This window comes from Bacteroides sp. MSB163, from assembly GCF_036416795.1.
In the GTDB taxonomy this organism is placed as follows: domain Bacteria; phylum Bacteroidota; class Bacteroidia; order Bacteroidales; family Bacteroidaceae; genus Bacteroides; species Bacteroides maternus.
Genome location: NZ_CP143867.1, coordinates 5,811,396 through 5,869,066, shown reverse-complemented (window position 1 = coordinate 5,869,066; position 57,671 = coordinate 5,811,396). Strand labels below are relative to the sequence as shown.

Annotated in this window: 42 protein-coding genes (2 of these 42 cut by a window edge); 20 read left to right on the top strand and 22 right to left on the bottom strand. The window is 39.9% G+C overall.

The window, feature by feature from the left end; all coding sequences use genetic code 11:
• The 12 genes from VYM24_RS23135 to VYM24_RS23080 form a co-directional block, all read left to right on the top strand.
• On the top strand, window positions 1-185 hold the end of the coding sequence (locus VYM24_RS23135) for a SusC/RagA family TonB-linked outer membrane protein (RefSeq protein WP_007214629.1). Its footprint begins 2,965 nt before the window's first position; only the last 185 of its 3,150 coding nucleotides appear in the window; its start codon lies beyond the left edge, outside the window; it ends in the stop codon at window positions 183-185.
• Between the two features lie 13 nt (window positions 186-198).
• Window positions 199-1,782, top strand: a complete 1,584-nt coding sequence (locus VYM24_RS23130) for a RagB/SusD family nutrient uptake outer membrane protein (protein WP_007214630.1) — start codon at window positions 199-201, stop codon at window positions 1,780-1,782.
• A gap of 26 nt (window positions 1,783-1,808) precedes the next feature.
• The gene (locus VYM24_RS23125) at window positions 1,809-2,513 is read left to right on the top strand and encodes a hypothetical protein (protein ID WP_244436439.1); all 705 of its coding nucleotides are present in this window, start codon (window positions 1,809-1,811) and stop codon (window positions 2,511-2,513) included.
• A 19-nt stretch (window positions 2,514-2,532) separates the two neighbouring features.
• Window positions 2,533-3,501, top strand: a complete 969-nt coding sequence (locus tag VYM24_RS23120; RefSeq protein ID WP_044264544.1) for a hypothetical protein — start codon at window positions 2,533-2,535, stop codon at window positions 3,499-3,501.
• Window positions 3,502-3,591: 90 nt separating this feature from the next.
• Window positions 3,592-4,263 carry a TonB-dependent receptor plug domain-containing protein gene (locus VYM24_RS23115; RefSeq protein ID WP_044264546.1) on the top strand — a complete coding sequence of 224 codons (672 nt, stop codon included), beginning with the start codon at window positions 3,592-3,594 and terminating at the stop codon, window positions 4,261-4,263.
• Between the two features lie 326 nt (window positions 4,264-4,589).
• On the top strand, window positions 4,590-7,736 hold the full coding sequence (locus tag VYM24_RS23110) for a SusC/RagA family TonB-linked outer membrane protein (RefSeq protein ID WP_330941015.1): 3,147 nt from the start codon (window positions 4,590-4,592) through the stop codon (window positions 7,734-7,736).
• Between the two features lie 25 nt (window positions 7,737-7,761).
• Window positions 7,762-9,540 (top strand): RagB/SusD family nutrient uptake outer membrane protein, encoded by a 1,779-nt coding sequence (locus VYM24_RS23105; protein WP_330941014.1) that lies wholly within the window; start codon window positions 7,762-7,764, stop codon window positions 9,538-9,540.
• Window positions 9,541-9,725: 185 nt separating this feature from the next.
• Entirely contained in the window at window positions 9,726-12,185 is a 2,460-nt protein-coding gene (locus VYM24_RS23100) for a hypothetical protein (RefSeq protein WP_291555064.1), read from the top strand.
• Window positions 12,186-12,891: 706 nt separating this feature from the next.
• On the top strand, window positions 12,892-14,760 hold the full coding sequence (locus VYM24_RS23095; protein ID WP_044264557.1) for a hypothetical protein: 1,869 nt from the start codon (window positions 12,892-12,894) through the stop codon (window positions 14,758-14,760).
• 37 nt (window positions 14,761-14,797) lie between these two features.
• Window positions 14,798-15,913 (top strand): alginate lyase family protein, encoded by a 1,116-nt coding sequence (locus VYM24_RS23090; protein ID WP_299092094.1) that lies wholly within the window; start codon window positions 14,798-14,800, stop codon window positions 15,911-15,913.
• 113 nt (window positions 15,914-16,026) lie between these two features.
• Window positions 16,027-16,410 (top strand): transposase, encoded by a 384-nt coding sequence (locus VYM24_RS23085; RefSeq protein ID WP_224320807.1) that lies wholly within the window; start codon window positions 16,027-16,029, stop codon window positions 16,408-16,410.
• 8 nt (window positions 16,411-16,418) lie between these two features.
• The gene (locus VYM24_RS23080) at window positions 16,419-17,303 is read left to right on the top strand and encodes an IS3 family transposase (protein ID WP_244436642.1); all 885 of its coding nucleotides are present in this window, start codon (window positions 16,419-16,421) and stop codon (window positions 17,301-17,303) included.
• A 402-nt stretch (window positions 17,304-17,705) separates the two neighbouring features.
• Here the strand turns inward: VYM24_RS23080 and VYM24_RS23075 are convergent, their stop codons facing one another.
• From VYM24_RS23075 to VYM24_RS23035, 9 genes are all read right to left on the bottom strand, one after another.
• A complete protein-coding gene (locus VYM24_RS23075; protein ID WP_330941013.1) occupies window positions 17,706-20,453 on the bottom strand; it encodes an SdiA-regulated/phytase-like domain-containing protein in 2,748 nt (915 codons plus the stop codon).
• Between the two features lie 29 nt (window positions 20,454-20,482).
• The gene (locus tag VYM24_RS23070; protein ID WP_330941012.1) at window positions 20,483-21,502 is read right to left on the bottom strand and encodes a hypothetical protein; all 1,020 of its coding nucleotides are present in this window, start codon (window positions 21,500-21,502) and stop codon (window positions 20,483-20,485) included.
• 31 nt (window positions 21,503-21,533) lie between these two features.
• On the bottom strand, window positions 21,534-24,245 hold the full coding sequence (locus VYM24_RS23065; protein ID WP_330941011.1) for a hypothetical protein: 2,712 nt from the start codon (window positions 24,243-24,245) through the stop codon (window positions 21,534-21,536).
• 123 nt (window positions 24,246-24,368) lie between these two features.
• The gene (locus tag VYM24_RS23060) at window positions 24,369-25,034 is read right to left on the bottom strand and encodes a TonB-dependent receptor plug domain-containing protein (RefSeq protein WP_330941010.1); all 666 of its coding nucleotides are present in this window, start codon (window positions 25,032-25,034) and stop codon (window positions 24,369-24,371) included.
• A 68-nt stretch (window positions 25,035-25,102) separates the two neighbouring features.
• Window positions 25,103-26,194: a hypothetical protein gene (locus tag VYM24_RS23055; protein ID WP_299089550.1), complete on the bottom strand. Its 1,092-nt coding sequence runs from the start codon at window positions 26,192-26,194 to the stop codon at window positions 25,103-25,105.
• Window positions 26,195-26,212: 18 nt separating this feature from the next.
• On the bottom strand, window positions 26,213-26,899 hold the full coding sequence (locus VYM24_RS23050) for a fasciclin domain-containing protein (RefSeq protein WP_299089553.1): 687 nt from the start codon (window positions 26,897-26,899) through the stop codon (window positions 26,213-26,215).
• A 27-nt stretch (window positions 26,900-26,926) separates the two neighbouring features.
• Window positions 26,927-28,474: a RagB/SusD family nutrient uptake outer membrane protein gene (locus VYM24_RS23045; RefSeq protein ID WP_044263206.1), complete on the bottom strand. Its 1,548-nt coding sequence runs from the start codon at window positions 28,472-28,474 to the stop codon at window positions 26,927-26,929.
• A gap of 16 nt (window positions 28,475-28,490) precedes the next feature.
• Window positions 28,491-31,661 carry a SusC/RagA family TonB-linked outer membrane protein gene (locus VYM24_RS23040; RefSeq protein WP_330941009.1) on the bottom strand — a complete coding sequence of 1,057 codons (3,171 nt, stop codon included), beginning with the start codon at window positions 31,659-31,661 and terminating at the stop codon, window positions 28,491-28,493.
• A 218-nt stretch (window positions 31,662-31,879) separates the two neighbouring features.
• The gene (locus VYM24_RS23035) at window positions 31,880-33,112 is read right to left on the bottom strand and encodes a site-specific integrase (protein ID WP_299093716.1); all 1,233 of its coding nucleotides are present in this window, start codon (window positions 33,110-33,112) and stop codon (window positions 31,880-31,882) included.
• A gap of 195 nt (window positions 33,113-33,307) precedes the next feature.
• Between VYM24_RS23035 and galB the strand changes: the two genes are divergently transcribed.
• The gene (gene galB, locus VYM24_RS23030) at window positions 33,308-35,929 is read left to right on the top strand and encodes a beta-galactosidase GalB (RefSeq protein ID WP_291555145.1); all 2,622 of its coding nucleotides are present in this window, start codon (window positions 33,308-33,310) and stop codon (window positions 35,927-35,929) included.
• A gap of 184 nt (window positions 35,930-36,113) precedes the next feature.
• Here galB and VYM24_RS23025 read toward each other — a convergent pair whose 3' ends face one another.
• From VYM24_RS23025 to VYM24_RS23010, 4 genes are all read right to left on the bottom strand, one after another.
• Window positions 36,114-37,514 (bottom strand): polysaccharide lyase 6 family protein, encoded by a 1,401-nt coding sequence (locus VYM24_RS23025; protein ID WP_291555143.1) that lies wholly within the window; start codon window positions 37,512-37,514, stop codon window positions 36,114-36,116.
• A gap of 144 nt (window positions 37,515-37,658) precedes the next feature.
• Window positions 37,659-38,666, bottom strand: coding sequence for a uroporphyrinogen decarboxylase family protein (locus tag VYM24_RS23020; RefSeq protein ID WP_299093719.1), 1,008 nt, complete (start codon window positions 38,664-38,666; stop codon window positions 37,659-37,661).
• A 232-nt stretch (window positions 38,667-38,898) separates the two neighbouring features.
• Entirely contained in the window at window positions 38,899-39,378 is a 480-nt protein-coding gene (locus VYM24_RS23015; RefSeq protein ID WP_217714718.1) for a copper resistance protein NlpE N-terminal domain-containing protein, read from the bottom strand.
• A 40-nt stretch (window positions 39,379-39,418) separates the two neighbouring features.
• A complete protein-coding gene (locus VYM24_RS23010; protein WP_330941008.1) occupies window positions 39,419-40,711 on the bottom strand; it encodes a hemolysin family protein in 1,293 nt (430 codons plus the stop codon).
• Window positions 40,712-40,809: 98 nt separating this feature from the next.
• Here VYM24_RS23010 and VYM24_RS23005 point away from each other — a divergent pair, with 98 nt between their 5' ends.
• Window positions 40,810-41,628 (top strand): alpha/beta hydrolase, encoded by an 819-nt coding sequence (locus VYM24_RS23005; protein ID WP_291555137.1) that lies wholly within the window; start codon window positions 40,810-40,812, stop codon window positions 41,626-41,628.
• A gap of 9 nt (window positions 41,629-41,637) precedes the next feature.
• Here the strand turns inward: VYM24_RS23005 and VYM24_RS23000 are convergent, their stop codons facing one another.
• Both VYM24_RS23000 and VYM24_RS22995 read right to left on the bottom strand, forming a co-directional pair.
• Window positions 41,638-42,492: a DUF4595 domain-containing protein gene (locus VYM24_RS23000; RefSeq protein ID WP_330941007.1), complete on the bottom strand. Its 855-nt coding sequence runs from the start codon at window positions 42,490-42,492 to the stop codon at window positions 41,638-41,640.
• 6 nt (window positions 42,493-42,498) lie between these two features.
• Window positions 42,499-43,845, bottom strand: a complete 1,347-nt coding sequence (locus VYM24_RS22995; RefSeq protein ID WP_330941006.1) for a S41 family peptidase — start codon at window positions 43,843-43,845, stop codon at window positions 42,499-42,501.
• 156 nt (window positions 43,846-44,001) lie between these two features.
• Here VYM24_RS22995 and VYM24_RS22990 point away from each other — a divergent pair, with 156 nt between their 5' ends.
• Window positions 44,002-45,288 carry an O-acetylhomoserine aminocarboxypropyltransferase/cysteine synthase family protein gene (locus tag VYM24_RS22990; RefSeq protein ID WP_330941005.1) on the top strand — a complete coding sequence of 429 codons (1,287 nt, stop codon included), beginning with the start codon at window positions 44,002-44,004 and terminating at the stop codon, window positions 45,286-45,288.
• 428 nt (window positions 45,289-45,716) lie between these two features.
• Window positions 45,717-46,778 (top strand): tRNA 2-thiouridine(34) synthase MnmA, encoded by a 1,062-nt coding sequence (gene mnmA / locus VYM24_RS22985; protein ID WP_299092227.1) that lies wholly within the window; start codon window positions 45,717-45,719, stop codon window positions 46,776-46,778.
• A 9-nt stretch (window positions 46,779-46,787) separates the two neighbouring features.
• Here the strand turns inward: mnmA and VYM24_RS22980 are convergent, their stop codons facing one another.
• From VYM24_RS22980 to nhaC, 3 genes are all read right to left on the bottom strand, one after another.
• Window positions 46,788-47,447, bottom strand: coding sequence for a LuxR C-terminal-related transcriptional regulator (locus VYM24_RS22980; protein ID WP_217714725.1), 660 nt, complete (start codon window positions 47,445-47,447; stop codon window positions 46,788-46,790).
• 91 nt (window positions 47,448-47,538) lie between these two features.
• Window positions 47,539-48,129: a DUF4251 domain-containing protein gene (locus VYM24_RS22975; protein ID WP_299092230.1), complete on the bottom strand. Its 591-nt coding sequence runs from the start codon at window positions 48,127-48,129 to the stop codon at window positions 47,539-47,541.
• Window positions 48,130-48,183: 54 nt separating this feature from the next.
• Window positions 48,184-49,611, bottom strand: coding sequence for a Na+/H+ antiporter NhaC (gene nhaC, locus VYM24_RS22970; protein ID WP_330942285.1), 1,428 nt, complete (start codon window positions 49,609-49,611; stop codon window positions 48,184-48,186).
• 168 nt (window positions 49,612-49,779) lie between these two features.
• On the opposite strand from nhaC, the gene VYM24_RS22965 reads away from it, so the two are divergent.
• Window positions 49,780-50,853 carry a sugar kinase gene (locus VYM24_RS22965; RefSeq protein ID WP_299092231.1) on the top strand — a complete coding sequence of 358 codons (1,074 nt, stop codon included), beginning with the start codon at window positions 49,780-49,782 and terminating at the stop codon, window positions 50,851-50,853.
• Window positions 50,854-50,969: 116 nt separating this feature from the next.
• Here VYM24_RS22965 and VYM24_RS22960 read toward each other — a convergent pair whose 3' ends face one another.
• Window positions 50,970-51,305, bottom strand: a complete 336-nt coding sequence (locus tag VYM24_RS22960) for a DUF3795 domain-containing protein (protein WP_187374566.1) — start codon at window positions 51,303-51,305, stop codon at window positions 50,970-50,972.
• Between the two features lie 138 nt (window positions 51,306-51,443).
• On the opposite strand from VYM24_RS22960, the gene VYM24_RS22955 reads away from it, so the two are divergent.
• Genes VYM24_RS22955 through creD form a run of 3 tightly spaced genes read left to right on the top strand, consistent with a single transcriptional unit; the run spans window position 51,444 to window position 53,773 of the window.
• Entirely contained in the window at window positions 51,444-52,028 is a 585-nt protein-coding gene (locus VYM24_RS22955; protein ID WP_299092233.1) for a hypothetical protein, read from the top strand.
• A gap of 3 nt (window positions 52,029-52,031) precedes the next feature.
• Window positions 52,032-52,328, top strand: a complete 297-nt coding sequence (locus VYM24_RS22950) for a winged helix-turn-helix domain-containing protein (RefSeq protein WP_224320142.1) — start codon at window positions 52,032-52,034, stop codon at window positions 52,326-52,328.
• 59 nt (window positions 52,329-52,387) lie between these two features.
• Window positions 52,388-53,773: a cell envelope integrity protein CreD gene (creD, locus tag VYM24_RS22945; RefSeq protein ID WP_330941004.1), complete on the top strand. Its 1,386-nt coding sequence runs from the start codon at window positions 52,388-52,390 to the stop codon at window positions 53,771-53,773.
• A 153-nt stretch (window positions 53,774-53,926) separates the two neighbouring features.
• On the opposite strand, the gene VYM24_RS22940 is transcribed toward creD, so the two are convergent.
• The 3 genes from VYM24_RS22940 to VYM24_RS22930 all read right to left on the bottom strand — a co-directional run.
• A complete protein-coding gene (locus VYM24_RS22940) occupies window positions 53,927-55,885 on the bottom strand; it encodes an LruC domain-containing protein (protein WP_330941003.1) in 1,959 nt (652 codons plus the stop codon).
• 391 nt (window positions 55,886-56,276) lie between these two features.
• The gene (locus VYM24_RS22935) at window positions 56,277-57,287 is read right to left on the bottom strand and encodes a GGGtGRT protein (RefSeq protein WP_299092240.1); all 1,011 of its coding nucleotides are present in this window, start codon (window positions 57,285-57,287) and stop codon (window positions 56,277-56,279) included.
• Window positions 57,288-57,306: 19 nt separating this feature from the next.
• A protein-coding gene (locus VYM24_RS22930) for an iron-sulfur cluster assembly scaffold protein (protein ID WP_299092242.1) crosses the window boundary here: on the bottom strand, window positions 57,307-57,671 show its 3' portion. 337 nt of this gene lie beyond the right edge of the window; 365 of the gene's 702 nt are visible here — the last part of the coding sequence; its start codon lies off the right edge, out of view; its stop codon occupies window positions 57,307-57,309.

Here is a 57,671-nt window from a genome sequence, read left to right as displayed (position 1 = left end):
TCAAACGGTTCCATATCTCCGATCTTCAGTTGTATGTATATGGAAACAACCTTCTGACTTGGACAAAATACAAAGGATTTGATCCGTCAAGTATTTCCAATAGCAATGTGCTGCGTCCGGGTATTGATAACGGACGATATCCTACCGCAAGAGAAATTGGTTTCGGACTAAATGTTAACTTTTAACTTGTAACAACTTATGAAAAGATTAAAATATTTACTGATCGCTGGTGTCAGTCTGCTGCTCACTTCTTGTGAGAACTTCTTAGACAGACAACCCGAAAGTTCGCTGTCGGGCGAAACTTTCTGGACTTCGGAACAGGATTTGAAAACCTGGAATGCAGGTATGTATGACGGTCTGCAATCTACCTTACGTACAAACTGGTTCTATTGGGGCGAACTTCGTTCCGGTGTATATGCAGAACGTGGTACGGCTTACGACCGTAACTTACTATACAATGGTTTGAATTCTCAGTCGGGCTCTTCCAGTTGGAGTGATCTTTATAAAACAATTTATCGTGCGAATGCGGCTATTAAGCATATTCCCACCAGCCCTATAGGCAGTTCTGTATCTGCTCCATATTTAGGTCAGGCTTATGCAATGCGTGCATTGATGTATTTTTATGCTATACGTGTATGGGGCGGCGTACCTAAAATCACTGAACCCATGGAAGATGTCTCTTCGCAGGAACGATATTATGGAAGGACTTCTGTAGAAGAATTGAAAGCTTTTATTCTGGAAGATATAGAGAAAGCATTAGAACATATTGGTGCTTCTACAGATATGTCTAGTGCCAGTAAGTACTATTTAAACCGCGGAGCTATTATGGCATTGCGTGTAGATGTATTGATGTGGTATAAGGAATATGACAAAGCGCTCGTAGCTGCTAATGACTTACTGACAAACTATAAATATAGTCTTGAACCGGCATCTACCTATTCCAGTATGTTTTTGAATCCATCAAGTTCTAAAGAAATGATATTCAATCTTTTCTGGAACTATGAAGAAGACAGCAACGGCTTTGGATATGCTCAGGAACTTGCGTCAGGTTCAAACACCATCCGATATCATCCGACAAAAGCATATTATAAGGAATTGGTATCCCGTAAGAGAGAAGATAACCGCGTCACTATGATTATGGATACATTTGCTATCAGCTATTTCATTACTCCTGACGAGATGATAGACGAATCGTATGAAAAAGCAATGAACGGTGATTATGGTAATGCCGCTAATTTCCAGATTAAATGCCCGAAATTCACAGAATACGGAGCAACTGCTAATGATGGCAGGCCCGGATATTCCTATGTTGCTAACGGATCATGTTCTACCCATATGCCAATTTATCGCTTAGCAGATATCTTGTTGCTAAAAGCTGAAGCTTTAGTATTAGGTACGCATAAAGATTATCAAGGCGCGATTAATATCGTCAATCAAATACGTGAACGTGCAGGTTGGGAAAATACTGCAGTTTTAGAGGATTACCCAACCGAAAAAGATTTGATTAAGTTGATTATCGATGAACGTACCATTGAGCTTTGGGCAGAAGGTAAACGTTGGTTTGATTTGGTACGCAATGATATGGTAAAAGAATATTTAGATCCATATTTGCAGAATGAAGACTTGGGTGATCAGAGAATTCCGGAAGGTTTTGTTATTGGTGCTGAGAAAGAAGCTAATCAGATTGGTGGTTACGGCAGAATTTTGTGGCCTCTGAATCAGGATGTATTCCGTAAGAATCCATCTATGAGAGGACAACAGAACAAACCTTATGAAGAATAACAATAATGTTTTAAACAATAATGAATATGAAAATCTTTAGATATTTTATAAGTCTGGCCTTATTTTGCATTTCACTGAGTTCATGCACCTTGTTTGACCTTGATTTTCAAAGCAACGAGGAATATGAAGCAAAAAAAGCGGATAATAAGGTAAATATGACAATCTGGGAATTTATCCAGAGCCGTCCTGATATATTCAGTTCTTTAATTGAAGGTATTCAGTATGCAGGAATTGAAGACTTGTATAAAGAAGCAGGAAATACGCATATATTGCTGACCAATAGCGCTCTTAGCAGTGGGGATAATTGTTTTTGGAAGAAAAATCCGGTGATGCTTCCAGGAACTACGGAAGCCGCAGCTGCTACTGCATGGGAGCAATATGACAAGAAAGTGGTAAAAGAATTACTGACTTATCATATTGTAAGAGGAGAATGGTCATATTTTAATATAGATTCTTCGGACCGTTGGATCGGGACTTATGGAGAAGGTAGCTTTTCCTACAATAAAGATGGTCAGACACTTCAAGGAGATACTGCAGTAATGTGTGTCAAGGCCGGACATGACCGTAACCTGCCGCTTCAATTGAATAATTTTGAATGGAATTTTAGAGGATTGTTAGCTGCATCTTCCGGTAGTTGTCGCACCACTAACATTCATGCACGTGATGGTTATATCCATGTATCTGACTGGTGGCAACCTCGCCCATCGAGATATTTTTTGGGTCAAGAATAAATTAATAATATAGAAACGTATGAAAAAACTAATATTCAATATTGCTATATTAATATGTGTGATCTTCACTTCCTGTTCAGACGATGACAGTGTAAATATTGTTTCATTGAACACTTTCGGCACAAAGTTTTGCCGTAATGATGTGGTGAAAGTATTTGTTTCTGCCGAACTCAGTGATGATACAGATGTTAGTTATGAATGGGGATGCGATGGTGGAAGCATGACAAATCCTCAAGGACTATTTGAGAATGTATGGAAAGCTCCGAATGAAGCCGGAACTTATGAAATTTGGTGCACGGTGAAATGTGGTGGTAAGAAAGAAACCCGTCGTTCCAAAATGACTGTACTGGATGAACTGTTTTACTCTAACTTTGAGACTCCTTATTATAATGAAGGCTGGTCCAATGCATCTATGACAGTAGCATTTGACGCTAATAAGGGAACGAATGGTGCAGTTAAATTAACTTCCACTAAAGCTGACGGACGTTTTGCCCGTAGCTGGAATAATGTATCTGTTCCTTTCTCCACACAAGTGGACTATGCAGTAAATGCTTGTCCTTCAGATAATAATTTTGCAGAGATCCGTATTGAATTTGCCCGTATCAATAATGCCACGTTTTATGTAACTAAGGCATGCTTTACGACCTATCCCAAAACAGGAGCATGGAAAGCAACTTATACAACAACCAATGTGACAACAGGAAAGACGGAAGATATTACAATAGATGAAGGTACGGATACGGCAAACTTTAAGTTTAAAAAGGATGCTTTCAAAACTATTGCGGTATCAATCGATGCAAATAAGAAATTCATTGTTTACTATGATGGCAAGAAATATTTTGAGAGCAGTGCATTAGCCAGTGTGCAGGATCAATATTATGTATCCCGCTCTGGTTTCGGATTGGACAACAAAGTCGTTATTTTTGCCGATAATCTATTTGTATTTGATAATGGTACAATCTGCACAGCCGCACCTCGTGAAAGATAAATAATCAATCTCATTCATTTAAAAAGGAGAGAATATTAGACATACATATTGTGTTTGAATATTCTCTCTTTTTATTAATATTATAAAGATATGAAACATCGTATTCTGATTTTATTATCAGCTATTCTGATTTCACTGGTTGGAACAGCACAGGACAATGTGGCAGGAGTTATCCTGAATGAAAAGGGTAAACCGGCCAAAAAGATAAAAATGCGGGTAAAGGGGCGCATGAAGATGCTTTCCACTTCATCAAAAGGTACATTTGAACTGGATAATGTGAAAACAGGCGATACACTGTTGGTATATCCTAACAGGAAGTTGGTGGCTTATGTGCCTATGTCGGGAATTCCAACCTATACCATACATCTGGGGAAGAATTCATTGCGCTATGCCACGAATGAAAAAACAATAACCTGCATGTATCAGGAAATACCGGAACAAACCTATAATAGCAATATTATCACTTATGAGAGAATCCGGCAATTAGACGTCAACAATTTAATAGATTTGCTGCGAGGTAATATTGCCGGATTGCAGATTAATTATTCAAACGGACAAATGAAGGCTTCAATACGGGGAAGTTCATCTTTTGCCCTCAGTACCGAACCGCTTTTCATTATAGGCGGAACCGAATATAATTCATTGGAGGAAGCCAATAATGCAGTGTCAGTAGAAGATATACAAGAAGTTGAGATTAAAAAAGATGGCTCTGAATATGGAATGAAAGGAGCTAATGGCGTTATCATCATACGGATAAAATAATCCTTCGTTAACTCTTCTGCCATGAAAAACATCTTAAACTGATTCTCCCATAAAATGAAGTTATTTTTGGGGAAATTATTATCTATTGCAATAAAAATGCAAGCTTTTGAGATGCAACTGATATTAGGTTAATAAATTCATTCCTTTCTTTGTATTGTTGTTAGTCTAACCACATTATGAATGTTCTAATACTGATTTTATAGCTATGTATATTATTTTTATATACATATGCTATGGTTTATGTAATAGAAATGTTTAATAATAAAACGAGAAAGCGTTGGAAAAATGCTTTGTTTATTTAAGTCTAATCAAAAAAAGTAATTTTAATGAAAAAGAAAGAACACTTGTCGAAATCGCTGTTATGGCGTATTTTGTTGGTACTGTTGAGCTTCTCTTTTGGTACTATAGTACATGCTCAGAATATAACAGTAACAGGAAGCGTAGAGGATCAGAATGGTGAACCGTTAATTGGAGTGACAGTTGCAGAATTGAACACTACTAACGGAGCAATTACTGACATTGATGGTAATTTTTCTATTAAATGTGTTAAAGGCTCGACTCTGAAGTTTAGTTATATTGGCTATAAGGATGTAACTAAAGTCGTTACTGAAAGTAATCTGAAAATTGTATTGACTGAAGATTCACAAGCTTTAGATGAAGTAGTTGTAGTAGGGTATGGTACGCAGAAAAAGGGAAGTGTGACGGGCAGTGTAACTAGTGTTGATGCCAAAGCTATTGAAGATTTTCCATCAGCTAATCTGTCTTCAGCATTAGCAGGACGCCTTTCAGGTGTATATATAACTCAAGGAACAGGTAAACCGGGAACTTCAGCCTCTTTTAGTGTACGCGCTAAAGGTACTCCTAACAATTCTGACCCACTATATGTTATTGATGGAGTAGTAAGGGATAAGATGGCGTTTGACGCACTGGATGCCAGTGAGGTGGCTAATATATCAGTATTGAAAGATGGTGCATCGGCAGCAGTTTATGGTGCCCGTGCTGCTAATGGTGTTGTATTGATTACCACAAAGAAAGGTGGAAATGCGAAACCAACTATCAATTATACTGGTACGGTAGGTATCGATGTAGCTGCTATGATTCCGGAGACGCTTAGTGCTTATGAACATGCTGTTTATTTGAATGACCGTGCTATACAGGGTTATCTTAACAATGCCATTTGGAATCCGAATGTAGAACAGCAAGATCCGACTACCAAGTCTTCTTGGTATACAGATGACGAGTTGGCACATTTCAAAACAACTGATTATAGTTTTCTGGATGATGCATGGAAAACTCCATGGTCTACTCGTCATGCTATCAATATTACCGGAGGAACCGAAAAAGTACGTTATTTTATCGGTGGTTCTTATTTCTATAATGTAGGTTCATTTGATAATTTGAAGTATTCTAAATATAATTTCCGTGCTAGTATTGATGCTGATATCAGTAAGAATTTTACAGTTGGTTTGAATATCAGTACAGATAATCGTAAAGATACCAAACCTAATTGGAAATCCGACGGTGACCGTGATCGTATGAATGACTTATACAAGGGATTATTGCTCCGTACCAAGATGATTCCAAGTATGATTGATGGAATGCCAGTAGGTAACTTTATTGAATGGCATCCGTTAATGCTTATTAGCGAAGAATCGGGTTTACATACTAAGAAATGGCAAAATGTTAATGTCAATGCGACTGCGGAATATCGAGTTCCCTTTGTAAAAGGTCTGAAACTGAAAGTACAGTATAACCGTACATTGGATAATCGATTAATTAAAAAGGTGAACTTCCCGTATGAAATGTATAATTTCCAGACTGCCGGAACGAACAATCATTATATTGACCCGAGTAATGTAGTAGTATCTACCAAAACTCGTGATGACGGTAACTATGTATTTAAAGAAAACCAGTTGGCAGAAGAATATCAATTAAACCTATTTGTAACTTATGACCGTAAGTTTGGTAACCATGATTTAAGTGCATTATTTGTTTATGAACAATCTGAAGGTGATAGTGAGAAATTTGATGCACAGCGTAATAAACTAATCACTTGGGAAATGCCGGAATTTTTCGGTGCAAGTGGTGATGCTTCTGAATCTATTGTTGGAGCTGGCTCTGTAAGTGAAAGTGGCCGCCTTTCCTACGTAGGGCGTCTGAACTATGCTTATGCAGACAAGTATCTACTGGAAGCTGCATTCCGTGTCGATGGTTCTACAAAATTTGCTCCTGATCAACGCTGGGGTTTCTTCCCCTCTGTTTCAGCAGGATGGCGTATTTCCAGTGAACCTTTCTTCTCAGAGAATATCAAGTTTATTGATTATATGAAACTGCGCGGTTCTATTGCTACATTAGGTAATGATGCTATTGGCGGTTGGCAATGGATGGCTCGTTACGGAATTACTACAGGTGCCGTATTCAATGGTTTATCTTATGGATTGGAGCCTAAGGAAGTTCCTAATCCTAAATTGACTTGGGAGAAATCAACTTCTTACAACATCGGTTTTGATAGCCGTTGGTTTAGAAATAAATTTGATTTCAGCTTTGAATATTTCTATAGACGTACATACGACATTCTTGATAATCTGAATGTGAGTGTACCTACTACATTTGGTGCATCTTTGCCAAAAGAGAACTATTCGGAGGTTAAATCCCGTGGTTTCGAAGTAGAACTGGGGTACAATGACAGAATCGGTAAATTGGACTATTATTTAAGAGGTAACTTTAGTTTTGCAAACAGCTGGTGGTCCAAGAAAGATGAAGCAGAAAATATCCGGGCATACAAATCTGAAATCGGTCAGTCATTGAGCCGTGAATGGGGATTTGAATGTATTGGAATGATTCGTACCGAGGAACAGTTACAGCAATATATGGAAGAAAATCCGAATATGACTATTAAAGGACAGAAACCCGGTTTAGGTATGTTGATATACAAAGATGTACGTGGCCCTGAGAGTGATGAACCGGATGGTATCATTACAGATGATGACAAAGTTGTTATTATTGAAAATAAAGTAGCTCCTATCACTTATGGCTTCACGATTGGCGGTAAATGGAAAGGGTTCATGCTTGATATATTCTTCCAAGGTATGGCCGGTCATAAGAAGTTGATGGATTTCCGTGGTAATGGTATCAATGCCCATACAAGTACATTCAAATATTATAATGACCACTGGACCCCGGAGAATACAAATGCTTCAATGCCGGGCGCTACACAGTATAAGAATAATGAAGCTTCTTCCTTTTGGGTACGTAATGCTTCTTTCTTGCGTTGCAAAAATATATCCATATCTTATGATTTGCCGAAGACATTTGTTCAGCGGATAGGTATTGAGAAAGCAAGACTTTTCCTGAATGGTACAAATCTCTTCTTATTACAGGATAAAGTAAAATGGATGGATCCCGAAGCAACGAGTATTTCAGACTATCCTGTTATGAGAAACTTCTCATTTGGTTTGAACCTAACGATCTAATTATATAAAAAAACACTTGAATATTATGAAATCAAAACATATAATAGCTATTACAGCATTGACATTTGCAAGCTTGACTAGCTGTACTTCCGTATTGGATAAAGATGACCTGACAGCTGTCAGCGAAAAGGCAACATGGAATAGTGAAATTCTGGCTACAGCTTTTTTGGATAAATGCTACAAAGATAATCTACCATCATTTAGTGGTGATTATTCTAAATATAGTGATGAAGGCAACGGAGGTGGTGATTTTATTCATGGCCGATTGACGGCGGTAGCTACTGCCGGAGGTCCGTTAGGAGAACATTGGCCTTATGACAAGATATATACTATCAATGTTTTGTTAACAAGTATTGATGGAGGTAGTTTGTCCGAGGACATCCGGAACCGTATAAAGGCACAAGCGCTTTTCTTACGTGCTTATCAGTATTTTGAGATGGTAAAAATTTATGGAGGTGTACCTTTGATTTTAACTCCGCAGGACAGACATAGTGACGATTTGTATGTTACTCGGAATACAGCAAAAGAATGTATTGACCAGATAGTGAAAGACCTTGATGATGCAGCGGCTTCATTGCCCAGTATTTGGGGTGAAAATGACTTTGGACGTATCACCAAAGGAGCAGCTATGGCTTTCAAAGGACGTGTGTTGATGACTTATGCCAGTAAGCAATTTAATCCGAACAATGACCGTACCCGTTGGCAGACAGCATACAATGCCTGCTTAGCGGCCCAAAAGGAACTGTCAGAGAACGGACAACGTGCTTTACATCCTGTTTATAAGGAGATATGGACAAAAGAAACTACCTCTGAGACTGTTATCACTACCCGTTTTCTCGATCCGGTGCGTACACACAATTTCATGGCAGGACTTCGTCCGTTGGAGTTTTCGGTAGGAGCTACCGGTAACCACCATCCTACATTGGATATGGCACTTGCTTTCCCAATGGCTGATGGTACTATTCCAGGAGTAGATGTAGATGGTGATGGTGTGAAGGAAGCTTTTGATCCTACTGCTACTGACGCTACCGGTATGTTCTGGTTGAACCGTGATCCCCGTTTCTACGATATCATCGTTTACAATGGTGCTGAATATCCATTGAATGGTATGCCGGAATGGTTTCAGGGTTGTATGTATACTTACAAAGGTGGCGAAGATACTCACAGTCCGACTGGCACAGGATTTTATTCATGCAAGTTTTCTATCCCTGAAAAGACAGCTACTGAAGCCAAGGATCACGGTGACATGGACTGGATTGAAATGCGTTATGCAGAAGTGTTATTGAATCTTGCTGAATGTGCTGCGGAAGTAGGAAATAAATCTGATGAAGTTTATACTATCCTGAAAGATATTCGTAAAAGAGCCGGTATAACGGCCAATGCGGACGGGCTCTATGGTTTAAAAGTAAATATGAGCCAACAAGAATTAGTTGATGCCGTTCTCTATGAACGCCGCATTGAATTGGCTTATGAGGGCAAACGTTTCTGGGATTTGCTTCGTCGCAAAATATTCTCTGATATGCAAGGATATTCCCGTTACAGAATTGAAATACAAGTGAAGAATGAATATGCTACTATGGCACGAAGAGATTTTATAACTATGATAAAGAGCGATCCGGAATTGATGACAAAGAATTATTTTAAGTATTTCACTACTCAAACCTGGAGAATTGACGAAACCTATCAATGGGACGTAAAAGACAGCTATTATTTCCAAGGATTGGCTCGTAAACATTTCGAACAGAATCCGAAATTGCAACAGACTATTGGTTGGGAAAGTGGTGACTTTGATCCATTAAAATAGTATACCAAAATACAGAATCTCTTAATTAAGGTATTTAGTTAAACCAATATTGAGCAAACTTTTACTCTCAGTAGTAGAAGTTTGCTCTTTTTTTACAAGCTTTTGAGACAATCTATATAATGGAAATCATTTTTTTCCTTTTCCTTTGTTACACCATTAATTAACTTTATTGAATAAGACAAAGAATGAAGAACATTTATTATCTACTATGCCTTCTTTTCCCCTTATCCATTATGGGGCAGGAATCAACAGGCAAAAGCCAGTGGGTTTATTCGGATGCTAACGGAAAGTTAGTGTATAAAGCCACTAAGAGAGGTGACCGGATTATCGACTTTTCACATGCCGGATATAAGGGCGGTGGTGTAACCTTGCCATACGTTCCGGCAAAACTGACCGTACATCCTTTAGGAGAAAATGAAGATTGCACGGATTATATTCAAAAAGCCATTGATATGGTTTCCGCACTTCCCAAAGATGCCGATGGCTTTCGGGGTGCAGTTCTGTTGGCACCGGGACGTTACGTATGTAACCGTTCTCTTCAGATAATGACAGATGGTGTCGTATTGCGCGGTAGCGGAAGTGATCCGAGTGGAAGCGTTATCGTCATGACCGGAGATAAGCATACAGCAATCGTGGTGAATAACGGCATCCGCCAACGTGCGGGTAATCGTTTAGGCGAAGCTGCTCCGGATGAAAAAAGCATAAAGGTGACTGACAAGTACATCCCTGCCGGTTCATATCGTTTGACGGTAACTGATGTTTCCGAACTTTCTGTCGGCGACAATATAGAAATACGCAAACCCGTAACCGAAAAATGGATCAAATATATGAAAATGAATGATTTGGTTCGTGACGGAAAACCTCAGACCTGGATAAAGGCAGGACGACAACTGATTGCCGAACGGACCATTGCAGGTATTGAAGGAAATACAATTGTGCTGAGTGTCCCGCTGGTAGACTCTTACGATGCGAAATTCACCGATGACAATACTACATTGGTAGTGACCAATAACATACAACGCCTCCGTCAGTGCGGTGTGGAGAATCTGCGTATCGAGTCACCCGCACAAGCGGTCAATCACGGGAAAGCATTATATTATGCACTAAGAATCAACGGAGAAGACTGTTGGGCAAAGGACATCAATGCATTGGAAACCATGGAGAGTATAGGTGTAGGCGGGCGACGAATTACTTTGCAGCAGATTAACGTAATCAGAAGGGCTTTGCACCAGGGAGCTTCCAAACCGGCGGAGTTTGCACCGAACGGAGGACAAATTCTGATTGACCGTTGTTCGGTAGAGGGAGATAACATCTGGTTTGTGGCACTTGGCGCCGGACAAACAGGGCCTATTGTATTCCTTAATTGCAACTTCAAAGGAAATGGCCGTATAGAAGGACATCAACGCTGGAGTACAGGTTTATTGCTTGACAATTGTAATTTACCGGGCGGAGGTATTGATTTCAAGAACCGTGGTTCCATGGGTTCCGGTCATGGTTGGGGCACAGCCTGGTCTGTTGCCTGGAATTGCTTGGCGAAGAGTTATGTAAATCAGATTCCCCCGGGCACTTATAACTGGGTAATAGGCAGTAAAGGAGAAAGTACTCCGTTGCGTCGTCCCTTCAATCAGTCCGGTCCTACGTTGCCGGTAGGTGTTTTCGACTCGCATGATACTCCGGTTGCCCCTCGAAGTCTTTATCTGGCGCAATTGAAGGAGCGTTTGGGCGAATCTGCATTGCAAGCCATTGGATATGGGGCTACCGTGCAGTTACCTTCCCCTGTCCGTTCCGACTATGTTTTTCAGGGAGGTATGCAAGCCTCTCGCGAGTTAACGGGAAAAGATTATAGAGCTATACACGAATATATGCGTGCCTTGGGTTGGGACTATTCCGAACATCCCAATATCTCGAAAAACGACCATTATGACGGTGTGCATTGTGAAGTTCTTTTTGATGCTGCCCTGCAGCAATATGTTTTCAAATTCACCAATCATGCCAATGCCGGGGCTTTGGACAGTGACCGGGGAAGATTACTGAGTGACCGCCAGCGCAATGAGATGAAAAGCCAGACAAACCATGATTGGTATCATCTGAACGGAAACTGGAACGAGTGGCAACGGCTGGAATGGAAACTCCGCATACCCAAAGGTTTCCAACCCACCACCAAGTTCTGTCATCTTCACCAACTGAAGGCGCAGGAAGGTAATAATGGCGCACCACTCATTACTATCAGTACCCGTTGCGATGAAGACGGAGGGAATAAGCGTGTACAAGTAATTCATACAGGCGACACACGAACGTCCGGCAAGGGTATTATTATAGACAACCTTCCGCTTGCCGACTTTGAAGATGAATGGATACAAGTGGAGACAGAAATGCATTATACCCATCATGGCACATTCCGCATCAAACTGACCCGTATCAGCGATGGGAAAGTGCTTGCCGACCAATCTTTCGCAGATGTAGACTTATGGAGGAAGGGGGCGACAAGTATCCGGAATAAATTTGGTATTTATCGCAGTCTGGGGCGGAAAATGCAAAGTGCATCCGACAGACCCGATAACGGACTTAAAGATGAAAGCCTACAGTTGGCTGATTTCAAAGTTTATGAAGCGCATACCAATCCGAATCCTCAGCCGCACGACTAATCGTTTTTTCAGAAAATGACCTATAAAAATCATTTTGTCATAGTTGACAAAATGATAATTCTATTGTCTCAGATTCCTTTCTTTCCGCCCAACGGTGGGGGAAAAAGAAAGAACGCAAGCATTCCTTATTAAAGAAGTGCGGAAAGAAAGGAAAAGGGGACAGAATTACAAAAAGGGATGCAATGACTGTTGTATCTTAAATAAAAATAATATCTTTCATGCGCTTTATGTGTGAAAATAATATTTTTCCTCCGAATACTTTCCCGATATAACCAGAAAAGAATATAACCCGATAAGTAAAGGGCTACACCTTATATCCGAGATGGTGTCACCCTTTATGCAATATGGCTACACCCTTTCGGGCATAAGGTGTAGCCTTATCACGAAAAAGAATGTTAGTTTTGCCCGAAAAGAAGGTATGTTAAGAGGAAATACATGGTTTGTTTTGGGTAAACAGACCGTCTGTTCCGGTCAGATAGACCATCTGTTTGGGAAAAACAGATGCTTAGTCTGGCTAAAAGATCGTTTTCTCCTCAAAGCCCTGTTAGAATAATCGCCCATAGTATATCTTTGTGTTGATGAAATGCTATAATCTTTGTCATCTTGAAACAGAGCGATACAATATTACAAGGAAATGAGATAACACTACAAAATGAAGAGAAGAAATCTCCCTTTCTTTACATATCACAAAAAGTAATAAATACATATGAAATCACAACTTGTATCTTTATGTATCGGGAGCTTATGTTTTGTAGGCAGTTACTCCCTTAATGCCCAGGAAAGTTGGCAATCGCAACTCGTTATTCAGGATGAATCTGGAAGCCTGACTTATAAGAAAGATAATGATGGTTTTGTCATTCCGGATTTTAGTCAGGCAGGATACGGGAATGGAAAAGACATTCCTGTGGTCAGTTTGCCGGAACGCACCATTACTCTCAGGCCTCTGGAGGACAAGGAGGCCGACAATACGCAACATATACAGAAAGCCATTGACGAAGTAGGAAAATATGCTTTGGACGCAGAGGGTATCAGAGGAGTCGTATTGCTGAAAGCCGGACGATATAATGTGGACGGGACGTTAAACCTGACATACGACGGAGTCATTTTGCGTGGCGAAGGTAATTGCTTCTCGGACAATGATTCCACGGTTCTCTACGGAAGAAATGCGGCAGAAAAGGCTAAACGGCTTATTTTAATGGGAAATTCCTCTGCGCACAATTGGGGAAATGGGAAAGGTGATGCTCAGGTAAATATTGTAACACAGAAGGTGATGCCCGGCGATTATTCCTTTCAGGTGGAAGATGCAAGCGCCTATCAGGCAGGCGACTTGATTTGTATTAAATATCCTACCACAACAGCTTGGCTGGAAGCAGTCTGGTATGGCGGCAATACAAAGCGCGACACAGATGAAAGCAAGAAATGGAAAACTAAGGATATTGATATTTCCTATCATCGCTACGTCACCAAAGTGGAAGGAAATATGATTGAAGTGGATGCTCCCATATTTTATGCGCTCGACGTACAGTATGCCCAGGCATATATCTACAAGATTTCAAATCCGGGAACAATCCGCCACAATGTAGGCATTGAGAATCTGCACATCTCTTTTGAAAGAAGTCCGGAGAATTCTACGGCTAACGTCGATCAGAATTGTATCTATATGAGTTCGTTGGAGAATTCATGGGTGAAAGGTGTTTCAATGTCCGGTTTTGTTCATGCGGGTATTAAAACGACTTCCACTACGAGGAGTACAATTGAAGATTGCTATGCTATTGATCCCTCCGGACTTTGTACGGGAGGTACGTATTATAATTTTGAGAATTACCATCGTTCACAACTCATCTTATTGAAAAACTGCTATGCCCGTAACGGGCGTCATCACTATATCTCTAATGGCTGTGCCTCCACCAGCGGTATTGTTGTGTTGAATTTCCATTCGGAACTTTCCCTTGCACAAGCTGAGGGACATCGGTTGTGGTCGCAGGGGATTTTGTTTGATAACTGGATGGAATTGGGAACTATAAAATCAAATGCCGGGAAAATAGGTATGTATCTGCGTGACAATATGGGAAGCGGTCACGGATGGGGAGGCACCAACAGCGTATTCTGGAATTGTGATGTACAAGACGGTGCCATTTATCTGGATAAAGTGCCTACGGGACAAAATTATGCTATCGGATGCACTGCTAAGACAATACGGAGATACCGCAACAATATGAGTGAATATACCAATGGATATATAGAAGGGCAGAATCGTAAAGGCTTGCAGCCCGCATCACTCTATGAGGCTCAGAGGGCGGCAAGAGGCATCTCTACGGGGCTAATACCTGAAACAGGCAGAGAAGATATCCCGCACATTATTGTGGAAACAAATCGTGTGAGAGTAAAATCGCTAAAAGATGCATGGATATCTATTTACACGACTCATGGAAGCATGGTGCAGATGCTCAAATCTTCTTCTGACAATTGGGTGGAGAGTATGCCATTGAATGATGATTTTTACGTAGTTCGTGTGCACGAAGCCGGCCAGAAAGCTTATAGCCGGAAGGTTCTGATAAGAACTGTCGGAAAATAATATAATTATAATATCAGCAATAAATTTCTTAACGATTATGACTAAAAGAACTTTTTTCTCACTCCTGTATGCGTTGATATGTACTGTTAGTTTCGGACAGAAATTCGCACATCCCGGAATGTTACACGTGACCTCTGATCTTGAATTCATGAAAGCCAAGATCCTTGCAAGTGAGGAACCTTGGAAGGAAGCATGGAGCCAACTCAAGTCATCGGAAATTGCTTCGCTCAATTATAAACCAACTCCTTTTAAGGTTGTAGATAACGGACCTTATAATAAACCCGATAATGGAGGGAAAGAGTTTGTACGTGATGGTGCGGCAGCCTATACCATGGCTTTACAATGGTATGTGGAAGGGGATAAAGCTTATGCGGAAAAGGCTATCGAAATATTCAATGCTTGGGCTCAGACTCTTGATTCGGTCGTAAATCACAACCGTCAATTAAAGGTGGGTACGGCGGGAATCAAATATCTCAATGCTGCCGAGATAATAAAACATACTTATAAGGGCTGGAATGCCAAAGATCGTAAAGCATTTGAAGATATGGTCATCAATATCTGGTATCCGGTGATAAAGGATTGGACGCCTCGTTATAATGGCAATTGGGATGCTGCCAACGGACAAACACTTATGTGTATAGGCATTTTCCTTGACCGACGGGATATTTTTGATACTGCCTGTAAGCAGCTTACCGATGGTAATACGAATGGGGCTATCAAAAATTATTTTTATGAAAGCGGACAATGCCAGGAGAGTGGACGTGACCAACAACATGTACAGATGGGCCTTGCTTTCCTTGCTTGTGCCGCCGAAATTGCCTGGAATCAAGATATAGACTTATATGGAGCATTTGACAATCGCCTCTACAAAGGATTTGAGTATACGGCCCGATACATGTCCGGCGAAGAAGTTCCTCATGTGCAGTATATCACTTGGTTTGGAAAGTCGGTCTATGGACCTGAGATCTCATCCAAACAACGGGAGAAGATCTGTCCTGCCTGGGAACGGGCTTATCATCATTATCATGACCGTAAAGGAATGGATATGCCGTACACTCGTAAGATGATTCAAAAAAGTCGTCCGGAAGGAACGGACAATCAATCGTTTATGCCTTGGGCGTCGCTGACCAGTATAGGTTTCCCTGTCCGATAAGACTTTCCTTTATTGATTATTCTGTAGCGAAGTGCGATAAATAAGACTCCACGAAGAAGCTATCATTCTGTAGTGTACTGAATAAGTTGACACTTCAAAAATCGAAAATAAAGATGAAATATTCGAAAAAGAAGTACAACTATTACAGTGATGATGAACGAATGTCTTATATTCGTGAGTATTTATCAAGTCCCGAGAGCAAATCTCAGTTTTGTAAGCGTAACGGCTTTTGTGCCAAGCTTCTTACTTATTGGCTTAACAAGTATCAAATGGAAGACAAAGCTATGGGTATATCACCTAAACCGGTAAATAGCGATGCTATTGATTCTAGTATTTCTGAGCTCCAGAAAGAACTATCGCTATTGCGTGCTGAGAACCGTAAACTTCATCGGGCTCTTGCTGATGAGAGTTTACGTCATGAGGCGTGCGAAGAACTCATCAATCTTGCTGAATCCACGTATCATATCAAGGTACGAAAAAACTCCGATGCCAAGTAATCGACACCTTGTCACAGAGGCACTCAACCCGACGCAAACATGGTTGTATAAAGTTCCTCTGTGATTACTTCGGCATAACCCGACAAGGTTATTACAAGCATGTGAACCGGCATTTGGAGGTTGATATCCTTACCACAAGCATCGTGTTGTACTGCAAGGAACTGTTGGAGCTCATGCCCAAAGCTGGTATGCGCGAGTTATACGCCTGCTGCGTGAGTAAGTTTGGACCAAAGATGGTTATCGGTCGTGATCGTTGTTATGACATTTTTCGCTCCAATGGTTTGTGTCAACGTACAAGTCGCAAGCGTCCTAAAACAACGAATTCGAACCATAATTACTATATCTACCCCGATCTGTTGAATGTTGCGCCCAAATTTGTCGCTACGCGATTGGGCGCTATGGTAGTGGCGGATATAACCTACGTAAACACCGGTCAGGGCTGGGCTTACCTCTCGTTGCTTACCGATGCGGCAAGTCGTGCCATCGTTGGATATGCGCTTTACAAAACTCTTGAGACGGAGGGGCCCTTGAAAGCTTTGGAGATGGCAATATCATTCTATGAGAAGTATCACATAGACATGAGCACTCTTATTCATCATTCTGACCGGGGTGTCCAATATTGCTCAAATAAATATGTAGAGAGGCTTAAAGAGCATCAAATCAACATCAGTATGACGCAGTGTGGTGATCCTTTGCATAATGCATTGGCTGAAAGAATGAACAACACCATTAAAAACGGTTGGCTATTCGACTGTGATGATGAGAGCTTCGAGCAAGTAAGCAAGCGCATTGAAGATGCTGTATATGTATATAATCATGTGCGGCCTCATCAAGGGATAAACATGAGGACACCTATGGAAGTGCTCAGAGAAACGGTAGGATTTACAGCATAATACCCGCTCGTCGGGACGGGGGGGCCCGCCCCTTGCCGCTAGGGCGATCCCCGACCGAAGAGTTCTTGTTTGTTGGCAACATTACATTTTCCTGAAGAAGGCTTGCGTAAATAAAGGAAGATGCATAAATTTGCAAGCACCAACAAAAGACAACTAAAATAGGAATAAGAAAAACAAAAGTAAACCTCTTTAGATATTAAAGTATATTGAGTAAACTAATCCAGTTATAACAAACGAAGTTGTCAACTAAAACCAGTACACATCATTCCCCCCTGCGGAACGTTTATTTCTCAGGCAAGAAACGTTCATTTCTTGCCTGTGAAACAAATATTTCTTGCCTGTGAACATATTGTTCCTTAAAACGGAAATAATCTGACTATGCCTCCGCCGTTTATTAGCAATTTATCTTATCTGTTTTACGTATCGACATGCTTTCCCGTCGTCAGTAATCCCCTCTATCACCACAGTATAAGTGGAGGGACGGTCGGCAGTATAGAAACTAAGCCCTGCTTCTCCTTTCTCATCCAAACGGATATTGGGTTCCCAATGAATAGTAGTACGTTTGTCGGAATTGATAATTTTACGACTTTCCTCGGTGGGGTATTTAGGAGCATAGAATTCTGCATTCTTAGCATAGGATAAATAACCGATACGGGCAATGCTCGGAATAGACGAACCTATAATTCCTTTGGAGAGATAAGTACTTATGTATACTTTCTGAGGCTGAACAATCAGAGGTAGCGCATCGCCAATTTGCGGTGCATTAGCTATTGTTGCGGCTTCTGTTTCTTCATAATTTTCCCAAGTATAATGATCCTCGCTGTTTGCAATATACATTGCTTTGTCCCGTACAAAATCTATAGACTTCACATCTCCGGCATGCAGATTTTCCAGATCTTGTATATTCTTTAGTTCATATCCATCCACTATGACGGGTACTCTTTTCCAAAAGCGTTCCCAGTAACCGGATATCGGACTATCACCATTAGAACCGGATATTTTACTATAAGAGCTTTTTTCATTGAAGTTTCTGTTTGGAACTAATACAAACATCTGACTGGTATTATTTCTAACCCCGGAATGAACAACAATATTAGGAGTTCTCTTTAATAAATCCAAAGCCGTCTTTTCATTTATCTGTTCTATCTTCTCCGGTTCAACCACTTTATATGAGATCCACCCATTCGGTAATTGCAAAGCAGTGATCTCTACCTCTGGTAGCCGGTATATTTTTTCTCCATTTACAAGAGTATAATCTTCGCGCACGCTCTTAATGAAAGCTTTACTTTTCAAAGGTATATCTTCTTTTTGCCAATGCAAATGGTTGATACCGGGGTATTCTATTTCATTCATATAAATACCATATCGCCATTTGGGTTTCTTCCCGGCACCATAAATTAAGAACCCAGTCAAATGTTCCTTTACTTGTTGAAAATTATGGGTAAAACAAAACTCTCCTTTTTCATTGGAGACAACAATTTGTTTGAAAGCTTCTTGAGGATTATTCACAAGCAGTGCAAAATGAGACAATTTCTTCTTATCAAAATGACTTTCAACATATCCGCAGATTTGCTGAGTTCTCTCAACTTCATATTTATACTTCTGTTTCGCTTCTCTCAAATTTGTACTCACATTATATCTACGCCAGCCGTGTGTTAGCATGAGCTGATCCAAATGCTTCTTGACGTTCGGAGTGTGAGAAGAGAAATAGTAACCAGGCGAAAAGACGTTGCCTTTTAAATCAGAATTCAGCAATAGTTCACTGACCACATGATTGGCGTTAGGATCTATATTTACAGCGAAATCATCAGTCACACTCAAAGAGAAGTTTCCTTGAATCGGCATTTGCTGCTCATTCAACACGCGTAATCCTATTTTTATAGGTTGGCGGCTATCGGCCGGGCTACCCAAAGCAGCCAACTGAAACACCGCAGAAGGCTTCCTGACAAAAATAAGCCGTTCGCTTACTACTGTCGTATCCCGATTGAACAATGTGAAATGAGCAATTCCTTCAGGAAATAAATCGAGAGGGAGACTATCGGATAATTGTTCATGAGATATGACACGATTCAAGAGAATCCTGCCGCGTGTATGCACTGACAGATCGAAATTTTCATTTGATTCTCTATCTGAGGGAGTGAGTATACGGTAGTGTACAAAAGTAGTATCCTGACGTATGGCAAGAGAAACATGAGTACTGGAAGCTTTAGGTAAAATAAAACTCCGTTCATTTCCAAAGTTGTCTTTTACCAAAGCACACAATGTATCTTTCTCTTCAGTCCGAATAGCAAAGGAACCTATACCTGCATACTCACTGTTGAATGTAGCTAATGTATCTTTTCGCTGGTTTAAGACATATCCCCCTACGGTTATGATTTCACCGGTAGATGTTTCTGCTTTAAAGGCAACTTGCTGTTGTACTCCTGCCAGTAAATGCCCTCCTTCAGGGTAGAAACCGACCGTATATTCATAATCCTGCGGCAGAAAGATACGCTTACGGTGTACATATTCCTTCTCGTATAGAGAAAGGTAAACGTAAGGTTCCACGTCTTTCTCTCGTTCGGGTAACTTAAAGCGTATTTGCCCCTCGGTATTTGTTTTCACACGGTGAAAGCGATTCTTATATTCTTTTGTGCGAATCATGTACTCAACACGAGAATTTGCATAGGGAGTTCCATCTTTACGCAACAGGGTAATAACAATATATTTCCCATCGGCTTCTTCCGAATCATATTCGATGTTCGCAGTGAGTAACGAAGAGGTATTGGCATATACAGGAATCTGTTTGGTAAAGAAGAACTCCTCTCCTTGATTTCTCATGAAATTGGTGTAAGCACGAATTTGATAATCGGCTTCTTCAATATCTTTTTCTAAAGAAATGAAGTTAAAGAAATGCCCGTTCTCCTCTTTTATCTTTTTACGTTGAATTACCTTATTTTTCCGGTTTATGAGTTCGATGTATAAAAAGCGACTTTGCACATCACTTTCTTTATGTGTTTGCGCATTTACCAAATAGCCTTTCAGCCAGATGGTGTCACCGACTAAATAAAAAGGCTTATCAGTATGGAGATATACCTTCTCTTGATATGGTATAGCAATTTTTTGAGAACAAATGAAAACTCCTATTAGTGATAACAGTATATATTTCATAATGTTTTCTGATAAATTCTCCCTTCACCCTAATCGTGGCTTTCAGGCTTGGGATTTGTATTTTTCTCATAAACCTTGAAATCTGCCAGTTGCAAGGTCTCATCTTTTATTCCATTAGTAGGACGATCATCAATACTTTCCATCTTTCTTCCAAAGCTACGATAAATGCCGAATTTATTTCGGATACTTATCGCTCCTTTCCGCCATAGGTCAATATTGCTAAAAGCTTTATCAACTAATACTTTACTATCACTGATACGTGTCATCTTAATACTGAACGCCCCATCGTGCGTAAAGTGCATCTCTGTTTCTACTTGTATCCATTCATCTTCAAAATCAGACAATGGCAGATTGTCTATGATTGTTCCTTTAGTAGTAGCATTATTATCACCGGTATGGATCACTTGTACACGACGGTTACTGCCATTACTATTGCAGCGGGGAGTTATGGTTATCAATGGAGAACCATTATTACCCTCCTGTGCCTTTAATTGGTGAATATGACAGAAACTTGTAGAAGGTCTGAAATTTTTCGGAATACGGAATTTCCATTCAAGGCGTTGCCATTCATCCCAGTTACCATTCAATTTATACCAGGCAGCAGTAGTTTGTGTTTTCATTTCATTACGTTGGCGGTCTTCCAGTTTCCCCCGGTCACCGTCAAGGGCATCAGCATTGGCATGGCTGATAAACCTGAAAATATATTGCTGTATCGTTTCGTCATATATAACTTCGCAATGCACTCCGTCTTTATGATCTTTATCAGATGAATTGGGATGTTCAGAATAGTCCCATCCATAAGAGCGCATATACTTATGGATTTCCGAATAATCTTTTCCAACCAGTTGTTGTGCGGCTTGCATATTTCCCTGCAGTTTATAGTCATTCGGTTCTGGTTCTGGGGCCGGTTCCGGGGTAGGCTCAGGAGTTGGTTCGGGGTCGGGCTGTTCAGTATCTGGTTTATCACTTTCTTCTTTTGAACAAGAACTTATTCCACATAAAAGAATAGTCAATACAGATAGTGCTAAAAATAATTTTATACGCTTCATGATATCAAATTTAAAATAAAAAATAAGCTGCTTATCTTTTTAATAAATGTTCATAGCGACAAGGTACACCTTTATCTGTTATACCTTCAATAATAATTGTATAATAGCTGGGACGATCAGCTGTGTAAAAGTGTACGCTGGCATTACCTCTTTCATCGGTTCGGAGTTGAGGCTGCCAGTAAATGGTGGTACGATTATCCGGTACAAGTGATTTGCGTTCTTCGTCTGTTACGTATTTAGGGCTATAAAAGGATTTATACCGATTAAAGCCGAGCAGAAATGCCGTGTCCCCTTGGGAAGTACGCGGTATCTCTAAATTACCGGTACGTGAGGTTAACACAATACATCCACCGGAAATACTTTGAGTACCATCCTTCATTTTCTGGAGTTGTCTGTCCACTTCTAGTTCTTCCAATTCTTCTAAGGTGGCACCACTCTCAAAAGCTTCATTATAGGCTGCTTCCAAGTATTTCAGATTTTGAGTAATATTGACGGCTGCATCAACTTCCGGATCGATTTTATGTACTCCTACGATGTCTTCCGCATTGATGAGAGAAAGAGCATTGAAACTGATCGTTTTGTTATCCAGCATGAAGCGCGCAGTACGGCCATAATCTATTTTCTCTTTGGGACGCAAGGCATTCCTGTTATTTACATCATTAGACATCAGATGTTCCGGACGTTGGGAGTATTTGGGGTTTATATAGGGACGATTATCTATAATTCGGAATCCGGGAACATTCTTGACTAAATCGAGTGCCGTGCGCGCATCTTGTTGAGCCAACATCTCTTCATCATCCATTTTATAGGAAGAAAAACGATCTTTTACTAAACTTCTGGCATTAATCACGACTTCTGGAAGACGTAGCATCAAGACTCCGTCTTCTCTGACAAAAGGTGATTGCATTTCTTCTATATATTCGTTTTGTTGCTCATATTTTGCATCCTTGTATGGATGGGTGTTTACTGCTTCCGGAAAATAATCCCTGTCTATTCGGATATTAGCATGAAAGATTTTTCCTTTTTCTATTACCTGTGCTTCAGCTCTGGCTGTATCTGCAAAACTTAACTTATCTACAATAAACACTCCGTCATTATCTGTCTGTGTTGAGGGATAAGGACGTTTATTGACAAAAACATTCACAGTTTTTCCAGAAAGTGGCTTATTACGAATATCTAATACCTTACCGGAAACAGCTTGTCCGATTTCCATAAAGTATTTGGGATTCTTTTGCTGTTCTTTAAGAATGTCTTCTACATTAAAACGACTCCACCCTTGTGTTATCATCAAATTATCCAGACAGGCTTTCAATCGCTGAGAATTATCTTTAAAGTAATATCCGGGTGTTTCAATGTATCCTTTTATATCTGATGTCAGCAGCAAATTAGAAAGAATATTATCTGCTGTAGAATCACATCTGATAGCATAGTTATCTGTGACGCTTAAAGAGAAATCCCCCTTTATAGGTTGCCCTGACAGATCGGAGAGGTGGATATCAAGAGATATCGGTGAACGCGAACCATAGGATGCCTTATCAGAGGCTAACTGCCAGATTGAATGATTTTGGCGAACGAATACAAGGCGTTCACTGTGTGGAACGTAATTTCCATCCAATAAAGTAAGGGTTAATATCCCTTCAGGGATGGATTTCAGGCTGACCGCTCCTTGTCCTTTCTGTAGGGGTTGTACAAATAGGAGAAAACCACGAACATGGGCTATCAAGTATAAATTATCCGGCAACCTCTCTTGGGGAGAATGTAATATTGTGTAATGTATGATGCCATTACGTTCGGTAATGGATAAAGAAAATTTGTCGGCCTCCGGATCAGGCAGTAAAAACTCTTTCTTCATATCTCCTGTAATAGAACTAACGACTGCTTTATATTTTTCACCTATTGAAATAGGTAGCATAAAACTGCCGATACCTGCATAAGAACTCTTAAAATGAGTAATGGTATCACCTTTACTGTTCAAAATACTACCAGTCACTTCTACTGAATTTCCATTTGTGTCTATAGCTTTTATACCCACTTTTTGGGTACATCCCGAAATTAAGCTACCACCTTCCGGAAAAAAATCGACATGGTAGTCAAAAGCATCCGGAACATAAAATGTGTGTTTGTGCTTTAACTGTTTATCTTCCAATACAACATAGATATATTGTTCTATTTTATCTTTTTCAGGTATATCTATTTGAATCTCTCCGTTCTTGTTAGTCTGTTGCTGACGGAACTTATTTTCGTATGGCTTGGTACGAACCATATAGTGTACGTAATTACCTGCATAGACAGTATTGTCGGGTCTTTTGAAGGTAACAGTTGCTATACGTTTTTTCCCTTTCTGTTCATATCTTATTTCCGGATACATAAACGAAGATTGAGAAGCAAAGACTTTTAGATTTTTGGAAAAATAAAAGTCGGATTTTTCGTTTAACATCCAATAGGTATATGCACGGAGATAATAATCACCAGCCTCTAATGATTTTGGAAGAGGGATGAAACTTGAAAAGATGTCTTTACGTTGCTGAACCTTAATACGCTGCTGAACTTTATTTTTGCGATTTATGAGTTCTACATACACATAGTGACTGCCATTTCCGGAAAAGTGGGTAATGGCATTCACCAAATATGCTTTCAACCAAATAGTATCACCTGCAAAATAATATGGTTTATCGGTATGTAGATAGACTTTCTCTTGCGGCAAATTAGTAACTTGTTTAAATGAACTGACAATATTGTTCATATAAATAGTATCTGTTTGTTGAGCATTACTTGTAAAGATGCTAACAAATAGTATCACCCATAAACTCAGGTAATATCTTATCCGGTTGTTTTTCATAGTGCATGCGTGTTTAGTAGTTATGTGCTATTTCTTAATTGTAGTAATAATTATAACACCGTTAGCTCCTTTCATGCCATAAGATGCACCATCTTTTTGTATTTCTACCTTGTCTACATCATTGATTGACACTACACCGTCTACTTCACTGCTACTTTCATATAAAGTGCCGTTGACAACAAATAAAGGCTCATTATCCAAATCAAATGAACTTCCTCCGCGAATTGTAATTTTGTCTCCATTCACTGTTACCCCCGGAATAGCTCCACCCTTAAATAGATCGTAAATGCTATTGGCTGATAACTTCTGAATTTGTTCACGAGTCAATACATTTGAGTTATAACTTGCACGGAGTATCCTGGTATATTCTCTTTTTTCTTCTTTCTGCCCATCGAATAAAATGAAAAATTTCTTTTCCAGTTTAAGAGAAGCTTGGGATAGCTTACCAATAGGGATAATTGCCTCTTCTTTTTTAGAAATAGATACTACCAATGTATCTGTGGGCTGTAAACCGGAAAAAGAGAATACTCCCATGTTATCTGTCTTTACACTTTCAGTAGTATTTTTTTTCCATACTTTTATCCCTTTTAAAGGACGTTGCTTGGCATTAACAATAACTCCCTTAAAGTCTTGACCAAAGACCATTGCAACATAAAGTGATGTGTACAAAACAAGAAATAATCGTTTTTTCATAATTACAAGAATTAAAAAAAGTATCTTAGGATACAATAACTCCCAAGATACTTTTTGATGAATGAATATTATTCTAAAATACCTGTATTAGAGGCGTAAGCGTCATCGATATATACTAACGGAATGTTTTTACCAGCATTGCCATTGGGTATATAAAGCTCCCAGTTATTGATAGACATACGACCTTCACAGGAGTTTTCAGTACGTGCATCTTTTAAAATATTACTCTTTAATACTTCCTGACCAGCTACATGCACAATGATTGCTTCACTTTCGTCAACAGACATGGATACCGTCTGATAAAGTTTGGCAGTAAATGTATTCATTGTATTCAGGTTGTGATATTCGTTATACGTAATTTTTTTGCCTGCAGCAGATGTATACTGAACAATTAACTGTACATTATAATCCGTGGTACCTTCCATCGTAAGTTCTTCATTAGGTACAGCCGGATACACTTCTCCACTTTTTAGCTTTCCCGGATACCATATCAGACGAATCTGGTTAATATAAGAACCATTGTTGGAAGCGTCGGAACGTAAATTCCAACGATACTCCAATGTTGCTTTTCCTGTTTTTTTCCCAACTACAATTTCTTGCATATTAGGGACATTAGAGTCAAAACCAAGTTTCATGCGGGTACTAAACGGAGTATATAACGTATTATCTCCAAAAGCACGGCGAAGATAACGAGTTACTTCTGCGGCAGAATTCACTTTTGCTTGCAGATATTGGTTACCGTTAGATTCTTTTTTAAGTGTTCCAGTTGTACTACCTTGTAAAGATAAAGAATGAGGAGTTTTCTCAAATTTATCAAAATAATAACTGGATACATACATCTTATGAGAACGAACTTGTGATTCTCCCCCAATACTAGCTCGACAGGTAATCGTGTAGGTACCCGGAGTGCTTGGCGCTTTCCAGGTCATTTCATTTAAACCTTGAGGTTGGGTCAATGAACCCGCATCACAACTCCATTCATAATTCGTATGCCATAAATCGCTGGAACGTACACACATCCATACTTTCACTTTCTGATTACAGTAGAATTCATCTCCATCTGTACTTAACGAATCTATTTCGATAAAATCATCATCACCACAGCTTGCAAAAGAGAAAGCACAAAGTAGAACAATGAAAAATTGATAAATATATTTCATAATCGTAATCTTTTTAGGTTATTTCATATTTAGTTGTTCTTTTGTAGGGCGATCCAACCAACTATCCATGACATGCATATATGAACCGTCAGCATTGTAAAGATTGGAAGTGCGTGGCTTGATGGAAGATTTGTAATGCCCATCAAAATTGTTGAATACAATGTTGGGATTACGGTCTTTCAATAAATACATATTTATTTTAGCTGTATCAGCTGTAGCTACCGTCTCAAACCAAGTTGGTTCTGCCGGAAGATTAGTGAAAGTATATTTACCCTTCACAATGTGATAAAGCAAAAATTCTTTCACTTGTTCTTTGGAATAGGCAGTCATACTTATAGGTGCGTAAGAAACAAGTTCTCCAGTTTCCTCATCTATATATGTTAGTTGATGCGTCTGAAAATAACTTAAATCAGTACTCGTCTCTGAGTTAAATGCTGTATTCGTTGGTAACAAGTAGGTCATTCCACTTTGTTTAAACTCATTTTCAACTCCTGCATACAAAATAGCCTCTTCCAACAAAGAAAATATATCTGTACGGGATTTGATAAATTCGAAAGCAGACATATCGATTTTATTACTTGGCATGCCAGCACTATAATCGTAATCGTATGAATCTTGATAATCTAACCCCAATAATTCACAGCTTGCTATAAAGAAAGGAATTACCATCAAGGCTAATGCTTTTTTATAATATTCTAGTTTCATTATTAACTCTTTTTTAATAGTTTGTTTTTAACGTTCAGTATAAGGTGGATTCTGATCTCCAACCAGTGCCTTGTTTGATTCAAATTCAGCATAATGAATTGGCCAGTATTTAGTGCCTTCATTACCGAAACCGGTTACTGTCACATCTGCTGCTTCCTGACGTGCGGAATAGATAGGGTCCATCACTTCTATTAAATGACCAGTTCGCATTAAATCAAACCAACGATACCCTTCTCCATAAAGTTCCAATTGTCTTTCTTGCAGAATAATATTTTCCACTTCATTTACATTATTAACATTGGATACTTCTAATTTTGCATCTTTCAAGTAACCCACACGAGTACGAACATCATTGACAATATTCAGTGCCTCATCTCCTCTGTTCAACTTATTTAAAGCTTCTGCACGCAGTAACATAATATTTGCCATACGCATCATTACCAGAGAAAACTCGCTGTCGGTTGTGTTCATTACTGAAAAATATGATTTATACACTTGATTAGAGGAATCATACTCGCGTTCAGGATCAATATTGCTGTATTTGATACATTTATTTACGCTTTCTACTCCAGCTGTATAACTTGCATACGTCAAAGGAACACGAGAGGCCTTATAGTATACTTTCACAGTGTCAATTGTATTCCAAAAACGTGCATCAGAACCTTCTCCGGAACGAAGCCGATCTATAAACTCATTAAAAATGGGTTCTGCCATTCTGTAACCATTATTCGTGTTACTTGCCCCTAAAAGTTGCGGCCAGCCACTTAAAGCTCCATCTGTTTCGTAATCCCATGCCATAGCAAAGATTACTTCTTTTGAACTACTAGGATTGGTGAAGATGTTTTTCCATTCAATTTCTCCATTAGATAATGACAAACTCTTATGGTTGATAAAATGTTCTGAAGCTGTTAAGGCATCTTGATAATCATTATACCACATGTAAACTTCTGTTAGTAAAGCGTACATTGCATCTTTGCCCAAATAAATTTTATCACTTGTATCAGATTGGTTAAAGTAACTGATAGCCTTTTCTATATCAGATAATATTTGTACCTTTACTTGTTCTAATGAAGAACGGGGAACAGCGATGGTATTTAGAGATCCATCCCATGGTTCCGTTATTATTGGCATTTTACCCCAAGTACGGGTTCCCCAAAAATACATATAAGCACGCATGGCATAACATTGTCCGATATATGGAGCATACTCGGATTCTAGGATATTGGGAATTGTCGGATATTTTTGAATACCAATATTACATCTGGAAATACAAGTGAAAAAAGGTTCCCAACTGGCTTCTGAGATATTGGGCATCAAGGCATTCATGTAAATCTTAGAATCTTCATAGGATGTACCGGTTACATTATCTGAACGTACATCACCAAAAAGAACCTGACGCTTGGAAAGTGCACTCTGAAACGCATCATAAATACCTGCATTCCAGTTCTTCATTTCAGCTTTATCTTTAAAGTAACTTGATGGAGACAAATCTGACAAAGGAGATCTGTCTAAAAAACTTTCACAACTTGATAAAGCCAAAAGACTTGTAAAAGCTAGTATTATATATTTCTTCATTTTCTTATCTTTTTAGTTAAAATCCAATGTTGAATCCAAAGCCAAACTCACGCTTACGAGGATATTTTGAACTGTCTTTACCTGGAGTTAGAACACCGCCACTCAATTCCGGATCATATCCTGTATAATTAGTCCAAGTCAGCAAATTGTTACCATAAATATATGCTTGTATTGAGCGGAGTGGAGTTTTACCTAAAAATTTAGGATCCACACTGTAACTTAATCGAACAGATTGTAAACGAATAAAAGTTGCATCTTCCAAGAACTGATCGCTCAAACTCATAGAGTGATTATTTGTTTTGCGCTGTTTGGAGTTCAATGCATACCAACTTGTGATCTCACCTGGATATTTCCAGCCTTGCATAATATATTCAGGAGTTTGTTTATGAGTATTTCCTCCCCATGAACAATAATAACGCTTCAAGTCATTCCAGACTTGTCCTCCCCAACTAACATAGAAGTTAAATGAAAGAGAAAAGTCTTTATATGTAAGGGTATTCCCCCAGGAGCCAAACCAATCAGGATTTGCTTTGCCTAATTCGGTCTGGTCGTTAGAATTGATCACATCATCTAACTCGCCGTTTTCATTAGGCTTGTTATACCATATGACATCACCACCACCAGCAATTACTCCATTTACTTTCATCTGAGCAATTTTGCCTGTATATTCAGTACCATCTGGGTTCAGATATTTTTCCAATGTTGGCTGACCATTCAAACCTATAACAACGTTACCTTCATCATCCCGTTTGAAAACAGGAGTCAGACGGTTTTTATAATCTTGAGTCCAGGCATTACTTGCGTCATATTCATATATCCCCAAATTCTTATAACCATAGAATAGACCAGCTGGTTTTCCTGCTGCAATCAGCCAAGCACTATTAATATAATCCTCACGTGCCAAATCAAGAATCTTATTATCATTCTTCCACCAATTTACAGTAGTACTCCAGCTAAAATCACGTGTTCTGACTGGTGTTGCTGTAAGTGATAACTCAACACCTTTATTTTCAATACTAGCCAAGTTTACACGCATTTTATCATAACCGGTAGTACTTGGAAGATTATAGTCAGAAAGCAAGTCACTCGTTTTCTTTATGTAATAGTCAGCAACAAACATAATACGTCCATTCAGAAAACTCAAATCCACACCGATATTTGTTTGCTTAGTCTGTTCCCATTTTAAGTCAGGATTACCATATTTAGATGCAGGTACAATACCACCTACTGAATTATAATATTGGGAACCGGCCGTATAAACGGTTTGCGATTCATAGCGTCCAATTTTATCATTACCAGTAATACCATAGCTGGCACGGATTTTGGCATCCGTAAGAATGTTATTAGCCCAACGCATGAAGGGTTCATCCGAAATACGCCATGCAGCAGAAACAGAAGGGAAAGATCCCCAACGATTATTCTTACCAAAACGGGAAGAACCGTCAAATCGAAGATTACCAGTCACGGTATAGCGACTCTTCCAACTATATACTACACGTCCAAATACACCTACCATAGCTTCATCCCAACCGGTTGTATTGATATTCTTCACGTCTTTTACAGTAGCCAAATTCATATAATGAATATCTTCGGAGAGAAAAAACGAACCGGCTATATTATATGCCAATTGATTACTAACTTCGAAACTACTACCAACCATAGCACTCAAAGAATGATCTTTGGCAATTGTCTTATTGAAGTTTAAATAAGCTTCGCCTGCATATTTCCAAGTTTGTTGGCTTTTATCTGCTCCTGTATTTTTCCCATTATCACTTCCTTCCAGATACTTGGATGAGAATGTTAAATTTCTATTAGATGTATAATCAGCTGAAATGTCAGCATCCAATCTTAACCAAGGAGTAAATGTCCAAGTTATACCCTGATAAAAGTTTCCTCTATAAGTCGAGCGTTCATCTAACTTTTGTTTTAGCTCAGCAATAGGATTACGACGTCCCCCCGAAGAATAATAGGGAATTAATTCACCATCCGGATACCAGATAATCATATCAGGATCACGACGCATGGCATCTTGCAAAACAGTTTCTTTAATATTATTAGTTTTATTGTAGCTTAAACGAACACGAGTGGTAAACTTTATATTTTTCCACGGTTCATAATCAACATTGACGTTAGCGGTATATTTGTCATTTCCAGACTCTAGAATTACACCCTTTTCGCCAATGTAGTTCAAAGATGCACGATATTTGAACCCTTTGGAACCACCACTAATTTGTACACTGGCATCATCACGTCCACCTGTACGGAACAATAAATCCTGATAATAATAGTTTGTACTATACTGCATGCCTACAGAGTCTGTACGTGCGGAAAACTTCTCTAAAGTTTTGGAAGGATTGTTTAAATCGGAAGCTGCCATACTTAAACGGCTTTCAAACGCATTAACCTGAGGCAATTTACGGGCAACAGTGTAAAAGGAATGTTGGTAACGTGCATCAACACGAGGTTTTCCTGATTCACCTGATTTAGTAGTAATCAGTATTACACCATTTGCAGAACGAGCACCATAAATAGCCGAAGAAGCTGCATCTTTCATAACGTCAATTTGCTTAATATCATTGGCAGAAATATCGTCAATGTTATCAACAACTACTCCGTCTACAACATACAGCGGAGAGACACCTTCATCACTAAAAGTAGAAGCACCACGAATAGATACAAATGAAGAAGAACCGGGTGCTCCGGAGTTTGATACGATTTGCATACCGGGAGCAGCACCTTGTAATGCATCAAAAACATTCACTGAATTCTTTTCTTCCAAGATTTTAGAATCAACCGAAGTCATTGAACCTGTAATATGTTTTTTGTTCATTGAACCGAAACCGACAATTACAACTTCATCCAGAGCCTGAGCATCTTCAGCCATTTCAATCTTCATTCTTTGACCGCTTGCTTTGTGCTCAACTGTTTTGTATCCCATAAAAGAGAAAACTAATGTGGCACCTTTATTGCATTTAATGGTAAAGTTACCATCTAAATCTGTAATACCACCAGTTGCTGTACCTTTCGTCTGCACAGTTACGCCAATCATTGGTTCATTGTTTTGGTCAACAACGACACCTGTCTGTGTAATTGTTTGAGCCATAAGATTAATACTCAAGACCAATGCTAATAGAACTAAAGATAACCGCCATAATAGCGATTTCGATTTGTGTTCTTTCTTTTTCATTAAACTACTTTTTTAAATTAGACTTAAATTAACAAGGGATTTCACCTGAAATTCTTTTTGAGTTGTTCATGATTTGATTGTTTTTACATAATATCAATACATCATTTTTAACTCTGTCTACGAAAAGCAGTTATCTTTCTGATTTTATGAAAAGAAAGAAATTGAAATGGCTTTTGTCCGTCACTACGGAACATGCTATTTACATATATATATTTGTTTTATAGATCGAACCTTGTTAAGAGTATTGAATTCTTTTTCCTTTCTTCAGCTTCAAAACTTGCGAGATAGTTTTCTGTAATGGCTAAATTGGAATGTCCAAGACTTTCGGATATATAGGAAATATTGACGCCACTGCGTTTTAACACTGTTGCGAAGGAGTGACGTGCTGCATAGGTCGTGACGCGTGGAATGCCTGTCTTATGAGAAATCTTGTAAAGTATCTGATTACATTCGGTGACCACTTCTCTTACCAGTTTTACTCTTTCAAAAGGATTCTCTTTTCCGGTAGCAAAAGGAAAGATATAAGTTTCGGGTGACGTGGGTGGATTGCCCCACTTCTCTATTATCTTTTGCATTTCGGGCGTGATGACTGCATGGATAATCTTACTGTGTTTGGTATTTCGGGCTGTTTTTGCACGTATGAAGCAGATTTCACCATTGATGATATTGGAGTATTGCAGATATAATAAATCACGAAAATTAATACCATTACATAAATAAGAAAAAAACCACAGATCACGATAAAATTCAGTCTTTGGGGTTCCGTCATTATAAGTAATAATTTTCTTGATTTCTTTCAGGGTTAATGCTAATTTGCGTCCACATCCGGTGGGTACTTCATATTTCCCTTTTCCGAAAGGATACTGACTTTCCTTAATGATACCGTCTTTACGTGCTATATTAAGAATGCATTTTAAGTTTCTGAAATAGAATCCCATACTGGAGTAACTGATTCCTGATGCGGATAAGTGATGCTCAAAACGGTTTAACCAGTTGATGGTAATTTCATGAAAAGAAATGTGTTTTCCTGCAAACTGTTCTATTTTGTTTAGTGATCCTTTATAAGACAGATAAGTATTGGCTTGTCCATTTTCCTTTAAATCCTCCAACTTTTTATGAAATAAGGCATTGACTGAAAAATCAGAGTATCTGCCTAAGCGTGCATTTAGGATGTCAAAATGAAATTCACCTTGGAAAGATAGAAATTCGATTTGTTGCCTGATTAAAGAAAAACTATTTTCGATGTTACGCCGTACTTCAGATAAGTGACGATTTTTGGTATGTGGTAATACTTCCCAGTCTCTAATAGAAACTTCTTGCCCGGTGGAGTAATATTTTTGTTTTCTGTTGTGGATAACTTGTACTTTTATGGGAAATAATCCATTCATTTTTTGTTTCCTTTTATCTAATACTGTGAGTACGGAAACTCCATCCTTAGAATATTTGTACATGGCTTTTTAAATTTGTTGGTTATTAACTATGAATTGATATTGTATTTAGTAACATGCAATTTGCATACAAAGTTGATAAATAAGGTCCACATTAAAAGATATTTGAGACGGTATTAACAGAAACATAGATAATATTGATAATCGTCTATTTGTTTATTCCTTACTTTTGTAGGGTTAACAATTTAACAGAATAATATGAAAAACAGATTTCTTATTTTATTGAGTTTTGTACTCATTGTGGCGCGAGATGTTGTTTGTGCAAATACTTCAATGGTGCGTGAGCGCATAAACATTAATCGTGATTGGCGTTATCAGATAGATGATCCGAATGGGACAGGTGCTGCATTACATTACTCTCAACTAAAGCCTTATTTATTACCTTGTGCCAACGGTTTTATTATATTCGGAAAGAGGTATCAGAGGCCGGAAGGCAATCCGGGAGAAAATATAGCCTATGTAAAATCTGATTTTGATGATAGTGAATGGCGACATTTGAATTTACCCCATGATTGGGCTATTGAAGGACCTTTCAATATTGACTATAACGGTTCGACTGGAAAGTTACCTTATTGGGGGATACGCTGGTATCGTAAAACGCTGGAATTATCGCAGGATGATGCCGGAAAACAAATTTATCTTGATATTGATGGGGCGATGTCATACGCTTCCGTGTGGTGTAACGGGCAATATGTGGGTGGATGGCCTTATGGCTATGCTTCTTTTCGTCTTGATCTGACACCTTATATAAAGGCAGGACAAAAGAATGTGTTGGCTATTCGATTGGATAATCCGGACGATACTTCACGTTGGTATCCGGGTAGTGGCATTTATCGGAATGTATGGTTAGTGAAAACGTCTCCTGTCCATGTGGAGCAATGGGGAACTTTTGTACGAAACCAGCAGGTTGATTCAAAAATTGCTGTTATGGAAATGGGAGTGAATATTGAGAATCATGCTGGAAAAGATGTTCAGGTAAAGTTGCAGACAAGTGTATATCTGCAAGGGAAAGATGGACGTCCTGTGGGGGAAGAAGTGACTCAAAGTATGACTAAGGATATTGCGATTAAAAAAGATAGCTGGTCGAGCGCGCGCTTTCAATTTAAAGTAGATAAACCGAAGTTGTGGGATATCGATACTCCGAATTGTTATGTAGCGGTCAGTAGGGTATTCATGGATGGAAAGGAAATGGATAGTTATGAAACTCCTTTTGGAATTCGTACAATTGAGTTCACGCATGATCAGGGATTTATGCTTAATGGACAGAAAGTTACAATCAAAGGCGTGTGTATGCACCATGATTTAGGTGCTTTGGGAGCGGCTTTCAATGAAGTGGCTGCCGAAAGACAATTACGTATAATGAAAGAAATGGGTGCAAATGCCATTCGGACTTCCCACAACCCTCCCGCACCGGAGTTAGTGGCTCTTTGTGACCGTATGGGACTGATGATGCAACTGGAGTTGGCGGATACCTGGCAGAAAGGAAAACGTAAGAATGATTACAACCTTCTTTTTGATGATTGGAGTGAAGCGGATATGCGTTCGCTGGTACGCCATTACCGTAATCATCCTTCGGTTATAATGTGGAGTATAGGTAATGAGGTGCCTGACCAGATGACTGATCAAGGTATTATAATAGCTCGTAATCTGACGGCATACTGCCATGACGAAGATCCTACACGTCCTACATCGCTTGGATGTAATAAGCGGGATGCCGTTTTCCGGGATATAGTGAATCAGGTGGATATATTTGGTTTGAACTATTTTCATAACACTTATCCACTTTTTAAAGAGTACAATCCGACTCGCCGTTATCATGCCAGCGAGACTTCTTCTGCAACGAGTTCGCGAGGGGAATATTTTTTTCCGGTGACGACCAAAGTTGAAGACAGTCGTGCCGGTTTCCAGCTTTCATCATATGATATGACAACTATAGGATGGGGATGTGCTCCTGAGGTTCAATTTAAAATGAATGAAGAATATCTGTTTATGAGTGGTGAGTTTGTGTGGACTGGATTCGATTATTTGGGCGAACCTACTCCTTATAATAAAGACCTAACCAATCTGTTGAACTTCAGTGATCCGAATGAATTAGAAAAGGCTAGAAAGGAATTGGAAAAGTTAGGCAAAATTAAAACACCTTCCCGCAGTTCTTATTTTGGTATTGTCGATTTATGCGGTTTTCCGAAGGATCGTTATTACAACTATAAGAGCTACTGGCGCCCTGATGTGCCCACTGTGCATATATTGCCTCATTGGAACTGGGAAGAGCGGATTGGTGAAATAACTCCCGTTCATATTTATACTTCGGGAGATGCTGTTGAACTGTTTTTGAATGGTAAGTCGCTGGGACGTAGAGAGAAAGCTCATTCGTATGATCGTTTGACCTGGGATGATGTACGTTATGAACCGGGAAGTTTGAAAGCCATAGCTTATAAGAACGGTCAGAAATGGGCGGAAGAGCTTGTAGAGACCACTGGAAAACCAGCTGCTTTACAAGTAACGGCAGAGAAAACAGAGCTTAAAAGTGATGGTACTGATTTATCATTTATCCGTGTAGCTGTTGTGGACTCTCAAGGTCGTGTTGTGCCTCGTTCTAAGAATCATTTGAAGTTTTCTGTAACAGGGCCTGCTGACATTATAGCTACAGATAATGGAGATGCAACAAGTTTATTACCATTCCAGTTATCAGAAAGAGATGCTTATAACGGTTTGGCATTAGTCATTTTGCGTAGCCAGTATATGAAGCAGGGAAAAGTACTACTTACAGTAGAATCTAAGGGGCTTCCGAAACAAAAGGTTGCGTTAAAGGTAGAATAATGTTATGAGTATAAATTGGAGAAATACGATATGGGGCGGAGAGGACTTTCTTAGTATACCTGCCTGTTGGGTAGTAAAAGAGATTCTATCTGTTCTCTTATATTCTTTGAATCTGTTTCTTATGGTAGCTTTACATTACACAACAGATACCAAACATCAAGTGAATTACATTGGTGATGGACTACTAATTCATTAATTCTGTAAGAGTCTTCATTTCACTTAGCTCAACGTTGTGCCAAGAGGTTCCGCAATCTATGGGGGAAACAGCTTGGCGCCGTTGAGCTTTTATTTGTTCAGTATTGAATGTAGTAATTTGGAATCCTTTTACATCGGGTGATTCATTATTTTTGAACTGGCAGAAGTTATTGATAAATGTAATACCGGGAAATATTGTAGGATTACTGATTTTGATATTGGAAACAGTATTCGGAGAATAAATTCGGTTGTGAGCAAAACGTACATTCCGTGGTTCCTTATCTCCTCGTCCGTCTCCAAAGTTCAGTTCGGCACAATCGACGAAAGTATTAAAAGCAATGTCAATATCTGCTGCCCGGTGATACGATTTAAGTTTTTCGTCCTCATAATCTTCGGGTGTATTGGGGCGTTCATATACTCCCATGCGTAATATAAAGGCGGCACCGGAGCCTTTTCCTGTTACACTTTCCACGTAATTATTGCTGACAATATGTCCTTGATTGATGATGCGGATGCCTAAAGTAGCAGGCAGATGATTGCCAATGATTACATTGGAATCTATAATATTGTTGTGACCGTGACGACATACTAATCCGCCACGCGATTCGTAAAACAAGTTACGGCGTACGATGTTGAAACCGGATTTTACTGAAATAATCTCATTTTCTCCGTCGCAATGATAGAATATATTTTCTTCGATGATACTGTAGGAAGGCAGTTGCGATGACCAGGAGTTACCCACGCGTATGATTTCCGCACCATTGCCCCCGAAGGGTTTCCGATAACCAAATACATTATGATCTATCTGGTGGTGATTGTGATCTCCACCGTCTTCTACTGTAATTTGTATAACCAGTCCACGGGCACGTTTATTGGCAAAATAACAGTGGTCTATACGATTATTGTTTCCATGTAGCCCAATCCAGTTTTCTGTTCCTCCTCCCGGTTTCTCTCCTTTGGCAGGGTCATTGCAATCATCAATGGCACATTGGGTAATTCGGCAATGAGTGGCTGGGTGTTCTTTATCCAGTTGAAATTCTATCATCTCAAAGTCAGATGCCCAGGCTTTATGAAAGTAGAGTCCCTCCAATTGTAGATAACTGCCTGCCATACGTATTTCTGTTGTTCCGGATATAATAGCCTTTCCGGTATTCGCTGCCCTCAGTATAATTGGATAATCTACTGTTCCATTTCCTGTAAAACTAACCTTACCAAGATGTGAATAGATTCCATCTTGTAAAAGCAGGGTATCACCAGGTTGTAAAGATCCGTCAGACATCTTGGTCTTTAAACTGTCGATGTCGGTTGGTGTGAAGGTGTGTGTTACCGCCAAAACCGGACAAACGAGTATTATTGCAATAATAGTGGATACAAATGATTTCTTATTCATGATATTTATATAATTTAGATAATACAAAAGAATAAAAAGCGACTGTCTCACAACAACCGCTTTTCGGTCAACAATCTACCTAAAATAACCTATGAGATATAATACCTATTTACCAACTAACTGTGAATTTAAAAAGCCTATGATTTATTCTATATTACGAGTATGATGTGATGTTTTAATAGCAGTTCTGATGTTATCCATTGGTGTTTGAGGCAAGATTGTACAATCTGCCCCTAAAATAAATCGTTTCCCTTTCAAAGATTTCTTTAATTCATATATTTCTTTTGCTATTTCATCAGAACTTCCTTTTAATATAGCGCCTTTACGATATAGTCCTCCCATTGCCGGGCGCTTAAATAATTGTTCGCATGCTTGTAGACTGAAAGGCTGGTCGGCTACTTCACAGGGTGCATTAATTATTTGGCCCGGATATGATACAAAACGAGTTAAATCGTCATACTTGCCTTCGTAGTCACAAATATGGAGTATATTAAGCTGGGTTTGGGTATTACATTCCTGCATGACTCTTATGTCATATGGTTTAACGAAGGTCTCAAAGAATCCGGGTACTTCATAAAATTTAATTTCTCCCCCTTGTGTAGGTGTGTAAAACCCATCTACACCAATCTTTTTACACGCTTTTACATATCCGATAAGTGCTTCAGTAAAATATTCGAGTGCTTTTTTCACTCGTTCCGGTTCTGTTTTAGCATATGCTATCACAGTTTTAGCTCCTACGCTTTGTATCAGCATTTGGAATGGAGAATAAACAGTGGGTAATATCATCGCATTGGCACCGGCAATATCGTAAATGTCATTTACTATTTCCAATGTTGGAGTAAAGAAGTCTAAGGGAAGTGGTTTAATTAGTTCCCAATCTTCTGATTTCTCAATCCGAATACGTCCATATCCTTGTTCGAACTGGATTTTTACGAAATCCATACCTGTGGAAAGAAAATAACGTAAATGTGCATCTATAGCTTTTTCTCCGGTGCGTGCATCTTTTCCGAAATGCATGAAAAATGCTGCTGGTACATACGATTCGTCTAATGTACCTGACAGGAATTGCTGCATTACTTCCCGCTTATTGGTGGGAATTTGTGCCTGAACTAATGTCGTGAAGCAAAACAATATAAATAGTACTCTTTTCATGGGATTCTGTTTTTCATTGGATTCGATAGAACAAAGGTACGCGTTAAGGTAATGTATGACTTAAAATATTGTTCCAATCATTATATATATTGTTTCAACCAGTATGTTTTGATGTGAGAAATATGATTTATTGTTTTGTTAGTTTGAAATTCCGGTGTGATATGTTCTAAAAGGAAATAAAAAAGAGGAGCTAACTCTTGTTTAGCTCCTCTCCACATAAATGTTTTGCTGATTATTTCTTCACTTGAATAATATCGTAGTTCAAGTCGCTGACAGCTTCTTGCAGACTATCGTTAACCAAACGTAAAGTGGTATCGTTCACTACTACGAAGTAGACAGGAGCGTCACCATCGCTCGGTGTCAGTTTGTAGGCTGTCTTTTGTTTGTTGTTCACTGTTTTCTTGATGACTTGTTTCTTACCTTTGGAAGTGAAGCTCTTGTTCTTTCCTTGCCCTTCCGCATCCAAGTAAGTAGTAACCAAAGTATAACCGCTTTCTCCATCAGGACCTACACTGTCCACGCTCAATACGTATTGGATACCCGGACCGTCGGCAGCAGGAAGAAGACCTTCGTATACGGCTACGGCAGAAGAATCATTTCCGGCAACTGTCAACACTCCTTCACCTACGGTGGAATCATTGTTTTGGGTTCCTTTTGATTGGCAGGATACCAATGCAGCAGCGATGGCTGCAATCATCATTACTTTTTTCATTGCTTTAATGGTTTAAGTTAATATATAATGCAAATTCACACTATTCTTCCTCTTCTTTTTTGATAACGAGCAGTTTATCCACTCGTCCACGATCCATGTCCACAACTTCAAACTGTAGGTTCTTGTAATTGAACAAGTCTCCTGCTTTAGGTACCCGCCCGATGAGGAACATGGCGAGACCGCTTAGTGTGGTAAAGTCTTCTTCTTTCAGATCATCATAGCTCAGGATACCCATCTCTTCCATAAAATCATCTACATTCATAGAAGCCTCAACGAGCATCGAACCATCTTGCCGGGTGACGATATCTTCTTCTTCCATTTCGTTTTCTTCAAGGATGTCTCCGAAGATACTTTCTGTCAGATCGTGCAAGGTGATAATGCCTGCTGTGTTACCATACTCGTCTACAACAACTCCGAACTTATTTTTGTTCTTCTTAACTAGCTCTAAAACTTTCTTGGCATATAAACTTTCCGGAATAAACAGGGGAGAGCGTGCGATACCACGTAAATCGAAGGGGTGATCATTGCCTAACATCAGAATAATATCTTTGACGGACACTACTCCGATAATATCATCTTTTCCTTTCTCTACCAACAGGTATTTGCTGAAATGTTGTTCGCGGATAATGTGTAGTACTTCATCACGTGTGTATGTGGGATGTAGTACGACAAGGTCGCGACGGTAAGTCATCAATTCATTGGCCCGCTTATCAGAGAATCGGAATACGTCCCGTAACATTTCCGTTTCCTCCTTATCAATAACACCCTGTTCTGAACTTTGGTGCAGAATCATTTTTAATTCTTCCTGTGTCATGGGACGTTCTTCTCCATTGTTCAGGCCGATTAGTTTATTCACTATCTTGGTTGAGAAACTGAGTAAACAGACGAATGGATAAGACACTTTAGTCAGTAAAATCATGACCGGACTAAGTAGAGTTGCATATCGTTCCGGATTACTCAGTGCTATGGACTTGGGTACCAACTCACCGATGATGAGTGAAAGGTACGTAATGATTGCCACTGTTGTAATCATGGCAAGGTCTTTAGCATAGGGAGCAAGTCCAGGAATGGAGGCAAATAACGGTGCTACATTGTCGGCAATGGCTACACCACCGAAAGCACCGGATACAATACCGATAAGCGTGATACCAATTTGAATGGTAGAAAGAAATTTCTCGGGCTCTTCCAACTGTTTCAGTACTCCTTTGGCTCTTTTGTTTCCCTTTCCTGCGAGGGTTTCGAGTCGTGCTTTGCTGGATGACACCAACGCTATTTCATACATGGCAAAGACACCGTTCAGCACTAATAAAAATAGAATAATAATAAATTCCATATAGGTTATGAATAGTTTATATTGCAAAATTACTAATTTTTTGAATTTTATTACTAATATTGCTGCCTATTTATAGAGATTATTAAAGAATGAAAGACATGAAAAGAAAACAAATTTTGTTTAGCGTTTTATTGCTGTTTTCAGTTGTTGCGACACAGGCGGCACGAGTAGATACCATTATGGTAAAAAGTCCATCCATGAATAAAGAAGTACAAGTGGTATATGTACTCCCTGATAAAGTATTGGGTGAGGAAGCTGAGGCTTGTCCGGTAGTTTATTTGTTGCACGGCTATGGTGGTAATGCACGTAGTTGGGTAGGATTGAAACCGGAGTTACCTAAGATTGCAGATGAAAAAGGAATTATCTTTGTATGTCCTGATGGTAAAAACAGTTGGTATTGGGATAGCCCTAAAAATCAGGCTTATCGTTATGAAACTTTTGTAGCTTCGGAACTGGTGAAATATACAGATAAAAACTATGCTACTATTCCGGAGAAAAAAGGACGAGCCATTACCGGATTGAGCATGGGTGGACATGGTGCTTTGTGGCTTGCAATCCGTCATAAAGATATATTTGGTGCAGGAGGAAGTACCAGTGGCGGAGTGGATATTCGTCCTTTTCCGAAGAATTGGGAGATGAGCAGACAACTCGGTGATTATGAAGCCGACAGCGCTTTATGGGACCAGCATACTGTTATTACCCAGATTGATAAGATTACAGATGGTGATTTGGCATTAATTATCGATTGTGGCGAAAAAGATTTCTTTTTGGAAGTAAATAAAGCATTGCATAAAGCTTTATTGGAGAAGAATATCAGTCATGACTTTATCACTCGTCCTGGTGCGCATAACGGGCAATATTGGAATAATTCTATCGATTACCAAATTCTTTTCTTTGATAAATTCTTCAAGAAATAATATCTCAATTTATTCGATTGTATAATATACAGTACGCATGTAGTTGTGACCGTAACTTTTGGTCACCTCATCACAGGAAGTAACGATACCTCGTCTGTCGAATTCATATTTATATGTCGTGGTTTCGTTGCTTCCACTGTTATCCTCTGGTCTGAGGTTAGTAATCAGAGTATTGTATGCATCTCCCAAAAACTTACCATAAATGGCAACCGAGTGGAATGAAAGGGGATATAGATCTGTCAGGAATAGGTACGGAATCTCTGAAGTGTTGGCTATTTCATTGCCGGTAGATGTGCTGGCTATGTAAGTTTGTTCGGACTTGTCAACTTGCTGGGTGATGCGTAGTGTTCTATAGCTACTATAATCTATGTTGATAGAAGAATAGGGCTTATTTCCGTCTAATGTTTCTGTTATATTTTTCAGGAAATATTTTCCCTCTGTATTGATAAGATAATCGAAAGTATAAGAGCGTATTTTACCATCCATTTCTTGGCGCACGCAACTTATAGCATAGCCATTATCATCCAACGTGTAGGTCGAGATATTATTAATTTCATCTGTTACTACAGCCTGATGATCTCCATAAACAACATTTGTTGCATTTTCTATCTTAAACAATTCTCCTCCAGCTACGAAACTTTGTGTAGATGTAAAGTTACTCAATCGACCGGCACTATAATCGTAAGTCTGAGTAACAGTAACAGCAGGTGCACCTGGCTCTTCCTTGGCTTCCTTTAATTCTATTTTAGAGAAATGAGTTACAGGATATACCGGATTATTGGGTATATCTGAACCTTCGTTGTTATCACTACAAGCTGTCAATCCTCCTATGAATAGTAAAGCTATGAGAATATTCTTCTTCATTCTGGTTTATTTAATGATAAGACCATTGCGGAAATTGCGCTTTACTTTCACACTTTTCACTACTGTCATTTGAGTTTCGGGTTCTGGTTTAGGTTCAGGGAGTACGATACTACCATCGATGATACCTATTGCTGCACTGAACAAAGCCTCGTTAGGATTTCCTAATGGCAGTACTTTTGCAAAATCACTCAGTTCACTGACTGCATAATTAGGTGTGAAACCTTTGGTGTAGTCCGCCTCACCTTCTGAATTGAATACTTGGCATACAACAGGGCGAAGCACCCATAAGAATTGATCGCTGGGGAAACTTTCTGTTGCTACGGTTTCTCCCTTGGTTGTGGTGCCTATAGTTATTACTGTCATGTAAGGTCTCAAACAATTAATGAGCATTTCCGAAGCAGCGGCAGTTGTACTGCTTGTCAGAACATACACTTTCGATAGATTTAGGTTCACACCTCCTTGCAAAAGCTTGCTGTCGAGTGTGAGTTCGTGGTCTTTATATTTTCGCTTCTGACTATATTCCAGTGAGGCGAAGGGACTGTTCAATTTGTCGGCAGGTACCAAAATATCTGCCAGAAGTTGTACGCACTCCATTTCTCCACCGGCATTGTAGCGCAAGTCTAGAACCAACTCTGTTATATTCTTATCTTTAAAGAACTGCGATAATTGGAGTAGCTCACTATTATCTTCTTTGTTGAAGCTGTTATATGCCAAATAACCTACATTTATACTTCCACTAGGGTAAACATCGTAAGCAGGTATGGAGACGTCCTCTACGGGACGGGCGGCAGGAAGAACTGCGTTACGGTAAGATTCAATCTTACTTTCATCTTCTCCTTCGTCATTGACAGCTGAAACATATTTTCCTAACAATAGTTTCTGATTTTCACCTTCAGTCAGTAGTTTCTCCGTTTTTTTGGTGATATAATCATCGTTGATTTGCATGATCCATTCGCCTCGTTTTAATCCGACTTCGGAAGCTGGAGATCCGGGAATGACGTATGTGATAAGTGCATTATAGGCGGTATCATTACCGCTTATCCGATATAGGGAATAGTCGAAGCCATAGCTCGGTGGAGGAGTGGCATACAATGTATCGACACTGGAGTAGTCTTTATCAAGTGATGATCTTATTGATTTTAAAAAAGCCTCTGGGGCGAGGAAATAATTCACGTTTTTTGAGTCGGGTATGTCTTCAAACCACAGATATTCTTCTCTCATGACGCTGTCTATCCATAGATCGCGTCCGGTCCATTTGTAATATTCCGGCCAACGGTCTACTCCACAAGAGAATAAGCTTGTCAATGCAAGGACTCCAAATAGCAGGAAAAGCTGTATATTCCTTCTTCTCATCTGTATCTATCATTTGGTTTTCGTTGCAAATTTAGCGAATAGTTTGTTTATCTACCATAAATGTGGTATAAAATTCCCTATCTTGTGTCATTGCCCATGTCATAACATCCCATTATCTTTGCACTCAATCAATTAATCCTAAAAAATACAAAGACAATGGAAACAAAGAAATTGCATTTCGAGACGCTTCAACTCCATGTAGGACAAGAACAACCCGACCCGGCTACTGATGCACGTGCCGTGCCCATTTATCAGACTACTTCGTATGTATTCCGCAACTCTGCCCATGCTGCAGCACGTTTTGGTTTGCAGGATCCGGGCAATATCTATGGTCGTTTGACTAATTCTACACAAGGTGTGTTCGAAGCACGTGTAGCTGCTTTAGAGGGTGGCGTTGCCGGATTGGCGGTTGCTTCGGGTGCTGCTGCCGTGACTTATGCTTTAGAGAATATTACTCGTGCCGGAGATCATATCGTATCGGCTAAAACCATCTATGGGGGTACGTATAATCTGTTGGAGCATACTCTGCCTGCCTACGGAGTGACTACTACTTTTGTAGACCCTGCTGATCTCTCGAACTTTGAGAAGGCTATACAGGAGAATACAAAGGCTGTATATATTGAAACTCTGGGTAATCCGAACTCCAACATTATTGATATTGAAGCTGTTGCTGAGATAGCACATCGTTATAAGATTCCATTGATCATTGATAATACATTTGGCACACCTTATCTAATACGGCCTATTGAGCATGGAGCAGACATCGTGGTGCACTCCGCTACGAAGTTTATCGGTGGCCATGGCAGTTCCTTGGGGGGCGTGATTGTGGACGGCGGTAAGTTCGATTGGGCAGCTTCGGGCAAATTCCCTCAATTGACGGAACCGGAGCCTTGCTACCATGGCATACGTTTTACTGAAGCTGCGGGTGCTGCGGCTTACGTTACTCGTATTCGTGCTATCCTGCTTCGTGATACGGGTGCTACCATCAGTCCATTCAATGCTTTTATTTTATTGCAGGGACTGGAAACACTTTCCCTTCGTGTGGAACGTCATGTAGAGAATGCATTGAAGGTGGTTGATTTCTTGAAGAAACATCCTAAAGTGGCAGCGGTAAATCATCCGTCATTGCCGGAACATCCGGATCATGCATTGTATCAAAGATATTTTCCCAATGGTGCAAGTTCTATCTTTACTTTTGAAGTAAAGGGTGGGGTGAAAGAGGCACAGACATTTATTGATAGCCTGCAAATATTCTCACTTCTGGCAAATGTAGCGGATGTTAAGTCGCTCGTTATCCATCCGGCTACCACTACACATTCGCAGTTGAATGAACAGGAATTGGAAGAACAGGGCATTAAGCCGGGAACGGTGCGTCTGTCTATCGGTACGGAGCATATTGCTGATTTGCTGGATGACTTGGCTCAGGCGTTGGATAAAATATGATTGGTTCATAACCCGTCAGAAACGCGTAAAACCAGAGCTAAGTCAGCCTCATGAAGGAATACGTAAGTCGCTGACTGGATGAATGGTTGGTGTTCCACCTTGCTCAGTCGTAGTGGAACGCTCATTCAGTCGTTATGGGAAATGCTTTCTGTCGTTATGGGAAATAGGTTCAGTCGTTATGGGAATGTACCTCTGTTATTATGGGAGCATCCCCCGATGCGGACTTGGATGCGACTCACTAAATAAATATTTATCTCAAAACGGTATAGAAATGAGGTAAATGATTTTAGCCTATGTATTCAATCTCTTAGACGCAGATGACACGGATTTAAAGGCTGCGCTGTCACATCAATAAATAAAAAATCTGCGTCATCCGTGTCATCCGCGTCTAAAAAATAAATCATCACTTCATTCAAAACCGCTCAAGAATGAATATAGCTGTTTTATTATCAGGAGGTGTTGATAGTTCAGTTGTCGTACACCTTCTTTGTGAACAAGGGTATCGGCCGTCTCTGTTTTATATTAAGATAGGAATGGACGGCACCGACTATGTGGATTGTTCTGCTGAAGAAGATTGGGAGATGGCTACGGCTATCGCACATCGCTACGGATTGCCTTTGGAAATGGTAGATTTGCAGAAAGAATATTGGGAACAAGTTGCTGCTTATGCCATTGATAAAATTCGTCGTGGATTGACTCCTAATCCGGATGTGATGTGTAACCGCTTCATTAAGTTCGGTTGCTTTGAACAGAAGGTAGGCAAAGAGTTTGATTTTACTGCTACCGGTCATTATGCCACTACGGTCCATAAAGATGGTAAGGTATGGCTGGGTACAGCTGTCGATCCTGTAAAGGATCAGACAGATTTTCTTGCGCAGATTGACTACTTGCAAGTCTCTAAACTGATGTTCCCCCTTGGTGGATTGATGAAACAGGAAGTACGGGACGTTGCCCGCGATGCAGGATTGCCTACTGCCCGTCGCCGTGACAGTCAGGGTATTTGCTTTCTGGGAAAGATCAACTACAATGACTTTGTTCGTCGTTTCCTTGGTGAACGGCAAGGAGATATTGTAGAATGGGAGACTGGGAAGAAAATCGGTACACACCGGGGGTACTGGTTTCATACCATCGGACAGCGCAAAGGATTGGGATTGAGTGGTGGTCCTTGGTTTGTCATTCGGAAAGACGTTGAGGCAAACGTTCTTTATGTCTCACGGGGCTATGATACCCAATGGCAGTATGGGCGTGAATTTAAGATTCATGATTTTCATTTCATTACAGAAAATCCCTGGTTACATAATCAGGTAGTCGATGTGACATTTAAAATCCGCCATACACCGGAATTTATGAAAGGAAAACTGATACGGGAAGGGGAGGTCTATCATATTGTATCTTCTGAAAATTTACAGGGCATTGCTCCCGGACAATTCGGTGTCGTATATGATGAAGCTTCCCGGATATGTATCGGCAGTGGAGAGATTGGTATTTGAATAATCTTTTTATATATAGTATTCCACTAAATCCACAATTCCTGCCTTCATAGCATATTTTGTAGCTTCGTGCACATTGTTCACTCCTAATTTGCGGAATATGTTTTTGCGGTGGCTGTTTACCGTATGAAAACTAAGGTTCTTCTCCGCAGCAATTTCTTTCGTAGTCTTTCCCAGAGCAATTTCTTTCAGTACACTCCGTTCCGCCGGTGTCAGTAAATCATCTTTCAGTGTGTGGCGTACGGGAGATGCATTGTTGCCGGACAACAATAGATTACTGACATGATTACAGATAAAACGCTCTTTTCGCGAAGCGCATTGCAATGCAGACAGTATTTCTTCTTTTGAATTATCCTTCAACACTACTCCGAAAGCCATACTACTGAACAATACCTGTCGGAGAAATTCCATGCTCAATTCATCAGAGAACAGGAGCCAGTCTGCTTCTTTAAAACGTTCATGCAGGACAATTAACTCGTCCGCACCTGAGAAATCAAACAACGTATAGTCCAGTATAACTACTGCCTGCGGATGCAGACGCAATTGCTGAACTAATTCGGTTTTGTTATCTGCTTCCAGTAACAGGGCTGTATCCTTCTGACTGCTGAGTAGGAACATCATACCTGCTTTGGTGATGTCCTGATTGTCTGCGATGATAAATTCTCTCATATTTGGATGCAAAAATATAAAAACTCCGCTGCAAATGTACACATTTCTGGCAATTTGCAGCGGAGTGGAAATATATATATTGTAAAGGGCTTTACCAAGAGCGTCCTTTAAAGATGCTGGATTGGCTTAATGGAACGAGATTACCACTCAGCGTCATCGTATTGGAGTTGAAGTTCGGGCTGATGGTTACGGTAGCATTGTTTCCACCGTTAGTCAGCGAAATGAAGATCTGTGCAGAGATACCGATACCCTGAATACTGAACTGGCAGTTAACGTTACCTTTCTTGTCAGTTGTAATCTGCATATCCGAGGTAGAACCATCTACAGTTACACCACCGATACCGTTAGGGCCGGGATATACCGTGTTGAATGCTACCTGTACGGTACCACGTCCTTGATTTACCAGTACGAAGTTGGTGTTGGAGTTGACGAAAGCTGTCTGTCCGTTACGGAACATCACCTGGTCGGCTTCCAGTACGAATTGGTGGGCTTTCAATGCGGCTACGGCGTCATCATACGATACTGCGTCGGCTACTTGTTCTTCAGCTTTCAGGCGGGCGCGTTCAGCGTCTCTTTGAGCCTTACGGTCTGCGCGGCGTTCCGCTCTACTTTCTTGTGCATACATGGCGGTTGTTGCCGCACTCATCATCACTAATGCTACTAATGCAATAAACTTTTTCATAATTCTTTAATGTTTAGGTTTTACGATTCTTGTTCGTTTATTGCAAAACAACCTTTATCCGGGATTGTTCACGGGACGCTTCACAATTTTATATCCGATGGCTGCAACGAGGATACTCATTAATGGACTGATAATGTTGAAAAAGCAATAAGGAAGATAGGTCAGCGTAGATACGTTCAATATCGTTGCCTGCGTCATTCCGCAGGTATTCCATGGTATCAGAGGGGAGGTCACGGTAACGGCATCTTCCGTAGTACGGCTCAATAATCGGTTCTCATATCCTTTTTTCTCATAAATATTGCGAAACATGTTTCCGGTGAGGATAATACTTATGTATTGGTCGGCGGTAGTCAGATTGAGAAACAGTCCGGAACAAACAGTGGATGCTACAACGCTGACTCTTCCTTTCATGAAACGTACAAAGACTGAAGTTATACTACCCAGCATACCGCTTGCTGTCATGGCACCTCCGAAGCACATGGCGCAAAGAATCAACCAGACTGTATTCATCATGCCAGCCATGCCACGTGTAGACACAAGGTCGGTCAGCATACTGTTGCCGGTATCCAGACCGGTGCTTCCGTAGAATGTCATCATTGTCCCTTTGAAGATGTTATTTTCTCCTGCTATTTCACGTAGCAAATCCGGTTGGAAGATGATGGCGCAAATACCTGCCAGCATCGTGGATATGAACAAGGTAATGATGGACGGAACTTTTCGCGCAATAAGTATTCCGGTTACTAAGGGAACAATCAGTAACCAGGGAGTGATTGTGAAGGTATCTTTCAGCGATGTGGCAAAGTCCTCCATGTGCGCTGTAGAGTTTGTTTCGATGACGAATCCCATTACTGTAAAGATGATCAGTGTGATAATCAACGATGGAGTGGTTGTAATTAACATATAGCGTATATGCCGGAACAAGGGCACGTCTGTTATGGAGGAAGCAAGTATTGTAGTTTCCGACAGCGGGGAGATTTTATCACCAAAATATGCTCCGGAGATAATGGCTCCTGCTATCCATCCTTCATTGAACCCTTGCGCTTTACCGATCCCCATCAGAGCGATACCGATAGTGGCGATTGTTGTCCACGAACTGCCTGTCATGACAGAGATTAGTGCGCAGATGATACAGGTTGACGCCAGAAAAAAGTCGGGATGAATAATTTGCATACCATAATATATAAGGGTAGGGACAATGCCGCTTATCATCCATGCACCGCTCAGTGCACCTATTATCAGCAAGATAATAATTGCTGTAGCAACTCCGGAAATATTATTTGTAATAGCGAGTTCGTAATCTTTCCAGGGGACATGGTAGAATGCTATACCAATGAATACGCAAAAAGCAGTAGTGGTCAGTAGGGAAATCTGACTACCCCCTTCCAGTGCGTCACTTCCGAATGTATGTATGGTGGCAAATAACATTCCTACCAACAACACGATAGGCAGGAGGGAAACTAAAGGAGAGGGAATTTTTTTCAATGAACTCATTCTGTTTGTTATATCAGTTAAAACTTTGCAAAGTTACAACAAATCTGATGATTATGTTTTATCCCAGCTTTTCCGCCAATAAATATTATTATATCTTTGCGTTTACTTGGAATAAAAATACAACTTTGGTGTTTAGTTAAACTTTATTATTGACAACGTATGTACAAGAAACAAATTACCACAGATAAGAAAGTAATCACTTTTGGTGAAGTAATGCTGAGGCTTACCGCTCCTGATTTCCTTCGTTTTTCACAAACCAATCAAATGATAGCCACTTACGGTGGCAGTGAAGCTAATGTGGCCGTTTCGTTGGCTAACTTTGGTATTCCTACAGAATTCGTAACCCGCCTGCCGGACAATGCTGTGGCACGTGCCTGCATAGCTTCGCTCCGTGCTAATGGTTTAGGTACGGAAGGCATTGTTTTTGGTGGTAAGCGTATGGGACTTTATTTTTTGGAAAGTGGTGCGGCATTCCGTAATTCCAATGTGGTTTACGATCGTGAGGGTTCTTCTTTTGCCACATTGCGTCCAGGTATGATTGATTGGGAAAAGATATTCTCCGATGCTGGCTGGTTTCATTGGTCGGGCATTGCTGCTGCTTTGTCACAAGATGGTGCCGATGCATGCCGTGAGGCTCTTGAAATAGCTGACCGTATGGGATTGACTATCTCCTGTGATTTGAATTTCCGTAAGAAACTTTGGAACTATGGGAGTTCTGCTGCCGAAGTCATGCAGCCTTTGGTGCAATACAGTGATGTCATTTTCGGTGCCGAACCGGAATATAAAGAGATACTTGGCATACAGCCTGTCGGTTTTAAAGCCGTAGATACTGAGGATACTACGTTTGAAGCAAATCTTCCTGCTTTTGAAGACTTTGGTCGTCGGGTGGTGGAGCTTGTTCCTCGTTGCCAGAAGGCTTTTCTGGAACTTCGTAATTCCATTACTTCCAATCATAATCTACTGGCTGCCATTCTCTATTCTGATAACACATTGAAGCATACTGGTATTTATGATATCGAGTGTGAGGTGGATCGCGTAGGTGCCGGTGATGCTTTTGTCGGTGGTATGATTTATGGTCTCATAACGTATCCGGATAATGATCAAAAAGCGTTGGAATATGCTTTGGCAGCTTCTGCATTAAAGAATACCGTATACGGTGATTTTAATCATGTGATGGTGGAAGAAGTAGAGAGCCTGATGCAAGGAAATACATCAGGGAGGGTATCGCGATAAAAATGATCTTCCAATTCATCCAGCACATAGATCCGATAAGAAAGACGCAATTCCTGGTCGGGATGCAAGGTTTGAAAAAATGTTTTGTTGGCAGTGCAAATTTATCAACTACAATGTTATAGAAGATTTTCTTTAGCACTGGGAGTATGCTGAAAAATAGGACCCACTATCTGACAGTTATCCAATTCTTTACAGTCACCACAAGTGTTAAACCCTTTTTCGTTTACGCATTTGCGGATTGCGCACATATCGCTGCAATACATCGTTTTCACTCCATCCACACGACAGCCCATACAATTAATGGTATCTGCCGTAATCTCCGGTATATTGTTCAGCTTACTCCACAGTTGGGCTGTTTTTTCTCTTAACTCATTGTCATCTCTGACAGTAGCTATGCGGGCATCGCAACTTTCGCAATCTAATCCGCAACAAGCAATTAATTGTTTCATCATTAGGCTATCTGTTGATATTTAGTTGATTGCAAATATAGTGATTTTTATGCGGCTTAATCTCATTGAATACATTTTTCCTCGATATTCTTTGTTTCTTTCATTTTTTATATTTTACTTTGCAGCACAAAGTACTTTTATATGGATAGAAATAAAGCAATAGAATCAGTAAATGAGATAAAAGAATTGATGGAAAGATCTTCTAAGTTCGTATCTCTCAGTGGTATGACGGCTGTCTTGGCCGGAGTGTATGCATTAGCCGGTGCTTATGTGGCCGGTCAGTTATTAAGATCAGAAGATAATAGGGAAGGACTGATAATGGTTGCTTCACTGGTTTTGACTGTTTCAGTTGTTACCGCCTGTATCTTGTCCTGGTATAAGGCCAAGAAGATGCAACAAAAGCTATTCAGTAAACTAACCTATCGTATTGCATGGAATTTTTCATTGCCGTTGTTGACGGGAGGGTTGTTCTGTATAGCTTTACTGCTACATGAACATTACGGGCTGGTATCTTCTGTGATGTTACTTTTCTATGGACTTTCTTTGGTCAATGTGTCTAAGTTCACTTACTCCAATGTAGCATGGTTAGGATATGCTTTTCTTTGCCTGGGCATTACAGATTGTTTCTTTGAGGGGCATGGTTTAATGTTTTGGACAATTGGTTTTGGTGGATTTCATATTTTATATGGCATGTTGTTTTATTTACAGTACGAAAGAAGGAAATAATAGATGATAGAAGCATTTCAAAATATAAATAAGGCATTTGAAAGTAAAGTCCGCTTGGGTATTATGGCAGTTCTCATGGTAAATGAAGATGCCGATTTCAATACTCTTAAGGAATTACTTTCATTGACGGACGGTAACCTGGCAAGTCATACAAGGGCTTTGGAGGAACTGGGTTATATCGTTTGTCAGAAGAGCTTTGTGGGGAGGAAACCGAAAACATCTTTCCAGGCTACTTCCGAAGGAAAGAAAGCTTTCAAAACTCACATAGAAGCATTGGAGAATTTTCTGAAATCAACGTAGATGTTTGGCTTCGCACAAAACCGGACAATACTAAATATCTTACTTAATTCTATTTTATTATGGACAATTTGAATGACAATTTGAAAGAAGATTTCAATGGAGATCTTGCAGAGAATCTGAATGAAACGAGAAAACAGGCAAGTGGCTGCCTGCGTCGTTTCTCTAAATCTATCAAGGTAGTGGTTATTGCTTTCCTTATTCTGTTGCTACTAATTCCGATGTTTATGATCGAAGATATGATTTCGGAACGCGGGCGAACACAGACGGATGCTATTGCCGAAGTCGGTCAGAAGTGGAGTCTGGCGCAGACAATTACAGGACCTTACATCAATCTGAAGTATCCTATCACACAGGAAGATAATGGTACGAAGAAGGTGACTATGGGAAATGTTACATTGCTTCCTGACGAATTGTCAATAGACGGACAGTTGAGTACGGAGATTCTTCGGCGAGGAATTTATAAGGTGAATGTGTATCAGTCGGAGTTGGTAATCAAGGGATTTTTTAGTTCGGAAGAACTTCGCAAGAGTAATGTGGACATGGATGCACTTCAATATCAAAGAGCGGCAATATGCTTGAACCTGACTGATATGCGTGGTCTCAGCGAACAGGTTAGCATTACTTTGAACGATTCCGTTTATATGTTTGAGCCGGGGATGGATGGACGCGGCATTGAAAACATGGGTGTCCATGCCATTGTCGACCTTTCCGCTCTGAAAGACGACCGGAAGTTACCCTATGAAATGAAGATAAAGCTGAAAGGATCTCAATCCATTTATTTTACTCCCTTGGGTAAAACTACGAAAGTTGCCTTGAAAGCAAACTGGAATACTCCAAGTTTTGATGGTAATTACCTGCCGGAGAAGCGGGAGATTACCGAGAAAGATTTCTCAGCTCAATGGCAAGTGTTGAACCTGAACAGAAATTATCCGCAAGTGTTTATAAATTATCAGAATGCCAGTATCAAAGATATTCAGAACTCTAACTTCGGAGTTAATCTGAAAATGCCGGTAGAACAGTACCAGCAGTCCATGCGTTCCACTAAATATGCTATCCTGATTATTCTGTTGACCTTTACAGTGATATTCTTTACGGAGATAATGGAGAAAACCCGTATTCATGCTTTGCAATATCTGTTAGTCGGTTTGGCACTTTGTCTGTTCTATAGTTTGTTGTTGTCCATGTCCGAACATATAGGTTTCAGTATGGCATATCTGGTGGCATCAGTGCTTACGATTGTGCTGGTAGGAGGTTATATGCTGGGGATTATTAAAAGAAAGAAACCGGCGTTTATTATGGCAGGTCTGCTTAGTGTGCTCTATATTTATGTTTTCATTCTTATACAGTTAGAGACTTTTGCACTGCTTGCCGGTAGTCTCGGATTGTTTGTGATATTGGCTATGGTGATGTATTTTTCTAAAAAAATTGATTGGTTCAATGAATAAGCCAGGCTGAATAAAGAATGTCCTTTGGGGAAATTCATGATCTGTATAAATAAAAAGAGAGTGTCAGCTAGCAAGCAGACACTCTCTTTATACTTTCTAATACGTTCTCAGTTTTTTCTTTGAGATATACTGAGCGATTCTTTTTTAGATTTTTTATTTCTTATACCAGTCTTTGTTCTTTTCGCCATTACTGTTTACCCAACCGTCATACCCACTATATAACAGATTGATAGCTGTTTTTTCATTAGCACCATCCAGCAATTTACTTAAATCGCTTTCTGTTGCCCGGCTCAGGAAAAATGCAAATGGGTAATTACCTTTACGTACATAGTATATACTCTGATTGGGTTTAGATGCATCGTCTCCCTGTCCAAAGTACTTCTTGTTTATTTTGGATGTCGGCATTTCCTGAGGAACATGCACTTCCCATCGCAAACCGTCTGCATCATTTTTGAATATAAAAGCTTGGGCTTCAGATTGCTTTGAAATGGGTTTACTGTAATTAACGGTAACCTTATATTCTGTTCCCATATTTTCTTTCACATTTGTAGTCAAAAGGTATACATTATCCTGAGGCTCGTATTCAAATGTGGCTTCTGTAAATTCCTTTTCACCTTGTTGGCGAATAGAGTAGGAGGTAGATTCTATATTTCCTTCCGTTTTGAGACGGAATGCTAAACCGTTCTGATTACTGGCTATATTTTGAAAAGTCTTGAAAGTAAATGATTCGGAATATATCAGATTCTTTTCATCGAAAGTGCTGCCATAGTTATATCTTACGACTACATCATTCATATCATAATCTCCCTGGCTTGGCCAAAGGTCTTCGAATGCGTATGTACCTTTCAGGAAATCAATGCTTGTCTTGTCTTCATCAGGATTAGTTACAGGAATATCGGTGATGGCGTCTACCGGATTAGATTTTAAAGTAATGACCACATCGCTGAAATTCTCGTCAGTCATATAATCTTCAAAAGAAGTCAATATCCAGTCACCATATCTATAAACAGCAGTACGCGGTTCTTCAAACTTCACACCTTTGTTGTTTAAACTCAAACCACTTGAGGTGGCGGCGCGATATTTTTTGTATCCGCTAAAGCCGCTAACATGATTGTTCCAACCATTGGTTGCCAGAACAAAGCCGATTCTGTAACCTGCCGGGAAGGTTGTTGTTGCTCCTTCTTTACTTCCGGTTGCAATATTGGGATAATACATCAGTTGTACTGCAGTCAGCGGATCAATACCGGCACTTTTCTTTGCTTGAGTGGGGTTATTAAACCAGCTGCCATCTTGGGTATTAGGAAACAACATGATAACATGGGCGTCATTTAAGTCCTTTGGTTGTTCCCCGTCTTTATAATAATAATATCCCAATGAACAGGTCCAACAAGTATTTTGTCCCAGAAATGTAACTACTACTTCAGCATCTTTGTTGACGTACATATCCGAATAACCGCGATATTCTTGTGGGCAAGTTGTATGAGAGTTTATAATACGGGTGTGCGCAGTATATAAACCATCCTTTTTAGTTGCTGCCAGATTGCCATTGTACTTATAATTGATATTTCCGTTTTGGTACCTATTGTATGTACCTAACCAGGTTTTCCAGACCTCATTTCCATATTTACTACTTACCAGGTAGCTGTCGTATGGGTAACTGGTGTTAGTAATTGTACGAGTATCAGTACTAGTGTTATCTGTTGCTTCGATACTTCCATCCACGACATTTGCCTCCATCAAAGTTTGTGCAAAGAAAGCTGGAGAATAGATATATACCTTTGTCAGGTATGAAGGCAATTCCAGTTTACCTTGGTAAGTACCGTCTTCTTTGGTATAGGCAGCAAACAGGTAATTTACATCCTGACGTTTGGTATAAGTACCATATTCGCTTTCGGCGACAGGCATTTCATCATACACTTCAAAATAAACATTTGATTGTACAGCACCATTTACGTAATTCACATTTAAGTTTACGTCCTTTTGTACAGTAGAGAAGGGGAAGGTGTTGAATTCTTTTTCATCTTCCTTAGGGCCTTGATAAACATCTTTGTCTGTGCAACTGCCTAATGCAAATGCAGCAATTAGAGTAGTTCCTAATAATTTTTTCCACATATTATTTAGTGTTTAGAGATAATTCGCGTTTCTTTTTCCGGTCTATGTGTGATCCTTACAAATGCAAGAGAAATCAGTGTTCGGTTGACGTTCGTAGAAAATGATCATAATAAACAACTGCAAAGGTATTGTATAATTATTAAATATACAACTAAATTCTTGTTTTATTGTTCGAAAATTCTTGTTTATTAGTCAAAATCTACAATTTTACTATATGTATGGAAGATGTCTGTAGTCAAAAATTACAAGAATTTAATAGAGATATTACCGTATTGTTCATTATAGAACTTCACTTTTAGAATTATGTAATATGTTAAGCTGTTGTGTTTAAAATAAAAATCCCTATAACCTTATTGATTACAGGGATTTATTATTTTAATTAAGTAATTATTTACTTGCTCAAAGCCTGAGCTACGTCTACCGCACAAGCTACTGTACAACCTACCATCGGGTTGTTACCAATTCCCAGGAATCCCATCATTTCTACGTGAGCAGGAACTGATGAAGAACCAGCGAACTGAGCGTCTGAGTGCATACGACCCATTGTATCTGTCATGCCATAAGAAGCCGGACCGGCTGCCATGTTATCCGGGTGAAGAGTACGGCCTGTACCACCACCGGAAGCAACTGAGAAATAAGGTTTACCAGCAAGCATACGCTCTTTCTTATAAGTACCTGCAACCGGGTGTTGGAAACGGGTCGGGTTAGTAGAGTTACCAGTGATAGAAACGTCTACGCCTTCTTTCCACATAACAGCTACACCTTCACGAACGTCGTCGCAACCGTAGCATTTTACTTTGGCACGCTCGCCGTCAGAGTAAGCGATTTCGCGAACAACTTTCAGTTCAGAAGTATAGTAGTCGAATTGAGTTTGTACATAAGTAAAGCCATTGATACGAGAGATGATCTGTGCAGCATCCTTACCCAAACCGTTCAGGATACAACGCAGAGGTTCTTTACGTACCTTGTCTGCTTTAGCGGCAATTTTGATAGCACCTTCTGCAGCAGCAAATGACTCGTGACCTGCCAAGAAAGCAAAACACTTAGTCTCCTCGCGCAGCAACATAGCTGCCAGGTTACCATGACCGATACCAACCTTACGGTCGTCGGCTACAGAACCCGGGATGCAGAAAGCTTGCAGACCGATACCGATAGCTTCGGCAGCGTCAGCAGCATTCTTGCAACCTTTCTTGATAGCGATAGCTGCACCTACTACGTAAGCCCACTTTGCATTTTCGAAACAGATCGGTTGAGTTTCTTCACACGTTTTATAAGGATCAAGTCCGGCAGCGTCGCAGATGGCGTTAGCTTCCTCGATGTCTTTGATGCCGTTAGCGTTCAAGGCAGCAATGATACCTTTGATACGACGGTCTTGACTTTCAAATTTTACTTCTCTAATCATAATTTCTTTCCTCCTTATATTATTCGTGACGTGGATCAATATGTTTAACTGCTCCCTGCTCAGGTGTTACGCGACCGTAAGTACCGGTAACTTTCTTCAATGCTTCGTTAGCATCTGTACCCTTCTTGATTTCATCCATGAATTTACCCATGTGAACGAATTCGTATCCGCAGATCTCGTCATTCTTATCCAAGAAGATATTTTTGATGTAACCTTCGGCCATTTCCAGGTAACGAGGACCTTTTGCCAAAGTACCGTACAGTGTACCTACCTGACTACGCAGACCTTTACCCAAGTCTTCCAAACCTGCACCGATAATCAAACCGCCTTCTGAGAAAGCTGACTGAGTACGTCCGTAAACGATTTGCAGGAAAAGTTCGCGCA

Bases quoted from the DNA above. Each gene is read 5' to 3' on its own strand.
- VYM24_RS23000 (WP_330941007.1), bottom strand. From the start codon at position 42,492: ATGAAGAAGAATATTCTCATAGCTTTACTATTCATAGGAGGATTGACA.
- VYM24_RS23085 (WP_224320807.1), top strand. From the start codon at position 16,027: ATGAAATATTCGAAAAAGAAGTACAACTATTACAGTGATGATGAACGA.
- VYM24_RS23075 (WP_330941013.1), bottom strand. From the start codon at position 20,453: ATGAAATATATACTGTTATCACTAATAGGAGTTTTCATTTGTTCTCAA.
- VYM24_RS23070 (WP_330941012.1), bottom strand. From the start codon at position 21,502: ATGAAGCGTATAAAATTATTTTTAGCACTATCTGTATTGACTATTCTT.
- VYM24_RS23040 (WP_330941009.1), bottom strand. From the start codon at position 31,661: ATGAAAAAGAAAGAACACAAATCGAAATCGCTATTATGGCGGTTATCT.
- VYM24_RS22935 (WP_299092240.1), bottom strand. From the start codon at position 57,287: ATGATTAGAGAAGTAAAATTTGAAAGTCAAGACCGTCGTATCAAAGGT.
- VYM24_RS23050 (WP_299089553.1), bottom strand. From the start codon at position 26,899: ATGAAACTAGAATATTATAAAAAAGCATTAGCCTTGATGGTAATTCCT.
- VYM24_RS23100 (WP_291555064.1), top strand. From the start codon at position 9,726: ATGAAGAACATTTATTATCTACTATGCCTTCTTTTCCCCTTATCCATT.
- VYM24_RS23020 (WP_299093719.1), bottom strand. From the start codon at position 38,666: ATGAAAAGAGTACTATTTATATTGTTTTGCTTCACGACATTAGTTCAG.
- VYM24_RS22950 (WP_224320142.1), top strand. From the start codon at position 52,032: ATGATAGAAGCATTTCAAAATATAAATAAGGCATTTGAAAGTAAAGTC.
- VYM24_RS23120 (WP_044264544.1), top strand. From the start codon at position 2,533: ATGAAAAAACTAATATTCAATATTGCTATATTAATATGTGTGATCTTC.
- VYM24_RS23065 (WP_330941011.1), bottom strand. From the start codon at position 24,245: ATGAACAATATTGTCAGTTCATTTAAACAAGTTACTAATTTGCCGCAA.
- VYM24_RS23010 (WP_330941008.1), bottom strand. From the start codon at position 40,711: ATGGAATTTATTATTATTCTATTTTTATTAGTGCTGAACGGTGTCTTT.
- VYM24_RS23110 (WP_330941015.1), top strand. From the start codon at position 4,590: ATGAAAAAGAAAGAACACTTGTCGAAATCGCTGTTATGGCGTATTTTG.
- mnmA (WP_299092227.1), top strand. From the start codon at position 45,717: ATGAATATAGCTGTTTTATTATCAGGAGGTGTTGATAGTTCAGTTGTC.
- VYM24_RS23105 (WP_330941014.1), top strand. From the start codon at position 7,762: ATGAAATCAAAACATATAATAGCTATTACAGCATTGACATTTGCAAGC.
- VYM24_RS22955 (WP_299092233.1), top strand. From the start codon at position 51,444: ATGGATAGAAATAAAGCAATAGAATCAGTAAATGAGATAAAAGAATTG.
- VYM24_RS23035 (WP_299093716.1), bottom strand. From the start codon at position 33,112: ATGTACAAATATTCTAAGGATGGAGTTTCCGTACTCACAGTATTAGAT.
- VYM24_RS23060 (WP_330941010.1), bottom strand. From the start codon at position 25,034: ATGAAAAAACGATTATTTCTTGTTTTGTACACATCACTTTATGTTGCA.
- VYM24_RS22980 (WP_217714725.1), bottom strand. From the start codon at position 47,447: ATGAGAGAATTTATCATCGCAGACAATCAGGACATCACCAAAGCAGGT.
- VYM24_RS23055 (WP_299089550.1), bottom strand. From the start codon at position 26,194: ATGAAATATATTTATCAATTTTTCATTGTTCTACTTTGTGCTTTCTCT.
- VYM24_RS22965 (WP_299092231.1), top strand. From the start codon at position 49,780: ATGTACAAGAAACAAATTACCACAGATAAGAAAGTAATCACTTTTGGT.
- VYM24_RS23130 (WP_007214630.1), top strand. From the start codon at position 199: ATGAAAAGATTAAAATATTTACTGATCGCTGGTGTCAGTCTGCTGCTC.
- VYM24_RS23045 (WP_044263206.1), bottom strand. From the start codon at position 28,474: ATGAAGAAATATATAATACTAGCTTTTACAAGTCTTTTGGCTTTATCA.
- VYM24_RS23095 (WP_044264557.1), top strand. From the start codon at position 12,892: ATGAAATCACAACTTGTATCTTTATGTATCGGGAGCTTATGTTTTGTA.
- VYM24_RS23015 (WP_217714718.1), bottom strand. From the start codon at position 39,378: ATGAAAAAAGTAATGATGATTGCAGCCATCGCTGCTGCATTGGTATCC.
- VYM24_RS23025 (WP_291555143.1), bottom strand. From the start codon at position 37,514: ATGAATAAGAAATCATTTGTATCCACTATTATTGCAATAATACTCGTT.
- VYM24_RS22960 (WP_187374566.1), bottom strand. From the start codon at position 51,305: ATGATGAAACAATTAATTGCTTGTTGCGGATTAGATTGCGAAAGTTGC.
- VYM24_RS23005 (WP_291555137.1), top strand. From the start codon at position 40,810: ATGAAAAGAAAACAAATTTTGTTTAGCGTTTTATTGCTGTTTTCAGTT.
- VYM24_RS22940 (WP_330941003.1), bottom strand. From the start codon at position 55,885: ATGTGGAAAAAATTATTAGGAACTACTCTAATTGCTGCATTTGCATTA.
- galB (WP_291555145.1), top strand. From the start codon at position 33,308: ATGAAAAACAGATTTCTTATTTTATTGAGTTTTGTACTCATTGTGGCG.
- creD (WP_330941004.1), top strand. From the start codon at position 52,388: ATGGACAATTTGAATGACAATTTGAAAGAAGATTTCAATGGAGATCTT.
- VYM24_RS23115 (WP_044264546.1), top strand. From the start codon at position 3,592: ATGAAACATCGTATTCTGATTTTATTATCAGCTATTCTGATTTCACTG.
- VYM24_RS22975 (WP_299092230.1), bottom strand. From the start codon at position 48,129: ATGAAAAAGTTTATTGCATTAGTAGCATTAGTGATGATGAGTGCGGCA.
- VYM24_RS23125 (WP_244436439.1), top strand. From the start codon at position 1,809: ATGAAAATCTTTAGATATTTTATAAGTCTGGCCTTATTTTGCATTTCA.
- VYM24_RS22990 (WP_330941005.1), top strand. From the start codon at position 44,002: ATGGAAACAAAGAAATTGCATTTCGAGACGCTTCAACTCCATGTAGGA.
- VYM24_RS22995 (WP_330941006.1), bottom strand. From the start codon at position 43,845: ATGAGAAGAAGGAATATACAGCTTTTCCTGCTATTTGGAGTCCTTGCA.
- VYM24_RS23090 (WP_299092094.1), top strand. From the start codon at position 14,798: ATGACTAAAAGAACTTTTTTCTCACTCCTGTATGCGTTGATATGTACT.